This window comes from Taibaiella chishuiensis (genome assembly GCF_003014535.1).
GTDB lineage: Bacteria > Bacteroidota > Bacteroidia > Chitinophagales > Chitinophagaceae > Taibaiella > Taibaiella chishuiensis.
Window position 1 is genome coordinate 921,593 of the sequence record NZ_PYGD01000001.1, and the last position, 57,671, is coordinate 979,263.

At 50.5% G+C, this 57,671-nt stretch carries 49 protein-coding genes and 1 tRNA gene (2 of these 50 running past the window's edge); 33 read left to right on the top strand and 17 right to left on the bottom strand.

Annotated elements, in window-relative coordinates; genetic code table 11:
- A protein-coding gene (locus tag B0I18_RS03905) for an aminotransferase-like domain-containing protein (protein ID WP_106521324.1) crosses the window boundary here: on the bottom strand, window positions 1-1,022 show its 5' portion. 457 nt of this gene lie to the left of the window's left edge; only the first 1,022 of its 1,479 coding nucleotides appear in the window; its start codon is at window positions 1,020-1,022; its stop codon lies beyond the left edge, outside the window.
- Window positions 1,023-1,262: 240 nt separating this feature from the next.
- On the opposite strand from B0I18_RS03905, the gene B0I18_RS03910 reads away from it, so the two are divergent.
- The 4 genes from B0I18_RS03910 to B0I18_RS03925 all read left to right on the top strand — a co-directional run bounded on the left by B0I18_RS03910 (window position 1,263) and on the right by B0I18_RS03925 (window position 3,752).
- A complete protein-coding gene (locus B0I18_RS03910; protein WP_106521325.1) occupies window positions 1,263-1,727 on the top strand; it encodes a DoxX family protein in 465 nt (154 codons plus the stop codon).
- 170 nt (window positions 1,728-1,897) lie between these two features.
- Entirely contained in the window at window positions 1,898-2,518 is a 621-nt protein-coding gene (locus B0I18_RS03915) for an FMN-dependent NADH-azoreductase (RefSeq protein WP_106521326.1), read from the top strand.
- Between the two features lie 75 nt (window positions 2,519-2,593).
- Window positions 2,594-3,049: a GNAT family N-acetyltransferase gene (locus tag B0I18_RS03920; RefSeq protein WP_106521327.1), complete on the top strand. Its 456-nt coding sequence runs from the start codon at window positions 2,594-2,596 to the stop codon at window positions 3,047-3,049.
- A 31-nt stretch (window positions 3,050-3,080) separates the two neighbouring features.
- Window positions 3,081-3,752, top strand: coding sequence for a succinate dehydrogenase cytochrome b subunit (locus tag B0I18_RS03925; RefSeq protein WP_106521328.1), 672 nt, complete (start codon window positions 3,081-3,083; stop codon window positions 3,750-3,752).
- 38 nt (window positions 3,753-3,790) lie between these two features.
- On the opposite strand, the gene B0I18_RS03930 is transcribed toward B0I18_RS03925, so the two are convergent.
- Window positions 3,791-4,363, bottom strand: a complete 573-nt coding sequence (locus tag B0I18_RS03930) for a GNAT family N-acetyltransferase (RefSeq protein ID WP_106521329.1) — start codon at window positions 4,361-4,363, stop codon at window positions 3,791-3,793.
- Window positions 4,364-4,640: 277 nt separating this feature from the next.
- On the opposite strand from B0I18_RS03930, the gene B0I18_RS03935 reads away from it, so the two are divergent.
- Window positions 4,641-7,004, top strand: coding sequence for a GEVED domain-containing protein (locus B0I18_RS03935; protein ID WP_181358328.1), 2,364 nt, complete (start codon window positions 4,641-4,643; stop codon window positions 7,002-7,004).
- Between the two features lie 394 nt (window positions 7,005-7,398).
- Window positions 7,399-9,795: a GEVED domain-containing protein gene (locus B0I18_RS03940; protein ID WP_106521331.1), complete on the top strand. Its 2,397-nt coding sequence runs from the start codon at window positions 7,399-7,401 to the stop codon at window positions 9,793-9,795.
- Window positions 9,796-9,899: 104 nt separating this feature from the next.
- On the opposite strand, the gene B0I18_RS03945 is transcribed toward B0I18_RS03940, so the two are convergent.
- A complete protein-coding gene (locus B0I18_RS03945) occupies window positions 9,900-11,552 on the bottom strand; it encodes a glycosyl hydrolase family 28-related protein (RefSeq protein WP_106521332.1) in 1,653 nt (550 codons plus the stop codon).
- 610 nt (window positions 11,553-12,162) lie between these two features.
- On the opposite strand from B0I18_RS03945, the gene B0I18_RS03950 reads away from it, so the two are divergent.
- Window positions 12,163-12,531: a hypothetical protein gene (locus B0I18_RS03950; RefSeq protein WP_106521333.1), complete on the top strand. Its 369-nt coding sequence runs from the start codon at window positions 12,163-12,165 to the stop codon at window positions 12,529-12,531.
- A gap of 1,426 nt (window positions 12,532-13,957) precedes the next feature.
- Here B0I18_RS03950 and B0I18_RS03955 read toward each other — a convergent pair.
- Window positions 13,958-14,047, bottom strand: a tRNA-Ser gene (locus B0I18_RS03955).
- Between the two features lie 233 nt (window positions 14,048-14,280).
- Here B0I18_RS03955 and B0I18_RS03960 point away from each other — a divergent pair.
- From B0I18_RS03960 to B0I18_RS03980, 5 genes are all read left to right on the top strand, one after another.
- Entirely contained in the window at window positions 14,281-17,748 is a 3,468-nt protein-coding gene (locus B0I18_RS03960) for a SusC/RagA family TonB-linked outer membrane protein (RefSeq protein WP_106521334.1), read from the top strand.
- A gap of 49 nt (window positions 17,749-17,797) precedes the next feature.
- Entirely contained in the window at window positions 17,798-19,237 is a 1,440-nt protein-coding gene (locus tag B0I18_RS03965; RefSeq protein WP_181358329.1) for a SusD/RagB family nutrient-binding outer membrane lipoprotein, read from the top strand.
- Window positions 19,238-19,430: 193 nt separating this feature from the next.
- On the top strand, window positions 19,431-20,204 hold the full coding sequence (locus tag B0I18_RS03970) for a UDP-2,3-diacylglucosamine diphosphatase (protein WP_106521336.1): 774 nt from the start codon (window positions 19,431-19,433) through the stop codon (window positions 20,202-20,204).
- 1 nt (window position 20,205) lies between these two features.
- A complete protein-coding gene (locus B0I18_RS03975; protein ID WP_106521337.1) occupies window positions 20,206-20,706 on the top strand; it encodes a SixA phosphatase family protein in 501 nt (166 codons plus the stop codon).
- A 6-nt stretch (window positions 20,707-20,712) separates the two neighbouring features.
- Complete coding sequence (locus tag B0I18_RS03980; RefSeq protein ID WP_106521338.1) at window positions 20,713-22,176, top strand: RapZ C-terminal domain-containing protein; 1,464 nt, start codon at window positions 20,713-20,715, stop codon at window positions 22,174-22,176.
- Between the two features lie 389 nt (window positions 22,177-22,565).
- On the opposite strand, the gene B0I18_RS03985 is transcribed toward B0I18_RS03980, so the two are convergent.
- Window positions 22,566-23,093 carry a hypothetical protein gene (locus B0I18_RS03985; protein ID WP_106521339.1) on the bottom strand — a complete coding sequence of 176 codons (528 nt, stop codon included), beginning with the start codon at window positions 23,091-23,093 and terminating at the stop codon, window positions 22,566-22,568.
- A 111-nt stretch (window positions 23,094-23,204) separates the two neighbouring features.
- Between B0I18_RS03985 and B0I18_RS03990 the strand changes: the two genes are divergently transcribed.
- Window positions 23,205-25,028, top strand: coding sequence for a right-handed parallel beta-helix repeat-containing protein (locus B0I18_RS03990; protein WP_106521340.1), 1,824 nt, complete (start codon window positions 23,205-23,207; stop codon window positions 25,026-25,028).
- A 144-nt stretch (window positions 25,029-25,172) separates the two neighbouring features.
- On the opposite strand, the gene B0I18_RS03995 is transcribed toward B0I18_RS03990, so the two are convergent.
- Together B0I18_RS03995 and B0I18_RS04000 are read right to left on the bottom strand one after the other, a co-directional pair.
- Entirely contained in the window at window positions 25,173-26,618 is a 1,446-nt protein-coding gene (locus B0I18_RS03995; RefSeq protein WP_106521341.1) for an inorganic phosphate transporter, read from the bottom strand.
- Between the two features lie 71 nt (window positions 26,619-26,689).
- On the bottom strand, window positions 26,690-27,337 hold the full coding sequence (locus tag B0I18_RS04000) for a DUF47 domain-containing protein (RefSeq protein WP_106521342.1): 648 nt from the start codon (window positions 27,335-27,337) through the stop codon (window positions 26,690-26,692).
- 237 nt (window positions 27,338-27,574) lie between these two features.
- Here B0I18_RS04000 and B0I18_RS04005 point away from each other — a divergent pair, with 237 nt between their 5' ends.
- The 9 genes from B0I18_RS04005 to B0I18_RS04045 all read left to right on the top strand — a co-directional run bounded on the left by B0I18_RS04005 (window position 27,575) and on the right by B0I18_RS04045 (window position 37,934).
- A complete protein-coding gene (locus tag B0I18_RS04005; RefSeq protein WP_106521343.1) occupies window positions 27,575-30,376 on the top strand; it encodes a TonB-dependent receptor in 2,802 nt (933 codons plus the stop codon).
- Between the two features lie 174 nt (window positions 30,377-30,550).
- Window positions 30,551-31,960 (top strand): hypothetical protein, encoded by a 1,410-nt coding sequence (locus tag B0I18_RS04010; protein WP_106521344.1) that lies wholly within the window; start codon window positions 30,551-30,553, stop codon window positions 31,958-31,960.
- Window positions 31,961-32,117: 157 nt separating this feature from the next.
- Window positions 32,118-33,950, top strand: coding sequence for a tetratricopeptide repeat protein (locus B0I18_RS04015; protein ID WP_146146648.1), 1,833 nt, complete (start codon window positions 32,118-32,120; stop codon window positions 33,948-33,950).
- Window positions 33,951-34,006: 56 nt separating this feature from the next.
- Window positions 34,007-34,804 carry a DUF3108 domain-containing protein gene (locus B0I18_RS04020; protein WP_245882045.1) on the top strand — a complete coding sequence of 266 codons (798 nt, stop codon included), beginning with the start codon at window positions 34,007-34,009 and terminating at the stop codon, window positions 34,802-34,804.
- 92 nt (window positions 34,805-34,896) lie between these two features.
- Entirely contained in the window at window positions 34,897-35,406 is a 510-nt protein-coding gene (locus B0I18_RS04025; RefSeq protein WP_106521347.1) for a DUF2480 family protein, read from the top strand.
- Between the two features lie 4 nt (window positions 35,407-35,410).
- Window positions 35,411-35,986, top strand: coding sequence for a 3'-5' exonuclease (locus B0I18_RS04030; protein WP_106521348.1), 576 nt, complete (start codon window positions 35,411-35,413; stop codon window positions 35,984-35,986).
- 17 nt (window positions 35,987-36,003) lie between these two features.
- Entirely contained in the window at window positions 36,004-36,498 is a 495-nt protein-coding gene (gene folK / locus B0I18_RS04035; protein WP_106521349.1) for a 2-amino-4-hydroxy-6-hydroxymethyldihydropteridine diphosphokinase, read from the top strand.
- 45 nt (window positions 36,499-36,543) lie between these two features.
- Window positions 36,544-37,170: a deoxynucleoside kinase gene (locus tag B0I18_RS04040; RefSeq protein WP_106521350.1), complete on the top strand. Its 627-nt coding sequence runs from the start codon at window positions 36,544-36,546 to the stop codon at window positions 37,168-37,170.
- 20 nt (window positions 37,171-37,190) lie between these two features.
- Window positions 37,191-37,934, top strand: coding sequence for a ParA family protein (locus B0I18_RS04045; protein WP_106521351.1), 744 nt, complete (start codon window positions 37,191-37,193; stop codon window positions 37,932-37,934).
- 155 nt (window positions 37,935-38,089) lie between these two features.
- Here B0I18_RS04045 and B0I18_RS04050 read toward each other — a convergent pair whose 3' ends face one another.
- From B0I18_RS04050 to B0I18_RS04085, 8 genes are all read right to left on the bottom strand, one after another.
- On the bottom strand, window positions 38,090-38,677 hold the full coding sequence (locus tag B0I18_RS04050) for a DUF420 domain-containing protein (protein WP_106521352.1): 588 nt from the start codon (window positions 38,675-38,677) through the stop codon (window positions 38,090-38,092).
- A gap of 48 nt (window positions 38,678-38,725) precedes the next feature.
- Window positions 38,726-39,373, bottom strand: a complete 648-nt coding sequence (locus B0I18_RS04055) for an SCO family protein (protein WP_181358330.1) — start codon at window positions 39,371-39,373, stop codon at window positions 38,726-38,728.
- A 112-nt stretch (window positions 39,374-39,485) separates the two neighbouring features.
- Window positions 39,486-39,926 carry a cytochrome C oxidase subunit IV family protein gene (locus B0I18_RS04060; RefSeq protein WP_106521354.1) on the bottom strand — a complete coding sequence of 147 codons (441 nt, stop codon included), beginning with the start codon at window positions 39,924-39,926 and terminating at the stop codon, window positions 39,486-39,488.
- 64 nt (window positions 39,927-39,990) lie between these two features.
- Window positions 39,991-40,749 (bottom strand): cytochrome c oxidase subunit 3, encoded by a 759-nt coding sequence (locus B0I18_RS04065; protein ID WP_106521355.1) that lies wholly within the window; start codon window positions 40,747-40,749, stop codon window positions 39,991-39,993.
- Window positions 40,750-40,885: 136 nt separating this feature from the next.
- Complete coding sequence (locus tag B0I18_RS04070) at window positions 40,886-41,449, bottom strand: cytochrome c oxidase subunit 3 (RefSeq protein ID WP_106521356.1); 564 nt, start codon at window positions 41,447-41,449, stop codon at window positions 40,886-40,888.
- A gap of 56 nt (window positions 41,450-41,505) precedes the next feature.
- Window positions 41,506-42,405 (bottom strand): heme o synthase, encoded by a 900-nt coding sequence (cyoE, locus tag B0I18_RS04075; RefSeq protein ID WP_106521357.1) that lies wholly within the window; start codon window positions 42,403-42,405, stop codon window positions 41,506-41,508.
- Window positions 42,406-42,645: 240 nt separating this feature from the next.
- Window positions 42,646-42,972, bottom strand: a complete 327-nt coding sequence (locus B0I18_RS04080) for a HesB/IscA family protein (RefSeq protein WP_106521358.1) — start codon at window positions 42,970-42,972, stop codon at window positions 42,646-42,648.
- 114 nt (window positions 42,973-43,086) lie between these two features.
- On the bottom strand, window positions 43,087-44,226 hold the full coding sequence (locus B0I18_RS04085; RefSeq protein ID WP_106521359.1) for a cysteine desulfurase family protein: 1,140 nt from the start codon (window positions 44,224-44,226) through the stop codon (window positions 43,087-43,089).
- Window positions 44,227-44,362: 136 nt separating this feature from the next.
- On the opposite strand from B0I18_RS04085, the gene mce reads away from it, so the two are divergent.
- From mce to hisIE, 10 genes are all read left to right on the top strand, one after another.
- Window positions 44,363-44,764, top strand: a complete 402-nt coding sequence (gene mce / locus B0I18_RS04090; protein ID WP_106521360.1) for a methylmalonyl-CoA epimerase — start codon at window positions 44,363-44,365, stop codon at window positions 44,762-44,764.
- 108 nt (window positions 44,765-44,872) lie between these two features.
- Entirely contained in the window at window positions 44,873-47,740 is a 2,868-nt protein-coding gene (locus tag B0I18_RS04095) for a DEAD/DEAH box helicase (protein WP_106521361.1), read from the top strand.
- Between the two features lie 244 nt (window positions 47,741-47,984).
- Complete coding sequence (gene hisG, locus B0I18_RS04100; protein ID WP_106521362.1) at window positions 47,985-48,839, top strand: ATP phosphoribosyltransferase; 855 nt, start codon at window positions 47,985-47,987, stop codon at window positions 48,837-48,839.
- On the top strand, window positions 48,836-50,140 hold the full coding sequence (gene hisD / locus B0I18_RS04105) for a histidinol dehydrogenase (protein ID WP_106521363.1): 1,305 nt from the start codon (window positions 48,836-48,838) through the stop codon (window positions 50,138-50,140). Before hisG ends, hisD begins: the two co-directional genes overlap by 4 nt.
- 11 nt (window positions 50,141-50,151) lie before the next feature.
- Window positions 50,152-51,207, top strand: a complete 1,056-nt coding sequence (gene hisC, locus B0I18_RS04110; protein ID WP_106521364.1) for a histidinol-phosphate transaminase — start codon at window positions 50,152-50,154, stop codon at window positions 51,205-51,207.
- Window positions 51,204-52,307, top strand: a complete 1,104-nt coding sequence (hisB, locus tag B0I18_RS04115) for a bifunctional histidinol-phosphatase/imidazoleglycerol-phosphate dehydratase HisB (protein WP_106521365.1) — start codon at window positions 51,204-51,206, stop codon at window positions 52,305-52,307. The genes hisC and hisB overlap by 4 nt, the downstream gene beginning before the upstream one ends.
- A 16-nt stretch (window positions 52,308-52,323) precedes the next feature.
- Window positions 52,324-52,905 carry an imidazole glycerol phosphate synthase subunit HisH gene (hisH, locus tag B0I18_RS04120; RefSeq protein WP_106521366.1) on the top strand — a complete coding sequence of 194 codons (582 nt, stop codon included), beginning with the start codon at window positions 52,324-52,326 and terminating at the stop codon, window positions 52,903-52,905.
- Window positions 52,902-53,645 (top strand): 1-(5-phosphoribosyl)-5-[(5-phosphoribosylamino)methylideneamino]imidazole-4-carboxamide isomerase, encoded by a 744-nt coding sequence (hisA, locus tag B0I18_RS04125; RefSeq protein WP_106521367.1) that lies wholly within the window; start codon window positions 52,902-52,904, stop codon window positions 53,643-53,645. Before hisH ends, hisA begins: the two co-directional genes overlap by 4 nt.
- Entirely contained in the window at window positions 53,642-54,400 is a 759-nt protein-coding gene (gene hisF / locus B0I18_RS04130; protein WP_106521368.1) for an imidazole glycerol phosphate synthase subunit HisF, read from the top strand. Before hisA ends, hisF begins: the two co-directional genes overlap by 4 nt.
- A 7-nt stretch (window positions 54,401-54,407) precedes the next feature.
- Window positions 54,408-55,022, top strand: coding sequence for a bifunctional phosphoribosyl-AMP cyclohydrolase/phosphoribosyl-ATP diphosphatase HisIE (gene hisIE, locus B0I18_RS04135; RefSeq protein WP_106521369.1), 615 nt, complete (start codon window positions 54,408-54,410; stop codon window positions 55,020-55,022).
- Here the strand turns inward: hisIE and B0I18_RS04140 are convergent.
- A complete protein-coding gene (locus tag B0I18_RS04140; RefSeq protein ID WP_106521370.1) occupies window positions 55,012-56,022 on the bottom strand; it encodes a dipeptide epimerase in 1,011 nt (336 codons plus the stop codon). The two genes, hisIE and B0I18_RS04140, sit on opposite strands and share 11 nt — an antisense overlap.
- A gap of 108 nt (window positions 56,023-56,130) precedes the next feature.
- Here B0I18_RS04140 and B0I18_RS04145 point away from each other — a divergent pair, with 108 nt between their 5' ends.
- Window positions 56,131-56,838, top strand: coding sequence for an outer membrane beta-barrel protein (locus B0I18_RS04145; protein WP_106521371.1), 708 nt, complete (start codon window positions 56,131-56,133; stop codon window positions 56,836-56,838).
- A gap of 108 nt (window positions 56,839-56,946) precedes the next feature.
- On the opposite strand, the gene B0I18_RS04150 is transcribed toward B0I18_RS04145, so the two are convergent.
- On the bottom strand, window positions 56,947-57,671 hold the 3' portion of the coding sequence (locus B0I18_RS04150; RefSeq protein WP_106521372.1) for a beta-ketoacyl-[acyl-carrier-protein] synthase family protein. 496 nt of this gene lie beyond the right edge of the window; the window shows 725 of its 1,221 coding nt (coding positions 497-1,221); the start codon falls outside the window, past its right edge; it ends in the stop codon at window positions 56,947-56,949.

Below are 57,671 nucleotides of genomic sequence, written 5' to 3' on the forward strand. Positions count from 1 at the left end.
CGGAACGGGGTGCCCAGCACCTTGGTCAGTGATCCGATATAGATAATATTGCCCTCGTGGTGCCCGCTGGCGAGGGGGAGATAGGGGTCGGATTGAAACTGGAAGTCGTAATCATAATCATCTTCAATAACGGCCAGTTGGTAATTACGTACCAGCTGCAGTAAGTGATTGCGTCGCTCCACACCCAGGGTTACCGTAGTGGGATGATGATGATGGGGAATAACGTACAGTAATTTAACCGCTTGTGTTTTAAGCACCTCTTCGACCATATCGGTACGCATACCCTGGTCGTCTACCGGTATCCGGATCAGCTCTGCGCCCAGGTTTTCAAAAATCATATTGGCGAAAAAATAACTGGGGTCGCTGACGATCACCTTGTCACCCGGTTTGATAATGAGTGCGGCAGCGACGTAGATGGCCATTTGCGCGCCTCTCGTGGTCAGCAGGTGTTCCACACGGATGTCGAGCCCCCGTGTCTGGGTTAAAAAGCCGCACAGTGCCGATCTGAAGTCTGCCGATCCTTCCAGCTCCCAACCCGAACTTATCTTTTTCAGCATAGGGTATTCCAGCGCCCTCCGGTATTCTTTAAGCATGGCATCGGCCGGCAACAGGCTAATGTCCGGGAAGCCGTCGTCTACTACTATTTCCGGGCCACGGGAGACGGATGCCGGGTAGCTGAAGTCGGGGAATTGCTCATAGGAGAAGCCCGGGCCGGTATTGTAGCCGCCCTGGCGATGGTTATGATAAGACCTTGGTTTGGTTACGGGCAACTGTGGCGATACGATAAATCCCTTGCGGGGCAGGCTGTCCAGCCAGTTGCCGGCTACCAGGTAGTCGTAGGCCGCGGTAATCGTTTTCCGGTGCAATCCCAGGTCGGTGGCCAGTATGCGGGTACTGGGCAGTTCGGTTCCCGGCAACAGCTTTCCCTCCTGTATCAGGCGGATAAAATGCAGCGCAATCTGTTTGAAAACGGCCGTGTGGCTGCTTTTATCAATGGCAAGCAGGTTTTTGTAGGGAAGCATAATAAGACCGGGTAAACGATACCGGAACCAAATTTAGTTGAAATGCAGGACCGGTCAAAATGAGCAAATTGGCTATTAACGGACTATTCCCGGCGGGGTTGTGACTACAATCGTTGCCGGGCACGGTGTTCAGGCGCAGCATCCCGGGCGTGGCTGTAACTGGACTACCTGGGGCGGCACATCTGGCCGGTCAACCGGGTATCGCGGCCGGTTACCTTTGTATCCTAATATAGAAACAGTATGAAAGGGCTTTACCCGATTGCTCAATTCCTGCTCCGGTGCGCATTAGGCATCGGCTTCCTACTGCCCGTGCTGGATCGCCTGGGTTATTTTGGCGCAGCCGGGTCGGAACATGTGGCCTGGGGCGATTGGCCGAGTTTTGTAGCATATACGCACCAGCTCATGCCTTATCTCGGTGTGCAGGTAGCATCTTTTTTCGGCTTTATCGCCACCTGTCTCGAAGTGCTTTTCGGTATCCTGTTGCTCGCAGGGTATAAGACCAGGTTGATGGCTTTAGGCAGTTCCGGGCTTACCCTCGTGTTTGCCTTAAGTATGCTGCTCTTCCTGCATTTCCGGGCGCCGTTTAATTACTCCGTTTTTGTCGTCAGCTTTTCGGGTTTATTGCTGGCCTCCGGCTCCCGTTTTCCCTGGAGTATCGATGCTTACCTGGAGCGCAGCAGGAAAAATCCTCGGGCTAACGAATAATACCGATTAGGAAGCTAGCGCCATATGGCGATAAGAGCAGGTTCCTCCGGCCTGGCTTAAGGGGAAGCGTATGCCCTCGAAATCCGCTCTGGTAGACCTTTACGCGGGGCATTACGTGGGACATGCAGGATATTTATTTCTTTTTTTTAACCACTAAATATAAACAGTAAATGGCTAAGGTATTGATTGTAAACGCCAGTGCGCGTAAGGAGCGATCGTTAAGCAGGTTTATGACGAATGTATTTGCAGAAACATGGAAAAACAAACACCCGGATGATAAGATCAGCTACAGGGAGGTGGGACAGGCGCCTGTGCCACATGTTACGGAGGCCTGGATAGCCGGGGCTTTCAAGCCACCGGCGCTCAGAACGGCCGAAGACCTGGAAGCACTGAAGGTAAGCGATGAGCTGGTGGCTGAGTTAAAGGAAACTGATGTGATCGTTTTGGGTACGCCCATGTACAACTGGTCGGTGCCCAGTGCCTTGAAAGCTTATATAGACCAGGTTTTACGGGTCAATGAAACGGTATTGATCAGCAGCGACAATCCCCGTAATCCTTACCAGGGACTGTTGAAAGACAAAAAGGTCTACCTCTTGATGGCCCGGGGCAATAACGGTTATGATCCCGGCGATTTCTACGAGTACATGGATTTTCAGACTAATTATTTGAAGACGGTCTTCCGCATTATGGGCATCGAGGATATCACGGATCTTGCTATAAACGGGGTGGGCCTGGTGCAGGAGTCCCTGGACTTTGCCACTGCAAAAGTTGCGGGACTGATCCGGAACTAGTATCCGTTTTTTATAAAAAATAAAGCCGGAACCAGCAGCAGTCATGTATCCCCGGCTTTTAAAACAACCGATCTTATGGATTTTTTAATAGCGAACAACCGCGCGGAAATTGCTTTTTGTAAAGATGCGCTTTTTGCCTTCAGGACCAATCTTGAAGCCGCTTCCTATATCGACCTGGTGATGCATATGATCACCTATGAAAACTTCAAACTGGTTTATATTCCCAACGACGATCATACCGGCGCCGCGGCATTTATAGGTTACCGGGTTATGCATACACTCCGTACGGGCTGGATGATCTATGTCGATGACCTGTATACCGACCCGGCTTGCAGGGGCAAAGGCAATGCGGGCGCCTTACTGGATTATGTGCACCGGGAAGCGGCCACAGCCGGTATCAAAACCGTGCATCTCGATAGCGGGTATATGTTACACGATGCGCACCGGCTTTACCTCAATAAAGGGTATGTGCTGGCCTGTAATCATTTTGCAAAAACGTTAGCTGCCCCGGAACATAAGGAACACTTATAACCGGATCTGAATACCGTAAAAAAGAAAAATTATGAAACCATTGCTCCGGGCATTTAAAAGTTCTGTCGGGAAAAAGATCACGATGGCATTGACCGGTTTATTCCTGGTCAGTTTCCTGGTGGTGCATGCCGGTGTTAATGCGCTCATCTTTTACAACGATGGTGGTGCCACCTTCAACAGGGGCGCGCATTTTATGGGTACCAATCCCATTATCCGGACAATTGAAGTGGCACTAGTCGCCGGTTTGCTGTTGCATATTATCCAGTCGCTCCTGCTTTGGCGCGCCAATAAGGCTGCACGCACGCGCCGGTATGCGATGGTGAAGCATGCTCCGCGGCAACGCTGGTACAGCAGGAGCATGACCCTGTTGGGTATCCTGATCCTCTTTTTCCTTATCGTGCATACTTCGGGCTTCTGGATCCCTAACCGGGTACACCAGCTCAGGTATGGCGAAGAGTTGCCTTTATATACAATGATGCTGGCTAAGTTTGCCGACCCGGCTACGGTGGTCATTTACCTGGCTGGTGTATGCGCGCTCTTCTGGCATCTGTTGCATGGCTTCAGCAGCGCTTTTCAAAGCCTGGGACTAAGCCACAGGAAGTACGGTCCTCTTATAAAATTTGCAGGCATGGCATTTTCAGGTATCCTCTGTACTGCCTTCGCTATGATGCCGGTTGCCATGTTGCTGAAGTGGATCAACTGATGCAAAGCGGGCTACAGGCTAAGCGTACAATCCTGTTATTAACCCTTGCCGGCCGGCAACAGTAATGATACATCCAGCTCCAGGTGGATGTCCAGCGGTTCCAGTTGTACCAGTTCGGGGTCAGGTTCGGTTGCCGGCCTGGCCCCCTGGCTTATATAGAAGTCGACGGTACGCCGGGTGGGCGTTGCCGATATATAGAGGTGTTGTGCACCAAAGCCTGCGGCAATTTTCCTGGTCCGGTCCAGCAATTGCAGGGCTATATGGCGGCCACGGTAGGTACGGCTTACATAGAGGATATCCATTTTACAATATTGTTGCCGGCTGCCCCTGCGTTGCCGTTCTACCGAGGCCATGCCGGCAATCAGGGTACCGTCGAAACACCCGATCACACGGCCTCCTGTCCGGATTATCTCTTTTTGCCGGCTTATCATATCCTGCAGCTCCTGCTCGTCAAACCCGGTTACTTCCTGGTAGTCCGGGGCCAGTTGTAATATGCCGTCCCGGTACCGGTACGATTCCCAAAACGTTTCGCTGCGGTCTATTTCCCCCAGTCTTATCACCTCTTCAGACTCCAATTCCCGGAAGAGCAGTGCATCCTGTGTTAACATCATGGGCTACTGTTTTTAAGGTCGCGTTTTATTTTCTTGCAAAGTTAGCAAGGCGGGGCGAACCCTGGCGGGTTCCTTTATTTGTACCGGATGTAAAGCCGGGATAGAGGAAGCTGTTACCTGAATTTTTTTCTAACCGGTTGTTGTTACAGATCATGTTTTTAATCTAGATTTGCGTCGCAAAAACTGTTGTAAATCAACGGTAAGCACCAATTTTTAAACCACAAACCACAAACCGCATCTTATGTTCCGCTCCACTTTTAAGCGACCGCTTAAATTCATGCTCCTATGCATGGTACTCTCGTTGTCTTTATCCAGGGCCGGTGCGCAGTTTATCTGTTCGCCCCAGGTAACAGCAACCAATTTCTACATCAGTAATGTCATGTTTAACTACAGTGGCGCGGGTCTTACCTGGCCTACGGGTAACAATGGCTATTCGGCCAATGTCAGCGCCTCTTCGAAAACGATCCCCAGGTACTATGCCCATACTGCTACCTTCTGGTTTGAACTGAAGAATACCTCGGCCGCAGCGATTACCGTTTACTTCCGTTTTTTTGCAGACTGGAACCAAAATGGCGGATTTACCGATGGTGCCTATGAAATGGGGAATTCTGTCCCGGTAATTATCCCGGCCAATTCCAGTACAGGCGCCAGTTATAGCATGGCTCCCCCGGTTGATGCCAAGTATGGTTTCATCCGTGTGCGCCTGGTGGTAAGTCAGAACAGTAACCTGACCGATCCCTGTGGGACCATTGCCGGGGAAGTGGAGGATTACAAGATTACGGTACTGAGCAACAGTGCGCCCGTAATGCCTGCTACGGCCAGCATTTTCATGAATCCTATGCTAACCACACAGACGGCTTCCGAAGGCTTCTCGGTTAACCAGATCATTACCGGCTCCCAACCCGAAACAGCATTGATTACGGATGCGGACGACAGTACGGGCTACTATGTGCCCCGGGGTATTGCAATCTACGGGGTTGGAGGCACCGGTTACTGGCAATATAAGACTACCTCGTCCGATGCCTGGGCCAATCTCGGGCTTCCCTCGCCAAGCAGTGCAATGTTACTTCTTGGAGACTCTAAGACCGATACCCGCTATCAGCCGGGCGCCAGGCTACGCTTTTTGCCTACCGGTCCAGGTAATGCCGGGATTACATTCCAGGCCTGGGACGGTACTTCCTCCGGTCCTCATGGCTCTTTCAATGGCGTCATGGGGAGCGGCGGTGTTTCTGCTTTCAGTACTGTCGCAAGAGGTATAAACATACCCGTTACTACCGTTATGCCTACCCATAAATTCTATTTAGCCTCGCCTTCGGCCGACAATATTATTGCAGCACCGTTCAATCCTGCGACTGGCGTGGCTTACGATCCTGCTCCTATCGTATCGAATAATACCAACCTGACCAATATCACCGATATGGACCTGGATGTTACGAATAATAAGTTGGTATGGACAGAAAGTGCGGCGGTCGATAAAATCGTTAGCGCGAACATGGATGGCAGCAATGTAACCGTATTGTATACCTTTCCGAATACGGCAAGCGACCCCAGGGGTATTGCTTTCGGTGGTGGCAGAATGTACTATACCGATAACGGGGGCACCGGCAAAGGCATTTACAAGGCAAACCTGAACGGTACGGGGCGTCAGCTCATTACCGGGGGCGCAGGGCAATTACCTACACCAACCGAAATCAAGGATATTGAATACTACAACAATAAGCTCTACGTTGCCGCCGGCCCGGTAAATGGTTTTTACAACATTTACCAGATAGATACAACAGGGGCTAACCCGGTTGTCGTTATTGGCTCAACCAGTAATATCGAGCAACTTGACGTAAAAGCCGGCATGGTTTTCTGGACGGAAAATGGCACAACCTCAAGGGTACAGGTAAAGCTGTTGTCACAAATAAATACAATCACACTGGTATCCGCTAATAACCGGACCTTCCGCGATATTCAGCTGGATTCTGCAAATAGCAGGGTGTACTACCTGGATGAGATGCCGGCTGCCAACAGGCCGAGCGACCGTTACCTGATGTATGTACCGCTTGCCGGCGGCTTACCGGTTAAGGTATTGAATCTGCCTGAGGCCTATACTTCCCTGGTGTCGGCCTTCAACCCGGCTTCCCTGGCCATTACCCTGGAGGACTTTAACGGTAAGGCCCTGGCTAAAACAAACAGGCTGCAATGGCTGGTTGGTAGCGAAGGCCCGGGCGCCCGGTATAGCCTGGAACGTAGTGCCGATGGAACAAGTTTTGTACCGCTTGCTGTTATTGCAGGAGCAAAGGCGAGGCAGTATCAATATGAAGATGCTTCGCCGCTGCAGGGCACTTCCTTCTACCGCCTGCACTTGCAGGATGATGCCGGCGAGGACAGCTATAGCAAAACAATAGCCCTGCAAAGAGGCGCGGGTAACAATAACACCGTGGTGGTATATCCCAACCCGGCAAAGGATGTGCTGCAGGTATTGGGCGCCGAGGTGCAACTGCTGGAATTGTATAATATTATGGGACAGAAAGTGGCCGGATCCGGTGGCATGAACATGCTCTCGCTGGCGCATCTGCCGGCGGGTATCTACAACCTGCGCATTACCCTGGCGGGTTCGCAGGAAGTGATCAGCGAAAAAGTGATCAAACAATAAATATATTTTCCCGGTTGCGTTATAACAACTGCAACAAGGTTACGAAAGCCCGCGTAGAACGCGGGCTTTCGTGTGTCCGGGATAGGAAGCAAAACGGGGTGGGTTTAGGGTAATTTACCATCAATAGTCCTTAATGCCGGAAGCCTTTATCGGGTGAAACAAGTATATGGATGCTGATAATTGGCTTTAATCTTGATCTGTAGTCTATGGTACATCAGCCGCTAAGCAACTTCCTTTACGTACATGGCGTTTAGGACCGGACATCGCGGAGCGATACCTGAAGGTTTTTATGCTCCCTTGTGGTAACAGGCCATCTTTTTTGGCTTATTTTTGCGGCGCAGAAATGTTTACAAACCAATAGTAGACATTTATTTAGAACCACAAACCGCAATTTATGATCCAACCTTACTTTAAGCGTTCGCTTAAATGCATGCTCCTGTGCCTGCCACTTTCGTTGTCTTTATCAAAGGCGGGTGCACAGACTTATTGTACCCCCCAGGTTACGGCTACCAACTTTTACATCAGCAATGCGATGTTTAACTATGGTAGTCCCGGCGTCAACTGGCCGACGGGCAATAACGGATATTCTGCCACCCTGAGCAGCTCTTCGAAAACCATACCGCGTTACTATACTCATACTGCAGCATTCTGGTATTATGCAACCAATACCACTGCAGCTCCTATTACGGTTTATATCCGGTTTTTTGCAGATTGGAACCATGACGGCGACTTCTCCGATCCCGGTGAAACGGGTTATTCCGCACAGCAGGTCCTTGCTCCCAATACAGGTACCGGTACGGGTTATAACGTGTATCCGCCGCTTAATGCCCTTACCGGTACTACACGCGTAAGAATTATCCTGAGCCAGAACAGTGATGTTACCGATCCCTGTGCCCCTGTTACCGGCGAAGTAGAAGATTATATCTTCACCATACAGAACAGCAGTGCACCCGTACTGTCGACCACGGCCAATGTGTTCCTGAATAGTTTGCTGACTACGCAGACGGCTTCTGAAGGTTTTACGATCAACCAGCTGATCACCGGCTCCCAGCCCGATATGCCGCTTATTACCGACCCGGACGATAGTACCGGTTATTATGTGCCCCGCGGTATCGCGATTACCGGCGCTACGGGTACCGGCACCTGGCAGTACAAGGCCACGCCGGCCAGCACCTGGACCAATGTGGGTGCAGTCACCGGGCTTAATGCCCTGCTCCTGATGGGCGATGCGGCAGACAACCGTTACCTGCCCGGCGGCAGGCTGCGTTTTATACCGACCGGCGCCGGTAACCCGGCACTTACATTCCGGGCCTGGGATGGTACAACCGGTACCCACGGCGCTTATGGCACCGCTGTGGTAAGTGGTGGTACCTCGGCCTTTAGTACCGCGGTACGGAGCGTGTCGTTGCCTGTAGTTACGGCTAACCCTACCCGTCACTTCTATATGGCCTCAGCATCGGCCGACAATATCCTTGCTTCGTTCTTCGACCCTGCGGGCGGACTGGCTTATACGCCTGCTACCATTGTATCGGACAATACCAACCTGACCAATGTAACCGATATTGATCTCGATGCTGCGAACAACAGGCTGGTATGGACCGAGAGCGCCGTGGTCGATAAGATCGTAAGTGCCGACTTCGATGGCAGCAATGTAACGGTACTGTACACCTTCCCCACCTCGGGCAGCGCGCCCAATGGCATCGCTATAGGCGGCGGTAAAATGTTTTATACCGATAACGGGCTTACGGCTAAAGGCGTGTACAAGGCTACGCTTAGCGGCGGCGGAAACGTACGTATTACCGGTAATGCAGGTCAGCTGGCCATGCCCAACCAGGTGCGCGATATCGAGTACTACAACAACAAGCTGTACGTGATTGCCCGCGCCACGCCAATCGGCAATTACTCCGTTTACCAGATGGATACTACCGGCGCTAACCCGGTTGAAGTCGTATCTACACCCAATGTGATCCAACACTTGGAGGTAGCTGCAGGTAATGTATACTGGACAGAATTAGTCAACAACAATGCGGCGCTGTATGTTAAGCCTATTGCGGGTACAACCGTTACAACACTGGCAACCGGTACCGGCCGCCAGTTCCGGGATATTGAAGTAGACTCGGCTAACAATAAGGTATATTATATAGACCTGATGAGTGGCTCCGCCCAGCCGGCCGACCGCGCCCTGATGGCGGTACCGATGACCGGCGGCAGCCCGGTTAAAGTGTTGAGCCTGCCGGAAAATTATATTACCCTGGTATCGGATATCGCCCCGACGGCACTGGCCATTACCCTGCAGGACTTCTCCGGCAAGGCCCTGGCCCGTACAAACCACCTGCAATGGCAGGTAGGTAACGAAGGTCCTGGCGCCCGTTATACCCTGGAGCGCAGCGCCGATGGGACTACCTTTGCACCGCTTGCGCTTATCGCGGGTAAGGCAGCGCATCAGTACCAATACGAAGATGCCAATCCTTTGCCCGGTGTGTCTTTCTACCGCCTGCACCTGCAGGACGCAGCCGGCCAGGACAGCTATAGCAAGACAATAGCGTTGCAGCGTTCAGCTGCCATTAAGGACAATATCCTGGTTTACCCTAACCCCGTAACCGATGTGGTTAAGGTGCTGGGCGACGAGCTGCAACTGCTCGAGTTATATAATATTATGGGACAAAAGGTCGCAGCGGTAAGCGGCGCCAACAGTCTTTCGATGGCACACCTGCCTGCTGGTATCTATAACCTGCGCATTACCCTGGCGGGTACGGAAACCGTGATCAGCCAGAGGGTAATTAAACAATAGCATTTTGATTGCCTGGTATCATTTTGTAACCGGGTAGTAAGTAATAAAGCCCGCGCTGTATACAGCGCGGGCTTGTTGTTTTGATACGTTTTACCTTGTATTACTTAGAGATCATCAAGAACGATCAGCTCCAGGTTGACGAGCGCATCTGCGCCGGTAATCTCAACAACAAATTGCTGGTCGGTTTGTGAAAGCGAGGTAAAGGGTAAAAGATCAGTGCCGGTAGTTTGCCATTTTGCCACGACCCCGAAGGTGCCGCTCAGGAAAGAACCGGGTGTAGCGATCTGGTTAAAGAGCTCTTTGTATACCAGGGCAAACTGCAACGCGGAAGCCGTATAGGTGCCGTTGATGCGCAGTATGCCTACGATGCCGCCCGAGTACATCGAGCTGCCTCCCAGCAGCGGGTCGCCGCTAAAGCGTAATAAAAAGGTTTTATCTTTTAAACCGTTATAGAAGCCGGCGGCAAGATCGAAGGTATAAGTAGATACATTGCCGCTAAGCGTTGTTGCACTTTGGGGCAATACCGGCCTTCTCCTGTTGGGCCACAACGATTCGTTGGTCCGGGCGAAGGGATAAAGCTGTTCGGGAATATAGGCCAGCTGCGGTTTTTGCGGATCGGGACCAAGCGGGAAAAGATAAGGCCCGGAGTTATTGGCTACTTCGATCGCTGTTATCGACGTAGAGGCGCCGGATGCTGCAAGCATTGCCGTAATTTTTGCCGGGTCAAATACAGTCGGCTCCGTATCGTCGTGATAGGCATGGAGCGAGCAATCGATCGCCTTACAGTCTACGAACCCGACATTGTTTTTTAGCACCGTAAGGTTCGGTACTTTGATGAACCGTATTGCCGCAGGTTGTGCATACACAAAGCCATTGGGATCGCGGTAGATATTGCCATAGACGGCCATGCATATGCTGTCTTTAACGATCACCGCGGTTTGCATTGGTCCTCCGCTAACAAGACCGGCGGTACCGGCAAAGTTATTGACCAGCGTAAAGCTGCCCGGCTCGCCGCCCTGCCGCAAGTTGGCCGCTTTCACATAGGCGTAGTTATTGATCCATGCCGGCTCGATGGTGCCTGCAGCCGGCGGCGCGGGCACCAGCAGGTTGTTTTCGAAGTGGAGGATACCATTAGTATTGCGTATCTGGCAGGGCCTTACCTCGATCCCTGGACCAGGTTCGGGACTATGCATTTCGCCTGCGTAGATCCAGCAATCCTTAATCGTAACGCTATCCGAAGTCAGGATATCAACAGCCATCGTATTGTTGTAAAACTTGCTGTTCATGATATTGCTAAGCGTAGATACGCTGCCCAGCAAAATGCCCTTATTGCTGCTCCGGAAAATACAGCCATCGATCACGATCCTGCTGGAGTCGAGATTGCCGCCCGGGAATTCGACGGCGGTATCGAAAGCGGTAAAAGTCATGCGTTCTATACGGACATCGTACGTGTTGGCAAAACTAAAGGCATTAAACGTTCGCTCTGCAGTCGAAGGAGGCATCAGGATGGCATTGTCGCCGACGATCTTAATCGCCTGTGGCAATACGATCGGTGCGCTGATGATGTAAATGCCCGGTGGGAAGTAAAGCGTGGGGCCGGTTGAAAGGTAGGCCTGGCCTGTGGGGAGACTTACTGTCTGTGTCAGGCTTACAACGGCTGCTACGGCATCCTGGATCTTGACGGTATCGTCTGTTGATCCGTTGCCGGTTGCGCCGTAGTCTTTTACATTGATCGATAAAATGGGGGTTAATGACATGGTGAGATAGATTTAAGGGTTATGATAGGTTGGGTTTTGCGTTCACTGTTTTTTTCGTTTCGGGGAAGGTAGCGGCCAGTTGCTGTTGAAGCAGCTTTCCAGGGTCCGCGTTGCAAATAGGGGAGCAAGGTAAAACTCCCGGGGCCGGTTGTTCGTGGTTGTGGTGTAGCTTAGCAAGTGAAGGTGCTATGCTCCTTTGTTGGAGCGTAAGACTTGTCACCTGTTGTTGTTTTCCATAGGCTTTTCATTTTAGTGATGAAGTTGGTAAACAAAATTATTGTGCGCAAGCGCCAATACACGACGTTGCCGGGCTGGTTCAGCATTGTGCTTTTTACAGCATAGCTGTGCATGTAACACTTCGTTGTTCCGGCGGAATGAAGCAGGCTCGGGGATTCCGGGAAATTTTCTCAAACGATAACAGCGGTGCAATGGAGTCACAAAACAGGTGTTTATACGGGGTTGTATGCATAAATAATTAATTTTCTTTGTGTCCTATCCTTGTGGTACGCAACAAAAAGAAGGCAGGCCGATACACACAGAGGGAAGTTTTAGCCTACTGAGGTTATGCCTGCAGCGAGAAAATTTTTTCATCTTCAAAACAAGCAACCCTATGTCAAACGGAGTAACACTCAAATTTGCCAAGGACGCAACAGCGGCCTGGCGTGCGTTTTATGCACAAAACGTTGGCGTCCCTGTCAACGATGCTTTCCGCGGGTTCTGGATCCCCATCAACGACTTAAAGTCGATAACCGATATGGCCAACAGTGGCGGGATTAATGGTGCAAGAATATACCTGGCAAAGGGCACGGTTACGGATCCCGACCTGATTCATGTATTCATAGTGCCCACGGTGCCCGAAGTAGACAGCAATGATCAACCTTTTGATGCCGATATCTGGGAGATCAATGGTGTAAGCACCATCTATGATTTTACCACGCCTTGTCCTGCTCAATGTGACCTGACCAGTCCTTTGTACTAGAGACCTAAGGGGCGCCTGTTTTTTTTGCCAAGGGGGATGTTGAAATGTTGGGTGGGCGCAGGTTGCAGCGCTCCGGGGGACTTTTATGTCTAAGGACGCCGGCAGGATGATTTAGGGGAAGCGGAAAGGTTCGGGGGCCAGATTAAAGATACCTTGTGTTTCATCTTATTTCTTCTATAAGGGACGCTTTATAAACTTGAGCACTAAAAGATAGAGCAGCCAATAACCCGCAGCAGTGAGATTGATTAAAGCCGTGGTCTGGTCCTTTGCAGTATACATCGCGGGGAAGAGCGCTTTTTGAGGCCTGACAAAGCGATTCGTTTAATCCAGGCATATTTCCTGGATCACAATCATCCGCTAGGGCTTGATATTGTAGTACATTTATCTATCCTGGATAGCTTAGGCGTTCCCTATCTATTTCCTTTGAATAAATAACATAGGAACACAGCTGCAGGCTCTATTTTAATACCTGTCAGAAATTTCGCTTGATCCATGATTTATAAGATCTTTGAAATGTGTAGGAAGCCGCGATGTGTATTTTGTGTGATGTGTTGTAGCGTGCCGCTGCGAAAAAAATGAAACCGGCACTTATCGAAGATCAATCATTTTGCCGGTGGAGCAAGCGAGATGATTTCATGATCGCTTGATGGGGGAGACCAGTATAAGAAAATGCCCTGGTCGCTATGCTCCCGGGTATTTTTATTTTCATGCGCTTTTAAAGCAGGCTTTCTGTGGAGCGCGAGATGATTTTCATGATCGCTTGATGGGGGAGACCAGCATAAGAAAATGCCCTGGTCGCTATGCTCCCGGGTATTTTTATTTTCATGCGCTTTTAAAGCAGGCTTTCTGTGGAGCAAGCGAGATGATTTTCATGATCGCTTAAAGGGGGAGACCAGCATAAGAAAATGCCCTGGTCGCTATACTCCCGGGTATTTTTATTTTCATGCGCTTTTAAAGCCTGCTTTTGTGGAGCGCGAGATGATTTCATGATCGCTTGATGGGGGAGGCTACAGTAAAAAATAAATTGCCTGCCGCATAGATGGCGGCAGGCAATTTTCATTTTTCTACTCTTGTAAAAGGATTTTCAATCGTCGTAAAATGAAAATTGCCCTTAAAAAGGGCAATTCATTTTTTACTGGCGGAGACGGCGAGATGATTTCATGATCGCTTAAAGGGGGAGACCAGCATAAGAAAATGCCCTGGTCGCTATGCTCCCGGGTATTTTTATTTTCATATGCTTTTAAAGCAGGCTTTCGGTGGAGCGCGAGATGATTTCATGATCGCTTGATGGGGGATGCTACAGTAAAAAATAAATTGCCTGCCGCATAGATGGCGGCAGGCAATTTTCATTTTTCTACTTTTGTAAAAGGATTTTCAATCGTCGTAAAATGAAAATTGCCCTTAAAAAGGGCAATTCATTTTTTACTGGCGGAGACGGCGAGATTCGAACTCGCGATACAGTTTCCCGTATACACACTTTCCAGGCGTGCTCCTTCAACCACTCGGACACGTCTCCATTGGGGCAGCAAAAGTACAAAAAAAATTTAAAAATCAGAAATTTTCAAAACATAGATTAAACTTATTGTCTCAGAAATTGTCATTAGGGCCGTTCCCTATTGCGTTTGCGGGTCATTCTGTTAATCTAATAACAAAAAATTAACCATTGGCGCCCTTTTAACATTATAGGGGCTAATATTGCCTTTTGTATAGAAACGATTTTTAGGATAATAACCGAACAGCCATAAGATTATGCAAAGAATAGCTCTATTTTTATTCCTTTCTTTTTTCACGGTCCATACTTTGCAGGCACAGGATACGCTTAAAACGGCTCCCGCTGCAGATACTACGGAAAGCATCACGCCTCCCGATGCTCCACCGCCGATAGAGTTGTCGCAGGTCGGCGATTCCACAAAGACCGCTACAGATACCAGTGCCATACAGGTTGCCGCAGATTCCACCAAACCAGCTGCCGATTCGGTAGTGGTGGTGGATACGGCCGGTAAGGTAGAAGTAACAACACAGTCTGACACGAAGCAGGACCAGCTGACCGGTATCGTGTTTGAAAAAGACGGCGTTACCCCGGTGCCCGGCGCTACGGTACAGTGGGTCAAGAACCCGATCAATACCCTTACGGATGCCGATGGTAACTTCGCTATAGAAAGAAGAAAAGAAGGCGGCTTGCTGACCATCTCTTCGGTAGGTTATTCCACCCAACGCATTCATGTACAACCCGGGCAGAACGGGCTTAAGGTAACCCTGGGCCTGAGCGCTACCACCAAGATCGACGAAGTGGTGGTTACGGCACTGGGCGCACAACGCAATACACGAAGCCTGGGCTACTCGGTACAACAGCTGGAAGGCCGTACCATACAGGAAGCCAAAGAGGTAAACTATATCAATGCCCTGCAGGGTAAACTTGCGGGTGTGCAGATCAATAACGCCAGCGGTTCTATGGGCGGTTCGGCCAAGGTAACCATCAGGGGCGTTAAATCGATAACCGGCGACAACAATGCCCTGTTTATCGTGGATGGCGTGCCGATGGCCAATATGAATTTAAACAACAGTACACAGGGTACCGGCGGCGGCGGTTATGATTATGGTAACCCCGCGCAGCTGATCAACCCTAATGATGTAGATAATATATCGGTGCTGAAAGGCGCTGCTGCTACAGCATTGTATGGCAGCCGCGGACAAAACGGCGTTATCTATATCACTACGAAATCGGGCAAAGGCTCCGGCCCGCTTACGGTTAACTACGATCTGAACCTGCAGATCAGCAAGGTATCGTTATTGCCCAAATACCAGAATAAATACGGGGGCGGTAGCGATGGTACTTTTTCGAAACTGTATTATAACGACAATCCCGGCGCCTTCGGTCCCAATGGCGGTACCTATAACGATAATGACGGCAAGGGTAGCTACGACCTGTTGCCGCAATACAGTGCGGATGAATCCTGGGGCCCGGCCCTCGACGGGCGCAATGTGCGTCATTACTGGTCCTGGGATCAAAATAAAGGCAATCCCTTTTTCGGACAGTCGGCGCCCTGGAGCCCCAACCCGAATAATGTACGCGACTTCTTCCAGACCGGCGTAACGATGTCCAACAACGTATCGGTATCGAGCGGTAATGATAAAGGTTCGATCCGCTTCTCCCTCGGACAGACCAAACAGAATTTTATCTACCCGGGCAGCCATCTCGACCGTGTATTTATGGGACTCAATACGAACTACCAGTTTACCGACCGTCTTTCTTTCAGCGGAAGTTTTAACTATATTCTCGATAAAGCCAAAGGCCGCGCAGGTACCGGCTTTTTCGGCACGAACCCCATGCTGCAGTTTACCATGTACGGGCAGCGCCAGTTGGACAATAACCGGCTGAAAGACTATAAATATGCCGATGGTACCGAACAGAGCTGGAACCGTACCAGCTGGGATAACCCGGTGCCGGTATCGGCACAAAACCCTTACTGGAACCAGTACGAAAATTATAACACTGACCGCAATGACCGTTATTATGGCAATGCGGGTTTCAGTTATAAGATCACGGATTGGCTTACGGCCGATGCGCGCGTATTCTCCGACTTCCTGACGCATATCGATGAAGTACGCAGCGCCAAAGGACTTTTTGTAGGTGGTTATACCCGTCGCGATCTTACCTATAATGAAAATAACTACCAGGCAACCCTGAATGTGAATAAGAGTTTTGCCCATGATAAACTGAACCTCGAAGCCATTGCAGGCGGAAATATCTTAAACATCCGGTCGAGCACCACTACAGGCAATGCCAACGGCGGCCTGATGAGCCCGGGCGTTTATGTATTACAGAACTCCGTACTGCCGGCTACCATCCTTAATGCTTATGGAAACAAACAGGTGAACTCGCTGTTTGCAACGGCTACCCTGGGTTATGATAAACTGATCTACCTGACGCTTACCGGCCGTAACGACTGGGCCTCTTCCCTGAAGCAAACCGGTAACTTCTCCTATTTCTATCCTTCGGCAGCTACTTCCTTTATCTTTTCCGAGCTGATCCCGAAGAACAAATGGCTCACCTTTGGTAAGGCCCGCCTTTCGTATGCCATGGTGGGTAATGATGCGGCGGCTTACAGCGTATCGCGCAACTTCGATTTCGTGGCGCCCTTTGGTTCCTACCCGCTGCAAACCACGCCCGACCTGCTTTTCAATTCCAAGCTGAAACCCGAGCTGTCGCGCGAATTTGAGGGTGGTCTCGATCTTCGTTTCCTCAACGACCGTATTGGTGTAGGCATTACGTATTACAACCGTAATACCACCAACCAGATCTGGTCGATACAGCTGCCTCCCGAATCGGGGTATAGTTCCAAGATCGTGAACGGCGGTAATGTACAGAACAAAGGTATCGAGCTCAGCATCAATGCCACACCGGTTATTGCGGGCGCTTTTACCTGGGAAACCTCCCTCAACTTTTCGAAGAACAAGAATAAAGTGATCGACCTGAATAGTAACGATGAAAGCATCAGCGGTACGGAGATGGTGATCGTGGGTACCGAACGCCGTACACAACGCGTATCGATGGTGGCGATGAAAGGCATGCCGCTGGGTACTATTATCGGTACGGATTATAAGTACGACAATAACGGCAACAGGATCGTAATGCCGAACGGGCAATATGATGTAACCACCAAATCGGTAGTGATCGGCGATGCGAATCCCGATTTCATCGGCGGTTTTTCCAATACTTTCTCTTACAAAGGCATTTATCTTTCTGCCCTGGTCGATTTCCAGAAAGGCGGTAATTTCTTCTCTTATACTAACCTGTATGGTAATAAATCCGGCCTGCTGGAAGAGACCGCTGCAGACGGCATCCGGGAGAACGGCGTGGTTAACCCCGGCGTACAGGCCGATGGTACACCGAATACTGTAGTGATCAGCGCTAAAGACCATTTCAACTTCGATGGTGGTAACCGTATCAGCAAGGCCAACCTGTACGATGCCAGCTTTATTTATCTACGCGAGGTGCGCCTGGGCTGGAACCTGCCCGACGCCTGGTTGCGTAAAACGAAAATGCAGTCGGCCCGCCTGTCGCTGGTAGGCCGTAACCTGTGGCTGATCCATAGCAATGCACCTAATGTAGATCCCTCCAATATCGGTAACTCCATTGGTAATTCAATGGGATTCGAAGGCGGTGGTTTGCCTCCTGTACGCAGTTATGGCATTAACCTTAATATCAACTTCTGATAAAACAGGCGATGGTAAAAAGAGATCACCTGTAATAAAAAGAGAAAAGATGAAACGAACGATTATATTGATGATGTTAAGTACGCTGCTGGTCTTTACCGGTTGCCGTAAATTTGACGAACTAAATACCGACCCGGCGAAACCCGGGGAAACACGTCCTGAGTTTTTGCTGGCTAACGCAGAGAAGCGGGCGTCCGACCTGATGTATGACGGGTATTACAACGGCCGTATAGGTATGCACTATGCCCAATACTGGACCGGCACCGACAAAACGGACGAGAGCCGCAACCTCATTACCAACGATGCCCTGTGGACCGGTTTGTATGTGGGCCCCCTGGTGGACCTGCAGGAAATCAGCAATTATTACCGGCGTAATCCACAGGACGCTAACCCGAATATGGTTGCTGTTGCGGAGATCATGAAAGTATGGATCTTCCATGTGCTTACCGACCTGTATGTGGATATCCCGTACAGCCAGGCCCTTAAGGTTGACGCTTACCCGCAGCCTGTATTCGACCGGGCACAGGATGTGTACGCTGCTTTGATTACCTCGTTGAAAACGCAGATCGCTCAATTGTCCGGTACCGACCCCGGCGTGATCCAGGGCGATATATTGATGGGTGGAAAGAAAGACCTTTGGGTGCGGTTTGCCAACGCGCTGCGTATGCGTATCGCCTTGCGTATGGCCGATGTTAAACCGGATGAAGCCCGTGCCGAAATAGAAGATGCCGCAAAAAATACACTGCACGAAGGTGAGGATATTTATTTCCCGTATAATACCCAGAGTATTACCAACCGCTTCCCTTATAATGAAGAGGACCGGGCGCTGGTCGAGTTTGCGGTAACCACAACCCTGATCGACTATCTTAAAGAAGTGGATGATCCGAGGCTGAAGGTATATGCAAGGCCTTCGGTTAAGGGCAATGTGTTCAGGGGCAAACCTTATGGCCTCGTTACTAATACACCGGTACTCGATTCCCTGTCCAAACCGGGTACGAAGGTGTACAGCGGCGCATTTAAAGGATACCTGATTACCTATACCGAGGTTGCCTTTATCAAGACGGAAGCGGCCGCGCGCGGTATGAACGTAGGCGGAAGCGCTGCCAGCCTTTACGAAAATGCGATTGCCGCATCGATGAAACAATGGGAGATCAGTGGCAACGATACGATAAACAATTATATACGGCGGGTGCCTTATAATGCCGGCAACTGGAAAGATGTGATCGGTACCCAGAAGTGGATCGCCTTATACATGCAGGGCCTCCAGTCCTGGATGGAGCGCCTGCGCCTCGATTTCAACAGGCCCGATGGCCGGCCCCTGTTCATAGACCCGGTGTCGGGTTCGCTCGATGCCCAGGTGCCGGGTGTGCCGCAGCGGCTCAATTACCCGAATGCAACCCGCAACAGTAATGCGGCAAATTCGGAGCAGGCTGCAGCCAATATCGGCGGCGATACCAAGGCAACGCGTAACTGGTGGAATGTGCGGTAAATAAAACAAGTATACCTGATAAAAAGCGGAATGCCTCTGGTGTTCCGCTTTTATATTTTATATGATCTATATGGATATGAAAAAAATGAGCCGGTATATCCCGGTATAACGGGTTTCCTTTGGCGCCGGCCGGCCCCTGTTCCATTTATCTTCCGTATTTTTGCGACTGACCATTGTGGGCTATACTATTCAAATGCAATTACCGCCGGGTAAAAAAATATACTTTGCTTCCGATTTTCACCTGGGCATTCCCGACCAGCTGACCAGCAGAAAGCGGGAAATACTGCTCTGCAAATGGCTCGACGAAATCCGCGCTGATGCCGCCTGTATCTTCCTGGTCGGCGATATTTTCGATGTATGGTTCGAATATAAAAACGTTGTACCCAAAGGCTTTACCCGTTTCCTGGGTAAGCTGGCCGAACTCAGCGATGCCGGTATCCGTATCGAGGCCTTTACGGGCAACCATGACCTCTGGATGCGCGACTATTTCGAAAAAGAACTGGATATACCGGTGCATCACAACCCGCTCGAAACCGAAGTGAACGGCAGGCGTTTTTTTATAGCGCATGGCGATGGCCTTGGTCCCGGCGATCATGGCTATAAGCTGTTGAAAAAGGTATTGCGCAACCCGCTTGCCCAGTGGCTGTACCGGCGGCTGCATCCCGATACCGGTGTGGGCGTGGCCAATTACTTCAGCCGTAAAGGTCCCAAACACGTTAACGGGGAAAAGCAGTTCCTGGGCGAAGAGAAGGAGTGGCTGATCGTGTTCAGCAAGGAAATGCTCCGGCAAAAACATTACGACTATTTCATTTTTGGTCACAGGCACCTTGCCGTACAACGCGAAATTGCCCCCGGCAGCGTTTATATTAACCTTGGAGACTGGATCAGTTTCAACAGTTATGCCGTATTCGACGGCGTTAAGCTGGAGCTGAAATATTACCAGGATCCGCAAAACAACAAGCAGTAAGATGGAACGTACATTGCTATTGGTAAGGCATGCCAAATCAGACTGGAACAACCCGGGCCAACAGGACTATGACCGGCCGCTGAATGCAAGGGGCCAACGCGATGCACCGGAAATGGGCGCACGCCTGAAGACCATGGGCATTATGCCCGACCTGATTATTGCCAGCACAGCCAACCGCGCCGCAGCTACCGCCCGTCTTATTGCCGCTGCACTGGGCTACGCCGAAGACCGCATCCGCTGGGAAGATAAGCTGTATCATGCACCTCCTAGCGTATTTGAAGCCGTAATGGCATCGGGTATAGACAGCAGTGTAAAAACCCTGATGATGGTAGCCCACAACCCGGGTATTACCGACTTTGCAAACCAGATCACAGAAAAATTTTCGATCGATAACATGCCGACCTGTAGTATTGTTGCCGTTAAAGCTATAACACCCGATTGGGAAAGCTTTACCAGCGCCGGACCGGGATTGCTGTTTTTCGATTATCCTAAAAATAAATAACCATTCGTGTCCCAACCAGATTTTACCAAAGCACTCAGCGAATTGTTTGCCGGCCATTTCGGCAGCGAACCCGAACAAATTACTTTATTACCTCAATCCGGATCCGACAGGCGTTACCTGCGTATGAGCAATGCGCAACACGCCGTGATCGGCGCTTATAACCCCGATAAAAAAGAAAACAATACCTTTTTCTATTTCTCCCAGGTATTTGCAAAACACCATATGCCGGTACCGGAGCTTATTGCCAAAAGCAAGGACAAACAGTACTACCTGTTGCAGGACCTGGGCGATACCTCGCTCTTCAACCTGCTGGAGCAGGAAGGGTATACCGACCGTATTAAAAGCCTGTTCAAAAAAAGTATCGATAACCTGGCCCGTTTTCATTGGGAAGCCGGTAAGGAGATCGATTATTCCCTTTGTTTTTCGGCCGAATCGTTCGACCGTAAACAGATCTTATCCGACCTGTTGTATTTTAAATACTACTTTGCCGACCTGCTGAAGATCCATTACAACAAACCCGCCTTGCTGGAAGAGCTCGACACCTGGAGCCGCGACCTGGCCTCGGCCCGCCCGCAGGCCTTTATGTACCGCGACTTCCAGAGCCGCAACGTACAGGTAAAAGACGACGAGGTTTACTTTATCGACTACCAGGGCGGTATGCTCGGATTGCCGCAATACGACCTGGCTTCCCTGCTGTGGCAGGCCCGGGCGCAGCTGCCTAACGAGTGGAAGACCGAACTGGTCAACTACTACTTTACCGCACTAAAGGCCCTGCCCGAAATACCCAGCTTCAATGAGCTCGACTTCCGCAGGATCTACCTCGAATGTGTACTGTTACGTATTATGCAGACCCTGGGCGCCTACGGCTTCCGCGGCCTGCTCGAACGCAAACCGCATTTTATCAAGAGTATTAAACCGGCGCTGGCGCAACTCAAGGCCTTCCTGGAAACCTATGGCCATATACCCGCGCATAGCGAGCTGCGGCATGTACTGGAGCAATTGGTAAAACCCGAGATCACGGCGCAGTTCGATCACGTAGACCGTAAGGCAGCAGAGGATGCTCCGCTGAAAATTAAGGTATACAGCTTTTCCTATAAAAAAGGTATGCCGGCCGATACCACCAGCCATGGCGGCGGTTTCGTATTCGACTGCAGGGGCATCCTGAACCCGGGGCGCTTCGAGGAGTATAAACAGCTTACCGGTAAGGATACGCCGGTGATCGATTTCCTGCAGCACAAAACCCATATGCCCGAATTCCTCAACCATATTTTCGATACGGTGGATATAAGCGTAAACGATTACCTGGAGCGCGGTTTCGACCACCTTACCATCGCCTTTGGCTGTACCGGGGGGCAACACCGCTCGGTATATGCCGCCGAATCTATGGCAAAGCACCTTAAAGAAAAATATGGTCTCGAAGTTCCTGTCGTGCATCTCGAGCAGGACAAGCACAGTCTTAAAAGGAGATAAACAGCCATATAAGGATAACAAAAAACGAGGCCGCCTCAGACTTCTGAGACGGCCTCGTTGTATTTATACTCCGTTATAGCTGTGGCCATTCTTTTGCTGGGTCAAGCGGAAAAGTTGGGGGCTCCGGTATACTTGCCCTGATTTTTTATTCTTCTTTGTCTTGATACAAAGAAGCAAAAATCAAGACTATAGAAAAAGTGCTAAAAATGCCTTGTACGCCTAAAAGAAATAAGTCTGGGCAGTAGTAAAAATTGGACGAAGGAATGACGAACGAACTAAAGTACAGGGCCAGGCTTTGGGAACTGTATTTCTTTTTATACGGCGTCCTGCAGCATTTATTCGCTGTATTTTTATTTTCTTATTGGTGCTCATGAGCGCTACGCGGTTTATTAACGCCCTTTTTCTAAAGGTCGGTATGTTTGGTTGTTTCCTGGCTTGACGTCCCTGCAATGTATGCAACTGGTATTGAGCAAAGCATGTCTACGCAGTTGGTGGCCAGGTGTTAGGACTAATATGCACCCGTTCGCTGCGTCGCCGTATCGCTGCGAGAAAAAACTCGTATTCACTGCTGCAAATAGTAGCAGCGGCCAGGCCATGTAAATTTGTAGCGAGACAACACGAATAGCTAAGCAAATAAATAGGGGTCTGGTAAAATGATGATTCGTTTTAAGAACAAGGCTTTTATCCCCCAGAAATTCTGCTTGATCCTCTTTTTTAAAATCTGTCTGTGTTTTATGGGGCAGAAAATAGCTGTTGCGATTTTTATCCATATCATAAGGGATGGCAGATTTAATGAGCGTATTCAAATCGTTGGTTATCCAGTCGGGCGAACCTTTAAGCTCCGCACCATTGGTCCACACCCTGCTTACTTTACCTGCTCCATTTCCGCTTTCTGCCGAAATGCCGGCATATTCCATTGGCTTTCGTTGGACGGCGTTTGATTAAAGAGATAAGTGTGTTTTTTTTATATTTAATTTAATTTGTCTAAATTAAATAATGTAATTTACGGTTGTATTAATGCAATTTCTATGAAGCAGTTCCATCTATTACTTTTAATTTCTTTGTGCTGTGTTGGGTTAAGAACATTTGCAAATACGCTTTATGTATCCCCGACAAGCACCTTTACATTACCCTCGCAAGCCGTAAGTGCGGCTGCAAATGGAGATACGATTCGCATAGCGGATGGCCTCTACCTGGAAAACGGCGATATGCTAATCAATAAATCGCTCGTGCTTATAAGAGACAATCCTTCCGGCAGTGTCATCATCGATGCGGTAAACAGACCTGTTTCTACGCAGTTAAAAAACATTATCCGGGTATGGAATGCAAGTAATGTGTTGATAGATGGTTTGACATTGCAAAATTGTATAGGGTATGGCGCACGTGCGATTCGTGTGCATGGCAGTGGCAATAATATTATGATTCGCAACTGTACCATTCGCAATATTGGCTGGATAAGCAACAACCTGGCCATTCTGCCCAGTGGTACCGATGCTGCAAATGCCGTGCTTGTTGATGGGGATGAGCTACAGCCATTAATCAATGTCTCTTTTTTGACCAACAGCATATCAAACTGTGCTACAGGTGTCGGTGAGGCCTTAACCTATGCAGGTTACGTGCGCAACAGCATAATTGAGGGTAATACCATTGACTCAATCAGCAATATAGGCATTGATCTGGCAGGTAATTACTGGTACCTCAACCCACTCGACTCCGCTTTGACGCAGGCCAGGGACATTACGGTACGGAGAAACAGGATTTCCCGGTGTATGTCCGGAAGAGCAATAAGTGCAGGTATCTACCTGGATGGAAGTGTTAACTGTATCGTTGAACAGAATGAAATCCTGGAATGTGGCGTTGGTATTGCGCTTGGAGCAGAAGAGCGCTCCCTGACAGGCACCTTGCCTGTCGGTGGCCATACAGTCCGTAATAACAAAGTTCACCACAATGTATCATCAGGGCTTGTCATTGGTGGTGTGAAGGCAGACAGGCGTGTGCGTAATGTGACCATAAGTAATAACAGCTTTTTTCACAACAGGACAGGCGCGCGAATAAATGGTATTGACAGCATCATTACCCTTGACGGGGCCGGACGTTATGAGGTGGCTTATTTTGGAAATATCTATGGCGGTGAGATCAGCCTCGCCCATACCGATACCGTTCTCTTTCAAAATAACCTGGTCTATCCACGTAATGAGAGGAAGCACATCGTAGTTGCACCAGGTGTAGCCATTGCCGGGTTTAATTCGGATTACAATCAGTACTTCCGGGATGATCTGAACTTTGGAATGGTTATTACCTCAAGCACTGTCCCTCCTACGTTTCTAAACGGGACTAATTACAGTGCAGGATTTACAGGTACGACCCTGCAACAATACCAATCCTCTACGAACCTTGATATGCATTCCCATTTTGGTGATCCCAAGCTAACAGACACAGCATTGCATAACTATATGCCGTTATCGGGCTCGCCCATGATTGATACCGGTAATCCGGTATACGACCCGGTTCTTAGTGGTACGACAGATTATTTGGATAGCGCGCGACTGCGTGGTTCACGCATAGACATTGGGGCCTATGAAAGTACCAGCACCTCCACAAACATCATTCCTGGTAATAAAGAACATGCCTTTGTCCTTTTGTTCCCCAATCCCACGACCGGTAAAGTGTATTTTGAAATGAGTGAACCAGTGGACGAAGTCGTCGTGAGCAATATGCTTGGGCAATCAATGATGGCAAACAATACAACTCCTGAAAGTGTGGATCTGAGCAATCTTCCGGCCGGTCTCTATATTTTGAGCCTGCGAAGCAAGAGTGGAAAGACAGGAAACGCAAAGATCAGGAAGGAATAAAGGTTTACTGTAAAAAACAGCAGCAGGAAAAGTACGGCCACAAGCGGAGTATATCTTTCCTATAACGCTACATAACATGATGACTAGTCCTAAAAAAAGCAGCGATCGAAAGATCGCTGCTTTTTTGTTGGAAGGCTATTGGACTTAGTTGCCCAGGCCGAATATTTTAAAGATAAAGTATACGATACAGGCCATTACCGCACTTACAGGGATCGTAATGATCCAGGCCCAGAGCAGGTTGATGGTAACGCCCCAGCGTACGGCCGAAAGCCTTTTGGTAGCGCCCACACCGATAATGGAACCGGTAATGGTATGCGTGGTACTTACCGGGATCTTCAGCATTTCGGTAATGAAGAGCGTAAGGGCGCCGGCGGTTTCCGCAGCCACACCTTCAAACGGTGTTACTTTAGTGATACGCGTACCCATGGTCTTGATAATTTTCCAGCCACCGCTCATGGTACCCAGTGCGATTACGGTATAACAGGCCAGCGGTACCCACCATTCCATATGTTCGAGGTGGTAGGTATTGGGATCGAAAGCGATGAGGGCGGCCATGATGATACCCATTACTTTCTGCGAGTCGTTACCGCCATGCCCGATACTGAAGGCAGCGGAGGATACCAGCTGCATGCGTTTGAACCAGCGTTCGGATTGGGCATAGTTGAGGTTGCTGAGGAAGAGGGTGAAAATGCTCATCACGGTAAGGATAAAGCACATCAGGATCCATTTAAAGTTCTCCCCGAAGAAGATTACGTTGAGGAAGCGGGCTTCGAAGCGGGGCTGGTACGTGGTATTGATGGTCTTTACCTCGCCTTTGCGCAGCACTTCGAAAGAGATGGCTTCACCTTTATTGTGGTGGTGCAGGATCTCATCTAGCGAATCGGGATGGTTTACCGCCACCTGGTCCGCTTTCATAATGATATCGTCCTTGCGCAGCTCCATTTTATAAGCATTGGTATTGCTACCGGCAATGCCTTTTACCTTAAGGCCCTGCTCTGTTTTTTCGAGACCTTTGATACCGGCCATGGCTGTAGATTCTGTTTCCAGCATTTTACCGAGGAAGATTACCACACCCAGCATTACGGCAAAGGAGATAAGTTTGGGACCAAAGCTTTTGCGGAAAGAGTTGAGGAACCATACGGAAATGATAAAGGCCATAAGCATACCGATAACCGGCGCCAGTACGATAAAGCAGGCGATGGTAACGATGGTAGGGGTATCGATAGCGCCGAAGCCCGCGTGGGCTATGGCTGCACCGGCAAAACCACCGATCAGGGTATGGGATGAGCTGGAAGGAATACCGAACCACCAGGTAATCAGGTTCCAGGTAATGGCAGCCACAAGGCCTGCCAGGATTACCGGGAGGGTAATAAATTCTTTGCCTACCGTTTTGGCAATGGTATTGGCCACACCATGGTCGGTAAAGATAAAGTAAGCCACAAAGTTGAAGAGGGCAGCCCAGAGTACCGCCTGGAAGGGCGTAAGTACCTTGGTCGAGACCACGGTGGCAATGGCATTGGCGGCATCATGAAAACCATTGATGTAATCAAATACCAGCGCCAATATAATGATGATAATTAATAGCGTCATAAAAATTAAGGTGTCAATGTGAAAAACCGGCAAGGCACAGGATACCTTACCTAATTGCTTAACCGGAAATATTATGCGTATTTGATAATGATAGATTCTATCACGTTCGCAGCGTCTTCACATTTATCGGTAATGATCTCCATGTCCTGGTAGATATCTTTGAGCTTAACCAGTTCGATCGCATCTGTACTGGATGCAAACAGGTTAATGATCGCATTATCCAGCAGGTCGTCGGCCTGGTTTTCCAGGCTGTTGATCAGTACGCAGGCCTCGGTAATGGCGCGCAGGTTTTTCATATTGCGGAGTTCGTGCAGGGCTTTATCCAGCGCAACGATAGCGCTCTGGATCACGATTACCATATCGCGCATGTAGTTGTCGATATTCTTTACCTGGTAGTTCACCATTTTCTTGGAAGAAGCATAAATGAAATCTGCTACGTCATCCAGCGAAGTAGCCAGGTAGTGAATATCCTCGCGGTCGAATGGGGTAATGAAGTTTTGACCCAACTCAACAAATATTTTATGCGTCAGATCGTCGTTCTTATGTTCGCCGTCTTCCAGGGCGCGAAGCATTTGCGTTCTTTTGGTCTCATTCGTCTCTTCGATGGCTGCGCGGAAGGCGTTGCCCATTTCCTGGAGATTCGCTCCTACTTGTTCAAATATGCTGTAAAAGACTTTATCCTTCGGAAGAAACTTCTTGATAATGGAATTTAAGCTCATACTTCTATGTTATTTATATTTTAGATTACGGGCGCAAAAGTATCTAATATGGTTGCAAAAATTTATACCAGCGACAATAGTTAATGATTTGATAACCTTAAAAACCATCGCTCTGTTTACAATTCGGTAACATGTCGGTAATTTTCCCATAACATTAAGTTTACGCACTCGTAACATTACGCTAATTCAAAGGTAACATTGGCGATAGACCTTTGCGCCAAATTCAATACCTCATTTATGCGTAATTTATTTTTATCCCTATTGTGTTTGTTGTTTGCTACTCAGGTATTTGCAGACGGGAAGATAACCGGGACCATTACGGACGGAACTTCCGGCGAAACCCTGATCGGCGTTTCAGTAGCCCTTAAGAAAGACCAGGATACCCCTCCTGTTTCGGGCACAGTAACAGATATTGACGGTAACTTCTCTTTTGAGGCGCCGTCGGGAGCATACGAAATAGAAATCAAGTATGTAGGTTACCAGGCCAAGACCATAACCGATATCAAAGTAGCAGACGGTCAGGTGACCAAAGTGCCGATCGCGATGAGCGAAAGGAAAAATACAGAACTGGATGAGGTGGTTATCCGCAGCAGTATCAAAAAAGAGTCGGTTAACGCCCTGTATAGCATGCAGAAAAATGCGGTAGCCGTATCCGATGGTATCTCTGCCGACGTGATCAAACGCTCGCCCGACCGCAGCACAGGCGAAGCCCTGAAGCGCGTGAGCGGTACCACGATCCAGGATAACAAATTCGTGATTGTACGTGGTCTGAGCGACCGTTACAATACCGCCCTCGTGGATGATGCCGTACTGCCCAGTACAGAGCCCAACAGGAAGGCCTTCTCGTTCGATATTATCCCCTCCAACATGATCGATAATATCGTGATCACCAAATCCGGTACACCCGATCTGCCCGGCGACTTTGCCGGTGGTGTGATCAATATCCTCACCAAAGAGGTGCCGGACGAAAACTTTAATTCCATCTCTATCGGTACCGGTTACAATACCGCATCTACCGGTAAAGCATTCAAATCGGGTTACCGTACCGGTACCGACTTCCTCGGTTTCGACAACGGTGCGCGCCAGCTGCACCCCAACTTCCCGACACAGGCCGGTATCAATAAACTGAACCCTAACCAGCCGGAGCAATCTGTACCTTACCTGAAAGCGCTGAACAACGACTTCGGTGTACGCGAACATTCCGCTCTGCCCGCTGCAAACCTGCAGGCTTCCCTGGGTCGCGTGTTCCGGTTCAAAGGCAATGCCCGTCTTGGTGTTACCGCTGCCATTACTTATAACCACAGCGAGAATATCAAAAGGGATCTTACCCGCCAGTACGATAGCTACGACTACCTCGACAACGTTTATAACTATTCTACCAACCTGGGCGCTTTGCTGAACATCGGTTACAACTCCGGTAAAAGCAAGATCAACCTGAAGACCTTCTACAACCGTATCTTCGACGATAACTTCCTGTACAGGGAAGGGGAGAATAACTCTTCTACAAAAAATATCAAATACTACGCCTTTGACCTGGTACAGAAATCCCTGTTCAAAACCACGCTGAGTGGCGAACACCAGGTGGGCCAGGGCCAGAGCAAACTGAGCTGGTTAGCTTCTTACAACTACATTACCAATAACCAACCCGACCAGCGTAAGGTATCTTACTTCCAGGCTCAGGGATCCGGCCTGCCTTACGAAGCCGACCTGGGTACCGTTGGTAAAGCCAACAACCGCCTGTTCGGCGACCTGCAGGAAACCGTACTGAACGGCGGCCTGAACTACAGCCTGCCTTTCAACTTCCTGAACAAAAGCAACCTCAAGATCGGCGCATTCGGCCAGTACCGTTACCGCGATTTCGAGAACAGGTACCTGGGTATGGTGATCGACTTCCGTAAACCTAACTACGAAAGCATCCTGCAACGCCCGATCGAAAACCTTTTTGCCCGCGATGCGATCGTTGATAATTATTACTCGCTCGTTGATGCATCGGTGGATGGTGACCGTTATACGGCCAAAGCCCGCACACTGGGTGGTTATGTAATGCTTGATAATAAAATTACCGACAGGTTCCGTATCGTATGGGGCGCCCGCCTGGAGTCTTACAACATCAACCTGTCTACCCTTACCAAAAAGGAAGTAGAGCAGACCTGGACAGACATCTTACCTTCTGCTAACCTTACTTATTCCCTGAACGATAAAACCAACCTGAGGGCTTCTTACTTCAGGAGCGTTGCCCGCCCGGAATTAAGGGAGATGGCCAACCTGGGTTATTATGACTACGAACTGTCTGCCAACGTTACCGGTAACCCGGCTCTGAAACGCAGCCTGATCGACAATATGGACTTAAGGTACGAGTGGTTCCCGAATGCCGGCGAGATCATCTCTGCTTCCGTATTCTACAAGCACTTCAACAACACGATTGAGAACTATATCTATGCCGATGGTAGCGCTTACGAGATCAAACCGATCAACTACAAAAGCGCAAGGAATATCGGTGTGGAAATCGAGATCCGCAAAAAGCTGGACTTCCTGTCCAAGTCTTCTTTCCTGAAGAATATGAGCTTCTATGCCAACGTAGCTTACATCGATTCTAAAGTTAAAATTGATGATACCGCGTTCTTTATCCGTGGTCAGCGCCAGACTGAGCGTGTACTGAGCGGTCAGTCTCCGTTCGTGATCAACACCAGCCTGGGTTACACCTCTACCAATGGTAAGTTCAATATGAACCTGCTGTACAACGTTATCGGTCAGCGCCTGTACCTGGTAGGCCAGGGCCGTATCGGTAACGTATACGAGATGCCGCGTAACCTGCTCGACTTCCAGGTAAGTTATGCCGTAAGCAAGCGCAGCGAGTTCAGGTTAAACATAAAAGACCTGATCAACAACCCGGTTCGTTTCTACTTCGACCAGGAAATGGATAAGAAATTCGGCGAGGTTGGTTTTGCTGATGGCAAGATCGATCCGGACAAAGACTGGTTGCTGCAGAGCTACAAACCAGGCCGTACTTTCTCGCTTACGTATACCTACAAGTTCTAAAAAAACAACCTGATTTCTGATACAAAAAGACGCACGGCAACGTGCGTCTTTTTTGGTGTGTAAAAAACGCTGAAATGCCCGCCCTGCAATGTTTACACAGGCATAATATTGGGTTAACGATTTGGTTATATTGGCCCGGTACTTTTGCTAAAAATTATAAAACAAAACGTTATTATGAAAAAGCTTATTCTTCTTAGCTTTAGTGCAGCCGCGGTGTTGATGGCATCTTGCAGCAGCAAGGACCCGATAGACCCGGTTGTTGTTCCACCTACTCCTGGCGACACAAGTAAAGTGGTAGTAGTTACCGGCGACATTTCTTCAAATACAGAATGGTCTTCCGATAAAAAATACCTGATTAAAGGCTTTGTTTATGTGACTAACGGCGCTACCCTGAAAATCAATCCGGGTACAGTTGTCTTCGGTGATAAAGCTACAAAAGGTACTTTAACTGTTACCCGTGGTGCTAAGATTGATGCACAAGGTACAGCAGATAAGCCGATCATCTTTACTTCTTACCAGGCTGCCGGCGCTCGTCGTGAAGGCGACTGGGGTGGTGTGATCCTGCTGGGTAACGCTCCTGTTAACCCTTCAAGCGGTGATGCTAAGATCGAAGGTGGTCTGGTGCCAACCGTTACTTCTGAAGAGAAAAAATACATCTGGTACGGTGGTACCAATGCTGACGATAACTCCGGTACTATGAAATATGTACGTATCGAATTCGCTGGTATCGCCTTCACACCTGATAACGAAATCAACGGTCTTACCTTCGGTGGTGTAGGTCGTGGTACAACGATCAGCTATGTACAGGTATACCGTTCCGGCGATGACGCTTTCGAGTGGTTTGGCGGTACTGTAAACTGTGATCACCTGGTTGCTGCTTACACCTGGGATGACGACTTCGATACAGACTTCGGTTACTCCGGTAACATCCAGTTCGGTGTTTGTCTGCGTGTAAAAACTGTAGCTGACCAGAGCGGTTCTAACGGTTTCGAATCTGATAACGATGCCAACGGTTCTACCAACGCACCACAGACTAAAGCTGTATTCTCCAACATGACGATTGTTGGCCCGATCCAGGGTAGCAGCGGTAGCGGTCTGAATGCCAACTACCAGAATGGCGCCCAGATCCGTCGTAACTCTTCTATGTCCCTGCACAACTCTATCGTAATGGGCTTCCCTATCGGTCTGTACATCGACGATACCAAAGGTACTGCTACTTCAGGCAACGCTACTTCCGGCGCTCTGAAATTTGCTAATAACCTGATCGCTGGCTGCCCTACCAAACTGAAAGCTTCTACTGCTTCATTTGATATCGCTGCATGGGTTGCTGCCGGTAACAATACCCTGCTCGACAGCACACAGCAGATCGGCCTGGTTGATCCTTTCAAATTCACGGCTTCCCTGTCTGCTCAGGTTGGTCGTCCTAACTTCCTGCTGGCTAGCGGTTCTCCTGCTGCTTCAGGTGCAAGCTTCCTCAACCTGCCTAACGTATTTACGCAGGTTGCTTACAGGGGTGCGTTTGACGGTTCTACCGACTGGACTGCTTCCTGGACTACATGGGATGCTGAAAACACCAACTACTAATTCAGAACAAAATATTAAATGTTCTTTTCCCGGCCCCGGAAGCTATGCTCCCGGGGCTTTTTTATTATACCGGCCCGCAAGCGCCGCGATATTATTCGTACTTTAGCATAAACCGCTATTGCCGGGTATTAAAGATCCGGGCATCAGCGCTTATCGCATGACTTATTTAAAGATCAGAAAATTCAGTTTGGTGTTGCTGCTCTCCCTGGGATGCAGTACTTCGCAGTGGGCACAAGCCCAGCCGCCCGATATCGCACTTGCCCGCCAGTATGCGCAAAACAAGGAGTATGATAAAGCCATACCGGTGTTCAAACATATCTACGAGCAGGCGCCTTTCGACAAGGGGGTGTATGACGAATACCTGGATGCCCTGGTAGCAGCTGGCAAGTATACCGATGCCGAAACATTGGTTCAGTACATGATGAAGATCAGGCGCGAAGACCCGGTAATGCTGCTGGACCTGGGCAGGGTATACGATGCCGATAACAAAAAGAAAAAAGCAACCGAACAATACGATGCGGCTTTAGAGGCGGTAAGCGGGGAGGAATTCCGTACCCGCCAGCTGGCCGATGCCTTTACCCGCATGGGTAATACCGACTACGCATTAAAAGTATACGACCGGGCCAGGACGCTGAGCCGCAACCCGTATGCCTATGGTACGGAAATGGCTTTGTTGTACGGAAAAAAAGGGAATGCCGAAGGCGCCAGCGCTGCGTTGATGGATGTGCTGGTAACCCAGCCCAATGCCCTGGACGATGTGAAAGCTTCGCTGCTTAAAATTACAGAAGGCGACGAACGCAAGCTGGAGATGGTACGCAAGCAGATCGGTAAACGCATCAGCGCACAACCCGATAACCCGTACTGGGTGGAGTTGATGACCTGGATCTATACCCAGAAAGGCGACTATGCGGGCGCCTTCCAGAGCGTAGTAGCGCTCGATAAAAAAATGAAAGAGGCGGGTGAACGAGTGATGACCTTTGCCGGCTCGGCCATTAAAGATGGTCAGCCTGTTATAGCGCAACAATGTTATGAATACGTGATGCAGAAAGGTAAGGAAGGCCCGATGTATGACCAGGCCTGGGCCGGCAAGATCGATGTATTACAAACGCAGGTGGCCGGTAAAAAGCCGGTGGACGAGCGGCAGGTAGCCGTCCTGCTCAAAGAATACCACAACTTTTTGCAGGAGTATCCCCAGTACAATACCAGTACCCTGGTTCAGGCCTATGCAGAAGCCCTGGCCCGCTACGGGCACCAGGTCGACTCGGCCATAGCCCTGCTCGAGAAAGCGATTACGGCGCCCAATGCAAGCCGCGAGTTTGTCGGGTATTGCAAGCTCGACCTGGGCGACTACAACCTGCTGCAGGATAAGGTTTGGAATGCGACCCTGCTTTACTCCCAGGTAGATAAAGCGTTTAAAGAAGACCGCCTTGCCGAAGAGGCGAGATTCCGTAATGCAAAGCTGGCCTATTACCGGGGCGACTTTAAATGGGCGCAGCAACAGCTGGCCGTATTAAAGGCTTCTACTTCAGAACTGATTGCCAACGATGCCCTTTACCTTTCGGTGCTGATTACCGAAAATAGCGCAGGCGACAGTATACAGCCCGCCCTGCAACGTTTTGCCGCGGCCGATATGTTGCTGTTTCAAAACAAGACCAGGGAGTCGGATCAACTACTCGACAGCATAGCAAAGGCTTTCCCCGATAATGCGCTGCAGGACGATATCCTGTTGTTGCGTGCCAAGATTGCCGGTGAAGAAGGCCGGAATAACGATGCCGTTACCTACCTTGAAAAAATATTGAAAGACTACGGTACCGATGTACTGGGCGACGATGCGGCATACCGCCTGGCCCTCCTGTACGATGAGGTGCTGAAGGACAAGGCCAGGGCGCTGCAATATTATGAAGTGCTGATTACCCAATACCCGGGCAGCACCTATATCCAGGCGGCCCGGGCGCGCTACCAGAAACTAAAGGATCCGAAGGACTCCTGATACCCGGCGGCAGGTAAACCCCGGCGGCAGAACGGGGTCTAACTAAAATGAATAAGATGAACAGGATTGTTACAGGACTACTATTGCTGATAGCCGGCCTCAGCCGGCCCGCTGCTGCGCAGAACGATTTCTGCGGGCTCAGCAACAAGTGTATCAAGGCTGGCGAGCAACTCAATTTCCGGGTATATTACAACCTTAATTTCGTTTGGGTAGGAGCGGGAGAAGCCAATTTTACCACCACCCTCGAAACTCTTAACGGCAAACAGGTTTTCCATATCGTGGGCGACGGCCGTACCTATAAATCCTATGACTGGATATTCCGGGTAAGAGACCGCTACGAAAGCTTCCTGGATACGGAAACATTGCTGCCTTATAAATTCATACGTAATGTAGACGAAGGCGGATACAAGTTTACCAACAACGTGGTGTTCGACCAGGCCCAGGGCAAGGCCGTTTCCGGCACGAAAACCTATACCGTGCCCAAATGTGTGCAGGATGTATTGTCGGCCATATATTACGCCCGTAATATCGACTACAACAGTTATAAGGCCGGGGCTAAGATACCGTTCAGTATGTTTCTCGACGACCAGGTCTATAACCTCTATATCCGGTATGTAGGCAAGGAAAGAATCAAGACCAAATACGGCACCTTCAATGCCATCAAGATCACGCCGCTGCTGATCAAAGGCACAATATTCGAGGGTGGCGAGAAGATGGCCGTATGGGTAAGCGACGACGAAAACCATATTCCCCTGCGGGTCGACAGCCCCATACTGGTGGGCAGTATCAAGGTGGACATGATGGGGTACAGCAACCTGAAATACCCGCTGCGTGCACTTATCAAAAAGAAATAACTTTTGACAATACACAAATTGGAGCGACTTGACGTATTAATCGTAATTTTGCCGTGTTCACCTGCCCGTTCGGGGCAGTATTGACGGGATATATGGAAGATCTGATCGTAAATAAAGTTGCAGAAAGCGGGATTGTTACCCTGAATATGGAGTCCTTTAAACCGGCTCCCGAAACCCTTTCCGTGTTCGATATCAAGCCTTTCCTTTTCCGGGAAATGATGCTCCGGGAAAAAGACTTCCGGGCGGCGCTGGCCACCCACGACTGGGAGCAGTACCGCGGCAGGCACGTAACCGTTACCTGCTCAGCCGATGCCATTATACCCATGTGGGCCTATATGCTTATCACCACGCAGCTGAGCCCCGTTGCCGAAAGCATCGTTTCCGGTACGGAAGAGGCGCTGGAAGAGCAGGTATTGCTGCGCAATATCCTGGGTATGGATGCTGCGGCTTATGCGGATAAAAGAGTAGTCATTAAAGGATGCGGCGATAAGGCGCTGCCTGCATCCGCCTATGTAGCCGTTTCTGAGAAACTGCGCCCGGTGGTGAAGAGCCTGATGTACGGAGAACCCTGTTCTACTGTCCCTGTGTATAAAAAGAAATAGCTGAATGAAGAAGCCGACAGATACCGACCCGGTTAACAGTTTTACCGCAATAGATTTTGAAACCGCCCATGGTAAGGCCTACAGCATTTGCCAGGTGGGCCTGGTACGGGTGGAGCAAGGGATAATCACCGACGAGATGAATATCCTGGTGCAGCCGCCTGCCAACGAATACCACTGGGGCAATACCCGCGTGCATGGTATCAGCAGTAAAGATACCCTGCGTGCACCTACTTTCGACGCCGTATGGCACCGGATGGAGCCTTATGTTACCGGTCAGCATATCGTGGCGCACAATGCGCCTTTCGACTGTACCTGCCTGCTGCAGACCCTGGCTTATTATAACCTGCCGCAGCCGCATTTCGAACAGCACTGCACCGTTAAGATCTTTAAACGCAACCTGGCCCTGCTTTGCAAGCTCTATGACATCGAGCTGAAACATCACGATGCCTTATCGGATGCAAGGGCCTGTGCCACGCTGTTTATGATGCACCTCGAGGGCAAATCGGAAGAGATGCTGCAACTGCTCGAACTGCATCATCCGCGCAAACCCAAATATCCCCAACCGCAACAACCCCGCTAACCAAGTCCATTCCCTGCATGCATTCTGTATTCCTGCTTACCGGCAGCAACCTCGGAGACCGCGCCACGCAGCTCAGCGCCTGCATCGCTGCCTTGCAAAACCGCGCCGGTACGGTAACCGCCAGCTCACAGGTATATGAAACCGAGGCCTGGGGTAAGGAAGGATTGCCGCCGCACCTGAACCAGGCGCTGCACCTGTCGACCACGCTGAGCCCGCTCGAACTGCTTACCGTGATCCACGATATCGAACATGGCCTGGGCCGGGTAAGACAGGAAAAATGGGGGGTACGGGCTATGGACATCGACATTATCTACTACGACGATATGGTGCTGAACCTGCCGGCGCTGACCATACCACACCCGCTGATGCAGGAACGGCGGTTTGTATTGCAGCCGCTTACCGAGATCGCAGCCGCTTACCTGCATCCGGTATTCCGCAAAACCACGGCCGAACTGCTCTCCTCCTGTGCCGATCCCCTGGCGGTAATGCCCGGTAATGCCGGCGAAAGATAACCCGGCGCCTCCCCACTTTGCCCGGGTAATATTTATCTTTGCGCCATGGAGTATCATTTTATCGCTATCGAAGGAAATATAGGTTCCGGGAAAACTACATTGGCGCACAGGCTGGCAACTCATTACAATGGTAAACTGATACTGGAGCAGTTTGTAGACAATCCTTTCCTGGCCAAATTTTACGAAGACCGCGACCGGTACGCCTTTCCTGTAGAACTTTCTTTTCTTGCAGAACGCTATAACCAGCTGAAGGCCCAATTGCTGAACCGGGACCTGTTCCAGGAGATCATTATCTCGGATTATGTCATCACCAAAAGCCAGCTTTTTGCCCGGGCCAACCTCAACGAAGATGAGTATGATCTTTTCCAGCGCATGGCAGAAATAATGAAAAGTAATCTTCCGAAACCTGATTTAATCATTTATCTTCATGCACCGATAGTAAAACTGCAGCAACAGATCAGGAAGCGGGGACGGCCCTACGAGCAGCAGATCAGGGATGAATACCTGGAGGAGATCGGGGCGGCCTACTCGGCTTACCTGGAGCAGGAAAAGAGCAGGATCTTACATATCGATACTACGTTGTTGGACTCCAAAATAGACGAGGACCTGGCGCAATTGATTGCTTTCCTGGATGGAGGACCGATAACATCGCAGGCTATGTTTTTAAAGTAAACGACAAATCCGGATGTTCTATGTTTGTAATGGCACTGTACAATCTAAAAGGCGGCGTAGGTAAAACGGCTTCCTGTGTTAACCTGGCTCACTTAGCGGCCTCCGACGGGTATCGCAGCCTGTTATGGGATCTCGATCCGCAGGGCGCAGCCAGTTATTATTACAAAACACATACCCGGGCCAAGAGCGGTGTGAAGAAACTGCTGGAAAAAGAGGTATCGCTCGACGAGCTGATCCAGCTTACCGACTACGAATACCTCGATGTGATTCCTGCCGATAAATCGTCACGTAAGCTCGATATCCTGCTCGACGAACATAAGGGCTCCAAGAAGCAGATCCGGCAAATGCTGAAGCAGGCCCAGGGTAATTACGACTTCATCTTTATCGATTGCCCGCCGGGCTTTTCCGTACTGGCCGATAATATATTCGAGGCGGCCGACGCCGTGCTGATGCCGACCATACCCACCACCTTATCGCTCCGTACCTACGAGATCGTAAAAGAATATTTCGAAGATAAAAAGCTGCCGCTTGAAAAGCTGATGTGTTTCTTTACCATGGTAGATTCGCGCAAAAGCCTGCATGCCGAGGTGATGGAGACGCTTTACCAGGACCAGCGTTTCTTCGGTACTTACATTCCCTACCTGTCGGAAGTGGAGAAAATGGGCATCTACCAGGCGCCGGTTACCGCCTTTGCGCCTTCGGGCCGTGCGGCGCAGAGTTATGCCGAGCTCTGGACCGAGATCAAGGAAGGGGTATTGTACTGATCCTGTCCTTGCATAAGACCCGGAAACTTTGCCACCACAGGCACAACGGGAAAAAATAAACAAATTGTTTCGTGAGGGTAATGCTCTATAAAATAAGCGAAGGCGCAGATCTGATCTGCGCCTTCATTTATTTAGGTCTTTTATGCCCGGGAAAATCAGTTGTAATAAGGTGCGATCATCCAGTACACCACCACGCCGGTAACGGCCACATAGAACCACAGCGGCCAGGTATAACGTGCAATTTTACGATGGCGGCTATACTCGCCGGTAAGCGCACGGTAGGCCGTAAACAGGATAAAAGGCAGGATTACAGCTGCCAGGATGATATGCGTAACCAGGATGATATAATAGATATAGCGGGTGCCCGACACGGCAGCGGCTTCGGCAGCCGACAGCACACCGTTATGATCGATATCGCCGTACTTGGTATCGCCGGCAAACAGGTGATGCCCGATATAGAAAACCAGGAACAATACCGACAGCACGATCGCCACCAGCATGATCTTTTTATGCAGCACAAATTTGCGGTTCTTGGCCGTTACCAGACCCGCGATCAGCAATACGCTTACCACCGAATTGATCAGGGAATTGATGAAGGCGAATACGTGGATATTAAAGCTAAAAGGCGACTCCGGCGGTGGGATGCGGCTCAGCGAGGCCACTACCAGGAAAATGACTACGGAAACAATCGTGATCAGCCAGTTGGCTAGTTTGTCGTTTTTTTTAATCGATGCAGGTATCATGTATGCGGTATTTTAATTTTAAATAAAAGCCGGCGTACCGGGAAGGGCTTACCGGCCCTTTTTTCTTTTCTCTACATTAAGGATATAAATATCGTCGGCCACCTGTTTGGTTGCTGCCTTATCCTGGCCGTCAAAATACCCCCTGATATTCCTTGCCGTGTCGAGCAGTACGAACTGCTGCGAGTGTACGAAATCGCCCGGTACGTCGGCATCGCCGAGGATCAGGCCCAGTTCGTTCTTCGCATAGTTGAAGATGGAATCGCGGCTGCCGGTAAGGAACCACCAGCGGTCATGGTCGGCGCTGAACCGGTCGGCATAGGCGCGCAGTGCGGGCACCGAATCCCGTGCGGGATCTACGGATATGGATATGAACTGCACCAGGTCGGGATTCTTTTTGATATAGGCCTTCTGAAGGTCCTTCATATTGCCGCTTAGCTGCGGGCATACGGTGGGGCAGGTGGTAAAGATAAAATCGATAACCAGTATCTTACCCTTCAGGTCCTTATTGAGGCTTACGCGCTGCCCCAATTGGTTGGTGAGCGTAATATCGGCCACCTTATGGAAAATGGTATCATTAACGGTTTTACCGTCCTTGATCACCTTGTCGATCCGGTCTACACGGTAGTAGGCGGGTATCTTCAACCTGCCGTCGGAGAACTGGCGGGTTATAAAATAAAAAGAAAGCGGTAGCACCATCGCTACCGCTATTCCAATTATATACTTTAATGTTTTGTTTGAAAGCATGATCTTAATGCTTGCCGGTTGTACTATTTAATAAAATCGAAAGATGCAGGAGTTAAGCAGCAGCTTATTTTGTGCTTTCGATATTGATCGTATCTGCCTGGGTATTGTTCATGTGCAGCCAGTGCTTGCCATCTACGATAAAGGCGATAATGAACCAGATAAAGAGGCTCAGTGGCAGCAGCACGGCAAATACGAAGTTTTTCTTCTCATCGCCAAGGTGCATGAATACGCGAACGATATAGGCGGCTTTAACGATCGTAAGTACCAGGAACACGGTAAGGATCAGTGCGGAGTGAACGCCGGCATAGTGTGCGCCCAGACCGATGGCTACTTCGATGATCGTTACCAGCGATAATAAACCGGTAACCTGCCAGATCCTTTTTACCTGTTTGCGGCTTTCTTCCGATTTGATATCAGAGTGATGCGCTAAAACACCGGAATACAGTTTGGACTGATCGCCTTCGTACAGGCTCTGGATATCTTCGTGATGATGATGTGCAGACATTTATTAAAATACTTTAAGCTTTAAGAATAAGTTGGAATAATATGCTCGGTTAAAACAACCGGCCTTACAGCAGGTAGAAGCAGGTGAATACGAATACCCAAACCAGATCTACAAAGTGCCAGTACAGACCTACTTTCTCTACCATTTCGTAGTGGCCGCGACGCTCGTAAGTACCGTTTACGGTATTGATCAGGAGCATAATGTTCAGGATTACACCGGAGGTAACGTGCGCACCGTGGAAACCGGTGATGGTAAAGAAGTAATTGTAAAAGTCGTGGGTAGCATTGGCAGCAACAGAAGGGTTAGCGGCAATAGCCTCGGCCGTACCTGGCTTATGCATATTGAACAGGTGCTTAACACTGTCCAGGGGAGCGTCGATGAAAGAACCCCACCAGGCGCCGGTATGGTATAAGTGCGTCCACTCCCATGCCTGGCAGGCCAGGAAGCAGATACCACCGATGATGGTCAGCAGCATCCAGCGGATAACACCTTTTTTATCGTTGTAGTGGCCGGCATGTACGGCAAGCACCATCGTTACAGAACTCAAAATGAGGATGAAGGTCATCAAGCTCACGAACATCAGCGGCATCGGTTTGTGCAGCAGGTCGCTCAGCACGGGGAAAGAGTGGAATACCTCGTTCGGATCAGGCCAAACATTGCTGGCAAAACGGGTAGTACCGTAGCTGATCAGCAATGCACCAAAGGTAAGGGCATCCGAAAGCAGGAAAAACCACATCATTATTTTACCATAACTCACGTTATAGGGTGACTGGCCGCCGCCCCATTTACTTGTAGTAGCTGTAGCTGTAGAAGCTTGTGTCATAAAACCGTAAAATTTTTATTGGTAGCTCAAAAGACGCTGCAAGTTACTGTATGTTGTTTATTATTAAAAGCAACTTGCTTATATTTTTTAAAAACTACTGATAAAAGATAAAGAAAAATTGAAAAATTATACTATACTATTGGTTCATCAGGAAGAAGATGAACAGGTAAATCCATAAAATATCGACAAAGTGCCAATAAGTGCCTACGATCTCGAGGCCGGTGCTGCTGTATATTTTAACCTTACGGCTAAAGGTGCGCATAAAGGTAATGAGCAGGGCTATCACGCCGCCGATAATATGCAGGGCGTGCACGAGCACGATCACGATCAGGTATTGGAACGATACATTATTATTCCACTTGGTATGGAAATAAAGATCTTTAAAACCGAGATATTGCAATACGGAGAAAATAACGCCCAGCACCAGGGTGATGGTGATCATCGCCTTGTGGAGCGGCATCTGGCGCTGTTTGAAACTGCGCATGGCCAGTACCATGGTCAGGCTGCTGAGCAGGATGGCAACGGTAGAAAGGTAAAACTCGGTAGGCAGGTTGAAGTTAACCCAGTTGCCCTGCGACTTGCGTACGATATAACCGCTCGTAAGACCACCGAACATCATGATGATACTACCAATAGCGATCCACATGGCAAACTTCTGCGGGTGGATCTTTTTTCGTTGTTGTTTCTCTTGTCCGGCCATTATCATATGTGCAGGTTGGCTTGTTGTTGAGCTGTAAATTAAAATCTTCTTATTGCTTACATTTTATCGATCAGTAATGCCAGCAGTACCGTTGGCAAAAAGATAAACGAAGCATACATCAGGCGTTTGGCCGATGTGCGGTCGTTGCGTATATAAAAAATAAAAGAAGCAAAGGCGTAGAGCAGACCGGCTGCGATCGATACCCACATACCTGCCTGGCCGCTGAGGCCGATCTGGTGCGGCAGCATACAAAGCGGGATGAGGGTAAGGCTGTAGAAAATACACTGCAGGCCTGTAAAGGAAGTTTTTCCTTCTTTGGATGGCAGCATACGGATGCCGGCTTTCAGGTAATCTTCATAACCTACCCAGGCAATCGCCCAGAAGTGGGGGAACTGCCAGAAGAACTGGATCAGGAAAAGCGCCCATCCGCCCAGGCCCAGGTGGCCCGTGCCGGCTACCCAGCCGATAAGCGGGGGCAAAGCGCCGGGTATAGCGCCGATAAAGGTAGCGATCGGGTGGATCTTCTTCATCGGGGTATAGGCAAAACCATAAAGCAGCAGGGATAAAAAGCTTAAGGCTGCAGCCGCAACATTAAAGTAAAAGGCCAGCAGGCCTACGCCGGCTACGGCAGAGAGTACGCAAAGGGTCCAGGCCTCGGTAACACCCATGCGCTCGTCGGGCAGGGGGCGGTTCATGGTGCGCTTCATATTGCGGTCGCTGAACCGTTCGAGGATCTGGTTGATGATATTGGCTGCATTGGTAACCAGGATACCACCGGTAAACAGGATAATCACCTCTTTCCATTCGAAAGGTATACCGGGAACCATCAGGTAACCCACAACACTGGAAAATACAACCATGAAGCTGAGATTTGGCTTCATCAGCTGGATATAATCCCGCAGTTTAGCCGCTACAAAGGAGTATTCTTTTACTTTTATCGGTTCTTCCCTAAGCATGAAATAATAGATAATAATGTTTGCAGCATAAATATCTGGTCGGCAAAGGTAGCAGTTTTAGGTTTTTTTTGAACAAATTTTTAACGGAGCGATCCTTAGCGATTCGTTAACGGAGGGGAAAACCGGGGTAAAAAGGACAAAAACAAGGGGCTACACATAAAAAAAGCGGGAGAAATAAATCTCCCGCCTATATTGCAGTTAAGGCTTTAGTTCCGCTATGGCCAACGTTCATTATAATACCTATACCGCAAAACTTTCTCCACAAGCGCAAGTCCGGCTTGCATTTGGATTTATAAAGTGAAAACCTTTGCCATTAAGGCCATCCGAAAATTCTAATGTAGTATCACAAAGATACAAAAAACTTTTGATATCCGTCACCAATTTTATCCCCTTATCTTCAAAAATCTGGTCTCCGCTCTGCGGCTCGTTATCAAAGTCCAGTTTATAAGAAAGCCCCGAACATCCGCCGCCTACGACACCGATACGCACAAAAAAGGCTTCGCCAAGTTGCTCTTCCTCACGGATCTGCAGCACGCGCTCTTTGGCTTTGTCTGAAATGTAAATCATATTAATTTAATATTTTAATTGTTTTTATCACGCGGGACGGTGTCGGTTTTTCCTGCATCAAATTGCAAAGATAAGGTTAAGCTTTTATTATCAGCTTGTTTTCACGTTCCCGGTTTAATATTTTAAACGATCCAGTTGCGCACGCACCAGGTTTATGGTTTGTGCGATCTCTTCTGCCGTGGTAAACCTGCCCAGGCTGAACCGTATGGCGCCGTCAAGCGACGCCTGGTCGAGCCCCATGGCTTCGAGCACATGCGAAGGCGCTTTCGAAGCCGAGGTACAGGCCGATCCTACCGAAAAGGCCAGTTCGCTGTTCAGCGCGCTGATCATGCGTTCGGCCTTTATACCCCGGAAGGAGAGGTTGCTCACATGCGGCATCCTGGACTGCAGGCTGCCGTTCACGCTTACATCCCCGCTTTGCAGCAGGCCTTGTTCCAATTGGTCACGCAGGCTGCGCAATCTTTGCTGCTCCGCTTCCATCCCTTCGCTGCACAGGCTGCAGGCCTTACCTAAGCCTGCGATACCCGGTACATTTAAGGTACCGCTCCGGAAGCCGCGTTCATGGCCGCCCCCGTCGATCTGTGCCTTAAGGCTTACCCTGGGCCCTTTTCTTCTTATATACAGGGCGCCCACGCCTTTGGGGCCATACAGTTTATGTGCGCTCAACGCCAGCAGGTCTATCCCGTCGGTCTGTACATCCAGGGGCAGTTTGCCGGCCGCCTGCGTGGCATCCGAAAAGAACAGGACCTTGTGCTTTTTGGCAATCGCGCCAATCGCTTTCACTGGTTGTATCACGCCGGTTTCATTATTGGCATACATGACCGCGATCAGTATCGTTTCCGGCCTGATCGCCGCTTCCAGTTCCTCAAGACTGATCAGCCCTGCGGCATCTACCGGCAGGTAAGTAACTGTTGCACCGCGCTGTTCCAGGTGCTGGCAGGTATCCAGCACCGCTTTATGCTCGGTAACGCAGGTAATAATATGGTTCCCTTTAACGGCATATAGTTCAAATACGCCTTTCAGGGCCAGGTTACAGCCTTCGGTCGACCCGGAAGTAAAAATCACTTCCTGTTCGGTAGCGCCGATCAGCCGGGCTACCTGCCTGCGGGCCTGTTCTACTGCTTCGTCGGCGATCCAGCCATAGGGATGGGTTTTGCTTGCCGCATTCCCAAACTTCTGACTGAAGTAGGGGAGCATAGCAGCTACCACCTCCGGGTCGCAGGGCGTCGTCGCATTATAGTCCAGGTAGATCATGGGTACAGGTCGGTATCAGCGCGGCCCGCGCCGGGCGGGTTTGCGCAAAAAACAAAATTAGCTTTAATGTTTTACTTTCGCGTCAGGCAATGCATTGCCTGTATTGATTTTCGTATCTACAAAAACTATTTAAAATATGACTGGTGTTGAGCATATTGGTATAGCCGTAAAAAAGCTGTCGGATTCTATTCCCCTGTTCGAAAAACTATTGAATACCCCTTGTTACAAAACCGAGTCGGTAGCTTCGGAGGGCGTACATACCGCCTTCTTTAAAACCGGCGCCACCAAGATCGAGTTACTGGAGGCCAGTAAGGAAGAAAGTCCTATTGCTAAATTTATCGATAAAAAAGGCGAAGGCATACACCATATCGCTTTTGAAGTAGCTGATATCGAGGCCGAAATGAAACGCCTTACTGCGGAAGGGTTTGTACTGCTCAACGATATACCCAAGCAGGGCGCCGATAATAAACGGGTTTGTTTCCTGCATCCCAAAGGGACCAATGGCGTGTTGATCGAGTTGTGCCAGGAGATCCAATAAAATACAATATCCCACTGGGGCCGGGCCCGGACCGCAGCACGTTTTATAAACGGCCGTGGCCCGGGCTCCTTTCTTTTACCTATTTTTGCGCCCCTCAATACAGTGCCGATGTCGAATACCCAACAGCGAATTATCCCGGTGGCCACCCTGGTTTTATGTCCCGAGGAAATTTTCAATCATAATAGTGTGCTGAATTCCCTGCATATCCGCTCGGGTAGCAGTGTGCCTTTCGAAATGTTTCCCCTGGACGAATTCCAGATCGAACGGTATTTTTCAAAATTTTCAAAAGAAGCCAAAGAGACGCTGGCCCGCTTTAACGATGCGGACATTGCCTTCGAAGCCGGGCAATTGAAAAAGCGGCATGCCAGGGAGAAATCGGGTATGCCCCTCGAAAAATTTCTCGACAAAACCCTGGTGCGCTACCTGCACGAACTGCTGCACACCCTGCTGCACCAGCACGAAGACTTGCGCCTCTACCACCGGGTCAAAAATCCGAAGACCGGCAATTACCTGGTAGCCCGTTGCGACCTGCACCGCGAAGTACCGGTGCTGTGGTTTACGATGTATAAAAAAGAGGATGGCGGTATTTACGTACAACCCATGCTGCAATGCGCCGGTAAAGATTACAAGCTGGAAGATATACGCCGGTATAAATTCCTGGTGGAGACCGAAAGCGGCCACTACCACCTGATGAAATCGGCCGACTACCTGGCGCTCGACTGGCTGCAGGCCAGCCAGCCCGAACAGTTTGCGCAGGACCAGGTATTGCTGTCGCGGCGCATTGTACAAAAGCTGGAAGAGACGCATAAGGTGGATCGCAACGATTGTTTCGAAAAGAAAGAGATCGGCGGCCAACCGGTCAACTGTCTTTACCTGAGCGAGATCAGCGAGACCATGATCATGTTTACGCCCCGTTGGAAATACGAAGGCCTGACGGTGGAGGGCGAATGGAAAGCCATACACGAAACCAACCGTAACGGCGAGATCTATACCATTAACCGGGATGCCGATGCGGAAAACAGCTTTATCCAGGAACTGAAAGCGCTGCATCCCAACTTTGCCAAGCAAACCGGCAAATTCTTTTACCTCACCTTCGCCGATGCCAAGAAGAAACAATGGTTCCTGAAGGCTTATCATAAACTGCTCGACCAGGATGTAGAGATCATCGGTCTTGAAATGCTGCGCCACTTCCGTTATTCGCCCTTTGCCGCGGAGACGGTAATGAGCATTACCCGGCAGGAAGAAGAATTTGTAGTGCTGCAGCTTAAAGTAAGCTTCGGTAAAGAAACACTGGCGCTGAACGAGCTGCAGAAGCTCCTGTTGTCCGGACACAATTCCATCCTGCTTAAAGACAACTCGATCGGTATCCTGCAGGACGAGTGGATAGAGCAATACGCCGCTATCGTAAAACATGGCAAGATCGCCAAACAGGAGATTACCGTAGCCAAATGGATTATGCTGAGCCTTAAAGAAGGCGAGGCCCAGGAGGTGATGAAACCCGCCATCAGCGAAGCCTGGCTGGCCAAGTGGGCCCTGTGGCAGGACGAGCAGGCCGTAGTATACCCGGTGCCGGATATCGTACAGGCAACGCTCAGGCCCTACCAGCACAAGGGTTTCGAGTGGATGGCCCTCCTGTCGGAGATCGGTGCGGGCGCTTGCCTGGCCGACGATATGGGCCTGGGCAAGACCCTGCAAACCCTGTCGTTTATAGCCTGGAAACACCTGCAGGAGCCGGCTGCAAGACATATTATCGTATGCCCTGCCTCGCTGATCTATAACTGGAAACAGGAACTGGAGAAGTTTATACCCGGCATGAAAGCCACGATCTACAATGGTTTGCAGCGCAACCTCGACCAGTTCTTTAAAGATGAAGCCACGGTGCTGATCTGTAGTTATGGTACCCTGAGAAGCGATATCGAACAACTGAAGATCTATCCCTGGAGCGTGGCCGTGATCGACGAGAGCCAGAACATCAAAAATGTACAGGCACAGATTACCCGCGCGGTAGGCCAGCTCAATACTTCGGCCCGTATTGCCCTGAGCGGTACGCCGGTTATGAACAATACCTTCGACCTCTACGCCCAGCTCAACTTCCTGCTGCCGGGCATGTTTGGCGGACAGGAGTTTTTCCGTAAGGAATATGCCAACCCGATAGACCGCGACGGCGATGTGGACAAGATCAAAGCCCTGCAACAGATCACGGCGCCCTTTGTACTGCGCCGTACCAAAGAGCAGGTGGCTACCGATCTGCCGGCTAAAACCGAAAGTGTGCTCTGGTGCGAAATGGGCGAAGAGCAGATGATGGTGTACAACAAGATCAAACACCAGATCCGAGACAGTATTTTCCTCGATATTAAAGCCGGCGGCCTCGAACGCAATAAGCTCAATATCCTGCAGGGTATCCTGAAGCTGCGCCAGGTATGCGGTTCGCCTGCCCTGTTGCCAGAAAAGGAAAATACCGAAGAAGCGGTTAAGATCGACATCCTGATGGAAGAGCTTGTGCGGCTCAAACAGAACAAGGCCCTGGTCTTTTCCCAGTTCAAAGGCATGCTGCACCTGATCGCCGACCGTTGCCGCAAAGCGGGTATCAGTTACTATCACTTCGATGGGGATACGCCTGTGGCCGAACGTGCCGAAATGGTGGCGAAGTTCCAGTCTGAAGAAGATAAGACGACCGTATTCCTGATCAGCCTCAAGAGCGGAAATGCAGGCCTGAACCTGACTGCAGCCGACTACGTATTCCTGGTGGATCCCTGGTGGAACACTGCGGTACAACAACAGGCGATAGACCGTACGCACCGTATCGGGCAGACCAAAAGCGTGTTTGCCTACAAGATGATCTGCAAGGATACGATCGAGGAAAAGATCATCGCCCTGCAAGAGAAAAAACAAATGCTTTCCGACGAACTGATATCGGCCGAAGATGGTTTTGTGAAGAACCTTTCGGAAGACGATGTGGCCTATCTTTTCGCTTAGGTTTGTATTAATTAACAGTGCGCGGATGAAAATAAATTTGGCAGTCAAAAAAGTTTGCCATTACCTTTGCTGCGTTCGACTACAACAACATGACACAGAATTTACATCTTCATTGGCATCATCATACTCACCCACCGGGTAAGCAGGTGCTATTGTGTAGATTCTGACGAAACATAATATTCATCCATCCTTTCAAAGGGCTTATCCTCATACGATAAGCCCTTTTTTTTATGCTCATTTTTTTATGAAACTGAAAATTGCCATTCAAAAATCCGGCCGGTTATTCGACGATTCACTGAGGCTGCTCAGGGAATGCGGCATCGAATTCAATAACGGCGTCAACAAGCTGCGCTCCGAGGCGCTCAACTTTCCGCTCGAGGTGCTGTTCCTGCGCGACGACGATATCCCGCAGTACGTAAGCGACGGTGTGGCCGATATCGGTATCGTAGGCGAAAACGTAGCCATCGAGAAGAACCGCGACATCCGGACGATAGAGCGGCTTGGCTTTGGCAAATGCCGCCTTTCCATCGCCGTGCCCCGCAGTTTCGAGTACGACGGTCTATCTGTGCTCGAAGGCAAAAAGATAGCGACCAGTTATCCATTCCTGCTTGGCCGCTATCTCGAAAGCAAGGGCGTTACCGCCGAGATCCACGAGATCAGCGGTTCGGTAGAGATTGCCCCGGGTATCGGGCTGGCCGACGCCATCTGCGACCTGGTAAGCTCCGGCAGCACCCTGTTCCTCAACGGTCTTAAAGAAACGGAAGTGATCCTGAAGTCGGAAGCGGTGCTGGTGGCCCATGATGCGCTGGATGCCGAAAGGCTGGCCATCCTCGAACGCCTGCTGTTCCGGATACAGGCGGTAAGAAAAGCCAAACGGAATAAGTATATCCTGATGAATGTGCCCGACGAAAACCTGGAAGCCATCATCAACATCCTGCCGGGCATGAAAAGCCCGACCATACTGCCTTTGGCCGCACCGGGCTGGAGTTCGCTGCACAGCGTGGTACAGGAAGACGATTTCTGGCAGATTATCGAAAAGCTGAAGGCGCAAGGTGCCGAAGGCATTTTAGTGGTTCCTATCGAAAAAATGATTGTATGATCCCCGTAATAAAATTTGAAGGTCCCTGGCAATACGATACCCTATTGCAACGCCCGGAGCCGGACCAGGAGCAGCTTACAGCGCGGGTCGACGAGATCATGCAGCAGGTGCGGCGGGCGGGCGATGCGGCTGTACTGCGTTATACCCGCGAGTTCGATAGCCCCGGCCTCAACAGTCTTATGGTGAGCGACCAGGAAACAGAACAAGCCATAGCTACACTGGACAATGGGCTCAAAGCCGCTATAGACCTTGCTATAAACAATATCCGGACCTTTCACGAAGCGCAGCGCGAACCCGAGCTCAGGCTGGAAACCATGCCCGGCGTACAATGCAGCCGGCGGTCGGTGCCGCTGCAAAATGTGGGCTTATATATACCGGGAGGTACGGCGCCCCTGTTCTCTACCCTTATGATGCTGGGCATACCCGCTGTACTTGCGGGCTGCCGCAACATAACGGTATGCACGCCCGCCGCCAAAGACGGTACGGTACACCCGGCTATCCTGTATGTGGCATCGCGTATCGGTATCGGCAAGGTGTTCAAGGCCGGCGGTGTACAGGCTATTGCCGCCATGACTTATGGCACGGCCACTATTCCCAGGGCCGATAAAATTTTCGGGCCCGGCAACCGTTATGTAACCTGCGCCAAAATGAGGGCGCAGCAACAGGGTACCGCCATCGATATGCCTGCCGGTCCTTCGGAGGTAGCGGTGCTGGCCGATGCCTCCTGTGTGCCCGCCTTCGTGGCCGCCGACCTGTTATCGCAGGCCGAGCATGGCGCCGATTCGCAGGTTGTACTGGTAAGCGATAGCGGGGAGGTAATCGCCGCCATCCTGGATTGCCTGGAGCTACAGCTCAAAACCCTGCCCCGCAAAACCATAGCAGGCGATGCTTTAAAGAGCAGCAAGGCCATACTGGTCGCTAACCTGGAAGAAGGCATGGCCGTTATGAATGCTTATGCGCCCGAACACCTGATCCTGGCCTGTTCCGAAGCGCGCAGATTGGCCAGCATGGTTGTTAATGCGGGCTCGGTGTTTATCGGCAACTATGCACCCGAAAGCGCCGGCGACTATGCTTCAGGTACCAACCATACCCTGCCCACCAACGGTTATGCCCGCAGCTACAGCGGCGTATCGCTCGATAGCTTCGTACGCAAGATCACCTTCCAGGAGCTGAGCCCCGAGGGATTACAGCAGATCGGTACAGCGGTAAGAACCCTGGCACGGGCCGAGGGCCTGGAAGCGCATGCCCGGGCCATAGACATCAGACTGCGCGCCATTAATAACCATTCCTGCCATTTTTAAAATACCGTACTATGATTGAGCGATTGATACGCGATAATATTCGTAAGCTGGAGGCCTATGCTTCTGCACGATCGGAGTTTAAGGGGAAAGCTTCGGTATTCCTGGATGCCAATGAGAACGCGATGGGCTCACCTGCCGGCGATAACCTTAACCGGTATCCCGATCCCCTGCAAACCAGCCTGAAGCAGATCGTAAGCGATCTGAAACGGGTGCCGGAAGCATGTATTTTCCTGGGTAACGGCAGCGATGAGCCTATAGACCTGTTGTTCCGGATGTTTTGTAAACCGGGGCAGGACAACGTGATCCAGCTTACGCCTACTTATGGCATGTACCAAGTGGCCGCCGGTATCAATGATGTTGCCATCCGGAATGTACCGCTGCAGGATGATTTCAGTATGGATGCCCTAAAGGTATTGACCGCTGCGGATGCCGACACCAAACTCATCTTTATCTGTTCGCCCAACAATCCAACCGGCAACCTGATGGACCGGAAGCAGGTCGAGCTCCTGCTCAAACGGTTCAAAGGCCTGGTTGTGGTAGACGAAGCCTATATCGACTTTGCGGCCCCGGGCGCTTCCGTAGCGGATCTGTTGCATAAATACGAACGGCTGGTGGTCTTGCAGACCTTTTCCAAAGCCTGGGGTATGGCCGGTCTGCGCATCGGTATGGCTTTGGCCTCGCCGGTCCTCGTTGCCATCATGAACAAGGTAAAGGCGCCCTACAATATAGGCACCCTGGCCCAGGAATATGCCATACGTGCCTTACGTAACCAGAAATGGATACACAGCTGGACCCGCGAGACCATTGCCCAGCGGCAAATGCTGTACCTGGCGCTGGGCCGCCTGCCTTTTGTAATAAAAGTTTTTCCGTCGGAAGCCAACTTCCTGCTGGTTAAAGTGGTGGATGCGCAGCAACTCTATGATTACCTGCTGGCCAGGGGCATCGTGGTGCGCAACCGGGCCACGGTAAAAGGCTGCGAAGGTTGCCTGCGTATTACCGTGGGCAGTCTCGAAGAAAATGAACAATTATTGTTGGCCCTCGAAAGCTATAGCAAACAAAGCTTATGAAAAAAGTACTCTTTATCGACCGGGACGGCACCCTGATCAAAGAACCGCCCGTAACCTTCCAGGTAGACAACCTGGAACAGCTGGAACTATTGCCCGGCGTACTGCGTAACCTGTACCGCATCAGCAACGAGATGGACTACGAGCTGGTGATCGTTACCAACCAGGATGGCCTGGGTACGCCGGCGTATCCCCGTGAGCACTTCGACCTGGTACAGGAAAAGATGTTGCAGCTTTTCCGTAACGAAGGCATCCGCTTTGCCGCGATCCATATCGACGAGTCCTTTGCCCGCGAGCGTAAACCCAGCCGCAAACCAGGCACGGCAATGCTTACGGATTATATGAAAGGGGACTACGACCTGGAACATTCGTACGTGATCGGCGACCGCGTTACCGATGTGCAGCTGGCCCGCAACCTGGGGGCAGGCTCGATCTTTATTCAAAACAATGAGCCACTGCAGGAGGAGCAGGCAAGCTTTGAGGCTAGAAGCTGGGAGGATATTTACCGCTTTCTCAAATCGGGTTGCCGTTATGTAGAAGAGCGGCGTACCACCAACGAAACCGATATTTCGATCCGCCTGAACCTTGACGGGCAAGGCATTTATGATATCCGTACTGGTATCCGCTTTTTCGATCATATGCTCGAACAACTGTCCCGCCACGGTGGCATAGACCTGTTGCTGCAGGTTAAGGGCGATCTCGATATCGACGAACATCATACCATAGAAGATACGGCGATTGCACTGGGGCAGGCCGTGGGCAAGGCTTTGGGCAGCAAGAGAGGCATCGAACGCTATGGATTCTGCCTGCCTATGGACGACTGCCTGGCACAGGTTGCCCTCGATCTTGGCGGCAGGAGCTGGCTGGTATGGGATGCCGTTTTTAAACGGGAAAAGATCGGCGATATGCCTACCGAAATGTTCCTGCATTTTTTTAAATCCTTTTCCGATGCCGCAGCCTGCAACCTTAATATCAAAGCCGAAGGGGAGAATGAGCACCACAAAATAGAAGCGATCTTCAAAGCCTTTGCCAGGGCACTGAAAGCCGCTGTGCGTATAGATCCCGACAATATGCGCATCCCGACTACCAAAGGCCTGTTATAAAATAAAAACGCAGATAATGGATACCGTAATCATTCAATATAATGCCGGCAATACACGCTCGGTGTACAATGCCTTACAACGGCTGGGTGTGGAAGCACGCATCAGCAGCGACGAAGCCGATATCAGGGCTGCCGGCCGGGTTATCTTTCCCGGGGTAGGCGCTGCGGGGCCGGCTATGGCCTTTCTCCGGGCAGCGGGTTTGGACAAACTGTTGCCCAGCCTGGAACAGCCCGTACTGGGCATATGCCTGGGCATGCAGCTGATGTGCCGCTACTCCGAAGAAGGGGATACCAACTGCCTGGGTATTTTCGACCAGGATGTGTTGCACTTCGGAACCGGGGCCAAGGTGCCGCATACCGGCTGGAATACGCTGCAGCACCTGTCTTCACCCCTGTTTAAGGGCGTAGATGAAAACAGTTATGTTTATTATGTACATAGTTATTATGTGCCACAGGGCAAAACTACAACGGCGTCTACGGACTACATGCTGCCTTATAGCGCCGCCTTGCAAAAAGATAACTTTTATGCCCTGCAGTTCCATCCCGAAAAATCGGGACCTGCCGGCGCCCGTATACTCCAAAATTTCATGAGCTTATGATAACGATTATACCCGCCATAGACCTTATAGAAGGCCGGTGTGTACGACTCTCCCAGGGCGACTTTAACCGCCAGACCGCCTATGGCGGCGATCCGCTGGAAATGGCAAAACGGTTTGAAGATGCCGGTCTGAAAAGGCTGCACCTCGTCGACCTGGACGGCGCCCGTACCGGGCAGGTTGTTAACCTGGGCGTACTGGAACGTATTGCCGCCGGCACCGGTTTGCAGATCGACTTTAGCGGGGGCATTAAAGGTGTGGCCGATGTAAAAGAGGTACTGGACGCCGGCGCCGCCTGGGTAAGCGTGGGCAGTATGGCGGTTAAGAACCCGGCGGTGTTCAAAGCCTGCCTGGCAACCTTTGGCCCCGGCCGTATGATACTGGGCGCCGATGTAAAGGAAGAAGGCCGCGTAGCCGTAAACGGCTGGCTGGAGCAAACGGAAACTTCGGTATACGATGTGATCCAACAGTATTATGACCTGGGCTTACAACAGGTGTTCTGCACCGATATAACACGCGACGGTATGCTGCAAGGCCCTTCTGTAGCGCTTTACCGCGATATGGTAGACCGTTACCCGGGCCTGGATATTATTGCGAGCGGCGGTGTAACCAGCCTAGAAGATGTGACCGCCCTGGATGCCGCCGGCTGTAAAGGCGTTATTATCGGCAAAGCCATTTACGAAGGAAAAATCGGCCTGGATCAGCTCGCCCTGTATAACCCGCAAAACAAGGAGGCGTTATGACCCTGGCTAAAAGGATTATTCCCTGTCTCGATATTAAAGATGGGAAAACGGTAAAAGGCGTACAGTTTGAGGGCCTGCGCGATATGGGTGATCCGGTGGCGCTGGCTGCTTATTATGCGGAGCAGGGCGCCGATGAACTGGTACTGCTCGATATTACGGCCACCCACGAAAAACGCAAAACCCTGGCCAGCCTGGTTGCCCGTGTGGCCCTGGCGATCGATATCCCCTTTACGGTAGGGGGCGGCATCAGCAGCCCGGACGATGTGCGGCGCCTGCTCGAAGCCGGGGCTGATAAGATATCGCTGAACTCGGCTGCACTACGTGATCCAGACCTGGTAGGAGCGGCAGCCCTGGCCTTTGGCAGCCAGTGCGTAGTACTTGCCGTGGATACTAAAATGGAAGCGGGCGACTGGTACGTATATAGTAATGGCGGGCGGGAAGCTACCGGCCGGCTTACCCGCGACTGGGTGCGAGAGGCCGTGGCACGTGGTGCAGGGGAGATCCTGCTTACGGCCATTAATCGAGATGGCACCCGCAGCGGCTTTGCACTGGACCATACACGGCATATAGCGGAGGCCGTAACCGTGCCGGTAATTGCCAGCGGTGGTGCGGGCAATAAAGAGCATTTTCTCGAAGTGTTTACGGAAGGTGCGGCAGATGCGGCATTGGCGGCCGGCATTTTCCACGAAAAGATACTGGCCCTGCCGGAACTGAAACAATATTTAAAAACCAGCGGCATTGCCGTCAGAACATAATCTGCAGATGATACAACCTGATTTTGATAAATACCCCGACGGCCTGGTGCCTGCCATCGTGCAGGATGCCGGCACGCGCGAAGTGCTGATGCTGGGTTATATGAACGAAGCCGCATTGCGGGCTACGGAAGCGGGCCCCTATGTTACCTTTTACAGCCGGTCGCGGCAGGAGCTGTGGACCAAAGGAGCTACCTCGGGTCATTACCTGCACCGGCAGGCGTTGCTGCTGGATTGCGACAGCGATTGTATACTCGTAATGGCGCTGCCCGAAGGCCCCGTTTGCCACACCGGCGCGGCTACCTGCTTTGGAGCCGCCAATACGCCGGCTTCCTTCCTGCCCGCGCTGGAAGCGGTTATCAGCGACCGTATCGCCAACCCCGAAGCTAATTCGTATGTAGCGGGACTGTATCGTAAAGGCATCAATAAAATAGCCCAGAAAGTGGGCGAAGAGGCCGTGGAGCTGGTTATCGAGGCCAAAGACCAGGACGAAGCGCTTTTTAAAGGTGAGGCTGCCGACTTGCTGTTTCACTACCTGATCCTGCTGCAGGCCAAAGGACTGCGGCTACAGGATATAGAACAGGTGCTGGAAGCACGGCACCGTAAGCCTGCCGTTACAGGATAACCCCCGAACCGGTACGTTGCGGCAGGATCATTTTACCTGCATCGTAGATAAGGCCCTGGCCGGTGTTTTCCTTTAATAACAGCGGACCGTCGATGTCGGCATAATCGGCCAGGGGCAGCAGGTGTGCAAGGGTGGTAGCGCCTGTTATGCTTTCGCACATGCCGCCGAGCATCACTTTTTTGCCGGCTTCTTTAATTTTCCGGATCATACGCAGGGCGGGTGTAATACCCCCGCATTTGGATAATTTGATATTGATCCCGTCGTACAGCGCCAGGCAGGCATCCAGGTCCTTTTCTTCCCGGCAGGCCTCGTCGGCGATCAGGGGTATGGTGGTCAGTTCCCGTAAGGCTTTCAGGCCTTCCGTATCTTCGCGGTGCAGGGGTTGCTCTATCAGTTCTATTTGCCAGGCTTCCAGGTAAGGCAGGATCACCCGGGCCTGTTCGAGGGTCCAGCCCTCGTTGGCATCTATGCGTATAATGCTGTCGGTGGCCTTACGCAGGGCCTCGAGCGCAGGCAGATCGTTTTCGCTGCCCACTTTCAGTTTATAAATGGGCCAGGGTCTGGCTTTTACTCTTTCTGCAATTTCTTCGGGACTATTGAGCCCGATGGTATAATCGGTAAGTGGTGTCGGACCCCATTGCAGGCCCAACATAGCAAACAGCGGACGGCGGTTGAGCTGGGCCCAAAGGTCCCAGCCGGCCATATCCAGGGCCGATATCAGGAAGTTGTGGCCGGGCAGCAGGTGGTGCAGGAAGTGCCAGAACCGCTCCGGTGAGCTCAGGGCGTACCGTTCGGTAACCTGGCGATTTTTTTCCAGCAGCACAATCATATCCTCCACGTTCACGTTATAGTACCCGATCGCGGTGGTCTCCCCGTGGCCGCGCAATCTTCCCAGCCCGAGAGATACTAGAAGACCGGGTTGATGCGTTTTAAGGCCTTTGGAAATGGCGAAAGGGTACTCGAATGCAAGGTCCTGGACCTGGTAATTCAACTGTAGCATAAAGCGAAATTAAACTACAAATCCCTTCGTACAGGAACTATCAACGAAAAAATTTATTTAAAAGCCCGCGCTTAGTACTATCTTTGCGCCTCAATTCAGATTTCCTTTATGAAGAAATTTATTGGCATGCTTATGCTGGCAGCGACGGTAACATCAGGTGTTATGGCACAGGAGACGGCAGAAACCAAGAAAAAAGTAGTGAAGCCATCCCGCGATTTCGTCATGATCCAGCTTACTTACGAGAACTGGAGCGGCACCCCGGATAACGTGAAGATCGGTGGTATTGGCCGTGGCTTCGGCGCTTTCCTGTGTTACGACTTCCCGATCTCGAAATCCAATTTCAGTTTCGCTGCGGGCATCGGTATCAATAACAGTAATATTTACTTCGATAACCAGTTGGCTATCCTGAACTCCAGTTCTTCCAGTATCAAATTCCAGAACGTGGATACGGCTGCCAACCAGGACTTGTATAAAAAGAGCAAGCTGAGCATGACTTATCTTGAAGCGCCGTTCGAACTGCGGTTTTTCGGCGATAAGGAAAACCGTAACCGTGGTTTTAAAGCGGCGATCGGTATGCACGTAGGCTTGCTGATCGGGGCGCATTCCAAAAATAAAAACACTGTAGCCGGCCCGGCCGTCGTAGAAAAAGTGAACAGCAAAAGGTATATGCAAACCTGGAAGTTCGCACCTACAGCGCGTATCGGCTGGGGCAACTTCTCGGTATATGGTTCCTACAACCTCAGCCCGATGTTCAACAACGGCGAAGGTCCTGAAGTGTTCCCTTACTCTGTGGGCATTACCATTACCGGTTTGTAATACCGGGTTTATATAAAGACAAGAGGCCGCTACAATACGTAGCGGCCTCTTGTCTTTTATCGTGATTATAAAAAAACGCTGTTATCTATCGGATGTGCTGCCCCGCTTTTAGTCCTTCCATTTCTTCAGGATCAGCGAGGAGTTCGTGCCGCCGAAACCAAAGGAATTAGACAGGAAAATATCAAAATCGCGTTGCAGGGTCTCCGGTAATACGTGGATCTTGGCGGAGTGCTCATCTGGGTTTTCGAAATTGATATTCGGCGCCATAAACCCGTGTTTCATCATCAGCAGGGAATAGACGATCTCGCTGGCGCCGGCCATCCAGCATTCGTGCCCGGTCATGGATTTGGTAGAGCTTACCGGTGTGGTACCGCCGAATACTTCGAATATGGCCTCGGCCTCGCTGCTGTCGCCGGCTGCGGTAGAGGTAGCATGGGCATTTACGTATTCGATATCGCCGGCTGTCATACTGGCGTCTTTCAGGGCGCGGTGTATCGAACGCACCTGGCCTTCCACGCTGGGATTGGAGATATGTTCGCCGTTGGAAGAGAAACCATAACCCATCACTTCGGCAATAATATCGGCGCCTCTTGCCTGTGCCGATTCGAGGCTTTCGAGGATAACGGTGGCAGCGCCGCCGCCCGGCACCAGGCCGTCGCGGTCGCGGTCGAAGGGCCGGGAAGCGCGGGTAGGCTCATCCTCGCGGGTAGAGAAGGTAGCCAGGGCATCGAAATTGGGCATCGAATAATCGTTGATCTCCTGCGCACCGCCACAGATTACCCGGTCCTGCATCCCGTTCTTAATAAACATATACCCCATACCGATCGCATGCG

Excerpts from the sequence above, each read along its gene's own strand:
- B0I18_RS04095 (WP_106521361.1), top strand. The coding sequence starts at position 44,873 with ATGTCGAATACCCAACAGCGAATTATCCCGGTGGCCACCCTGGTTTTA.
- B0I18_RS03950 (WP_106521333.1), top strand. The coding sequence starts at position 12,163 with ATGTCAAACGGAGTAACACTCAAATTTGCCAAGGACGCAACAGCGGCC.
- B0I18_RS03920 (WP_106521327.1), top strand. The coding sequence starts at position 2,594 with ATGGATTTTTTAATAGCGAACAACCGCGCGGAAATTGCTTTTTGTAAA.
- B0I18_RS04005 (WP_106521343.1), top strand. The coding sequence starts at position 27,575 with ATGCGTAATTTATTTTTATCCCTATTGTGTTTGTTGTTTGCTACTCAG.
- B0I18_RS03945 (WP_106521332.1), bottom strand. The coding sequence starts at position 11,552 with ATGTCATTAACCCCCATTTTATCGATCAATGTAAAAGACTACGGCGCA.
- B0I18_RS04085 (WP_106521359.1), bottom strand. The coding sequence starts at position 44,226 with ATGATCTACCTGGACTATAATGCGACGACGCCCTGCGACCCGGAGGTG.
- hisF (WP_106521368.1), top strand. The coding sequence starts at position 53,642 with ATGACCCTGGCTAAAAGGATTATTCCCTGTCTCGATATTAAAGATGGG.
- folK (WP_106521349.1), top strand. The coding sequence starts at position 36,004 with ATGCATTCTGTATTCCTGCTTACCGGCAGCAACCTCGGAGACCGCGCC.
- hisA (WP_106521367.1), top strand. The coding sequence starts at position 52,902 with ATGATAACGATTATACCCGCCATAGACCTTATAGAAGGCCGGTGTGTA.
- B0I18_RS04140 (WP_106521370.1), bottom strand. The coding sequence starts at position 56,022 with ATGCTACAGTTGAATTACCAGGTCCAGGACCTTGCATTCGAGTACCCT.
- mce (WP_106521360.1), top strand. The coding sequence starts at position 44,363 with ATGACTGGTGTTGAGCATATTGGTATAGCCGTAAAAAAGCTGTCGGAT.
- B0I18_RS03990 (WP_106521340.1), top strand. The coding sequence starts at position 23,205 with ATGAAGCAGTTCCATCTATTACTTTTAATTTCTTTGTGCTGTGTTGGG.
- B0I18_RS04060 (WP_106521354.1), bottom strand. The coding sequence starts at position 39,926 with ATGTCTGCACATCATCATCACGAAGATATCCAGAGCCTGTACGAAGGC.
- B0I18_RS03970 (WP_106521336.1), top strand. The coding sequence starts at position 19,431 with ATGCAATTACCGCCGGGTAAAAAAATATACTTTGCTTCCGATTTTCAC.
- B0I18_RS04030 (WP_106521348.1), top strand. The coding sequence starts at position 35,411 with ATGAAGAAGCCGACAGATACCGACCCGGTTAACAGTTTTACCGCAATA.
- hisH (WP_106521366.1), top strand. The coding sequence starts at position 52,324 with ATGGATACCGTAATCATTCAATATAATGCCGGCAATACACGCTCGGTG.
- cyoE (WP_106521357.1), bottom strand. The coding sequence starts at position 42,405 with ATGCTTAGGGAAGAACCGATAAAAGTAAAAGAATACTCCTTTGTAGCG.
- B0I18_RS04015 (WP_146146648.1), top strand. The coding sequence starts at position 32,118 with ATGACTTATTTAAAGATCAGAAAATTCAGTTTGGTGTTGCTGCTCTCC.
- hisD (WP_106521363.1), top strand. The coding sequence starts at position 48,836 with ATGATCCCCGTAATAAAATTTGAAGGTCCCTGGCAATACGATACCCTA.
- B0I18_RS04145 (WP_106521371.1), top strand. The coding sequence starts at position 56,131 with ATGAAGAAATTTATTGGCATGCTTATGCTGGCAGCGACGGTAACATCA.
- B0I18_RS03960 (WP_106521334.1), top strand. The coding sequence starts at position 14,281 with ATGCAAAGAATAGCTCTATTTTTATTCCTTTCTTTTTTCACGGTCCAT.
- B0I18_RS03940 (WP_106521331.1), top strand. The coding sequence starts at position 7,399 with ATGATCCAACCTTACTTTAAGCGTTCGCTTAAATGCATGCTCCTGTGC.
- B0I18_RS04050 (WP_106521352.1), bottom strand. The coding sequence starts at position 38,677 with ATGATACCTGCATCGATTAAAAAAAACGACAAACTAGCCAACTGGCTG.
- B0I18_RS03930 (WP_106521329.1), bottom strand. The coding sequence starts at position 4,363 with ATGATGTTAACACAGGATGCACTGCTCTTCCGGGAATTGGAGTCTGAA.
- hisIE (WP_106521369.1), top strand. The coding sequence starts at position 54,408 with ATGATACAACCTGATTTTGATAAATACCCCGACGGCCTGGTGCCTGCC.
- B0I18_RS04045 (WP_106521351.1), top strand. The coding sequence starts at position 37,191 with ATGTTTGTAATGGCACTGTACAATCTAAAAGGCGGCGTAGGTAAAACG.
- B0I18_RS04000 (WP_106521342.1), bottom strand. The coding sequence starts at position 27,337 with ATGAGCTTAAATTCCATTATCAAGAAGTTTCTTCCGAAGGATAAAGTC.
- B0I18_RS04070 (WP_106521356.1), bottom strand. The coding sequence starts at position 41,449 with ATGGCCGGACAAGAGAAACAACAACGAAAAAAGATCCACCCGCAGAAG.
- B0I18_RS03935 (WP_181358328.1), top strand. The coding sequence starts at position 4,641 with ATGCTCCTATGCATGGTACTCTCGTTGTCTTTATCCAGGGCCGGTGCG.
- B0I18_RS04055 (WP_181358330.1), bottom strand. The coding sequence starts at position 39,373 with ATGGTGCTACCGCTTTCTTTTTATTTTATAACCCGCCAGTTCTCCGAC.
- B0I18_RS03915 (WP_106521326.1), top strand. The coding sequence starts at position 1,898 with ATGGCTAAGGTATTGATTGTAAACGCCAGTGCGCGTAAGGAGCGATCG.
- B0I18_RS04010 (WP_106521344.1), top strand. The coding sequence starts at position 30,551 with ATGAAAAAGCTTATTCTTCTTAGCTTTAGTGCAGCCGCGGTGTTGATG.
- B0I18_RS04080 (WP_106521358.1), bottom strand. The coding sequence starts at position 42,972 with ATGATTTACATTTCAGACAAAGCCAAAGAGCGCGTGCTGCAGATCCGT.
- B0I18_RS03925 (WP_106521328.1), top strand. The coding sequence starts at position 3,081 with ATGAAACCATTGCTCCGGGCATTTAAAAGTTCTGTCGGGAAAAAGATC.
- B0I18_RS04040 (WP_106521350.1), top strand. The coding sequence starts at position 36,544 with ATGGAGTATCATTTTATCGCTATCGAAGGAAATATAGGTTCCGGGAAA.
- hisG (WP_106521362.1), top strand. The coding sequence starts at position 47,985 with ATGAAACTGAAAATTGCCATTCAAAAATCCGGCCGGTTATTCGACGAT.
- B0I18_RS03910 (WP_106521325.1), top strand. The coding sequence starts at position 1,263 with ATGAAAGGGCTTTACCCGATTGCTCAATTCCTGCTCCGGTGCGCATTA.
- B0I18_RS03995 (WP_106521341.1), bottom strand. The coding sequence starts at position 26,618 with ATGACGCTATTAATTATCATCATTATATTGGCGCTGGTATTTGATTAC.
- B0I18_RS03975 (WP_106521337.1), top strand. The coding sequence starts at position 20,206 with ATGGAACGTACATTGCTATTGGTAAGGCATGCCAAATCAGACTGGAAC.
- hisB (WP_106521365.1), top strand. The coding sequence starts at position 51,204 with ATGAAAAAAGTACTCTTTATCGACCGGGACGGCACCCTGATCAAAGAA.
- B0I18_RS03985 (WP_106521339.1), bottom strand. The coding sequence starts at position 23,093 with ATGGAATATGCCGGCATTTCGGCAGAAAGCGGAAATGGAGCAGGTAAA.
- B0I18_RS04065 (WP_106521355.1), bottom strand. The coding sequence starts at position 40,749 with ATGACACAAGCTTCTACAGCTACAGCTACTACAAGTAAATGGGGCGGC.
- hisC (WP_106521364.1), top strand. The coding sequence starts at position 50,152 with ATGATTGAGCGATTGATACGCGATAATATTCGTAAGCTGGAGGCCTAT.
- B0I18_RS04020 (WP_245882045.1), top strand. The coding sequence starts at position 34,007 with ATGAACAGGATTGTTACAGGACTACTATTGCTGATAGCCGGCCTCAGC.
- B0I18_RS03965 (WP_181358329.1), top strand. The coding sequence starts at position 17,798 with ATGAAACGAACGATTATATTGATGATGTTAAGTACGCTGCTGGTCTTT.
- B0I18_RS04025 (WP_106521347.1), top strand. The coding sequence starts at position 34,897 with ATGGAAGATCTGATCGTAAATAAAGTTGCAGAAAGCGGGATTGTTACC.